The sequence below is a fragment of the Sulfitobacter sp. 1A15299 genome (assembly GCF_043556915.1).
Classification (GTDB): domain Bacteria; phylum Pseudomonadota; class Alphaproteobacteria; order Rhodobacterales; family Rhodobacteraceae; genus Sulfitobacter.
The window spans coordinates 1-57671 of the sequence record NZ_JBIFFJ010000012.1 but is presented as its reverse complement, the minus strand read 5'-3'; the positions used below and the strand labels follow the sequence as shown (position 1 = coordinate 57671).

The 57671-nt window shown below is 63.7% G+C and carries 50 protein-coding genes (1 of these 50 running past the window's edge); 32 read left to right on the top strand and 18 right to left on the bottom strand.

From position 1 onward, the window contains the following. The 6 genes in view from fabI to ACGYK7_RS12725 are tightly spaced (at most 54 nt apart) and all read left to right on the top strand, a layout consistent with a single transcriptional unit that may run on beyond the window. Window positions 1-153, top strand: the 3' portion of a protein-coding gene (gene fabI / locus ACGYK7_RS12750; protein ID WP_067261594.1) for an enoyl-ACP reductase FabI. Its footprint begins 654 nt before the window's first position; 153 of the gene's 807 nt are visible here — the last part of the coding sequence; the start codon falls outside the window, past its left edge; its stop codon occupies window positions 151-153. Between the two features lie 54 nt (window positions 154-207). Next, entirely contained in the window at window positions 208-741 is a 534-nt protein-coding gene (gene gpt / locus ACGYK7_RS12745; RefSeq protein WP_067261592.1) for a xanthine phosphoribosyltransferase, read from the top strand. Between the two features lie 46 nt (window positions 742-787). After that, complete coding sequence (locus tag ACGYK7_RS12740) at window positions 788-1969, top strand: aminotransferase (RefSeq protein WP_394402665.1); 1182 nt, start codon at window positions 788-790, stop codon at window positions 1967-1969. Between the two features lie 30 nt (window positions 1970-1999). Further along, on the top strand, window positions 2000-3844 hold the full coding sequence (locus ACGYK7_RS12735) for a peptidyl-prolyl cis-trans isomerase (RefSeq protein ID WP_394402664.1): 1845 nt from the start codon (window positions 2000-2002) through the stop codon (window positions 3842-3844). 12 nt (window positions 3845-3856) lie between these two features. Then, a complete protein-coding gene (trpE, locus tag ACGYK7_RS12730) occupies window positions 3857-5368 on the top strand; it encodes an anthranilate synthase component I (protein ID WP_394402663.1) in 1512 nt (503 codons plus the stop codon). A 2-nt stretch (window positions 5369-5370) separates the two neighbouring features. Continuing rightward, a complete protein-coding gene (locus ACGYK7_RS12725) occupies window positions 5371-6411 on the top strand; it encodes a succinylglutamate desuccinylase/aspartoacylase family protein (protein WP_394402661.1) in 1041 nt (346 codons plus the stop codon). 24 nt (window positions 6412-6435) lie between these two features. On the opposite strand, the gene ACGYK7_RS12720 is transcribed toward ACGYK7_RS12725, so the two are convergent. Beyond that, window positions 6436-7995 carry a divergent polysaccharide deacetylase family protein gene (locus tag ACGYK7_RS12720; protein WP_394402660.1) on the bottom strand — a complete coding sequence of 520 codons (1560 nt, stop codon included), beginning with the start codon at window positions 7993-7995 and terminating at the stop codon, window positions 6436-6438. A gap of 166 nt (window positions 7996-8161) precedes the next feature. On the opposite strand from ACGYK7_RS12720, the gene ACGYK7_RS12715 reads away from it, so the two are divergent. The 7 genes from ACGYK7_RS12715 to lexA all read left to right on the top strand — a co-directional run bounded on the left by ACGYK7_RS12715 (window position 8162) and on the right by lexA (window position 13642). Further along, the gene (locus ACGYK7_RS12715) at window positions 8162-8743 is read left to right on the top strand and encodes an anthranilate synthase component II (RefSeq protein ID WP_394402659.1); all 582 of its coding nucleotides are present in this window, start codon (window positions 8162-8164) and stop codon (window positions 8741-8743) included. Next, complete coding sequence (gene trpD, locus ACGYK7_RS12710; RefSeq protein WP_394402658.1) at window positions 8740-9756, top strand: anthranilate phosphoribosyltransferase; 1017 nt, start codon at window positions 8740-8742, stop codon at window positions 9754-9756. Before ACGYK7_RS12715 ends, trpD begins: the two co-directional genes overlap by 4 nt. After that, on the top strand, window positions 9753-10412 hold the full coding sequence (locus ACGYK7_RS12705) for a uracil-DNA glycosylase (protein WP_394402656.1): 660 nt from the start codon (window positions 9753-9755) through the stop codon (window positions 10410-10412). The genes trpD and ACGYK7_RS12705 overlap by 4 nt, the downstream gene beginning before the upstream one ends. 7 nt (window positions 10413-10419) lie before the next feature. Continuing rightward, window positions 10420-11232 carry an indole-3-glycerol phosphate synthase TrpC gene (trpC, locus tag ACGYK7_RS12700; RefSeq protein ID WP_394402655.1) on the top strand — a complete coding sequence of 271 codons (813 nt, stop codon included), beginning with the start codon at window positions 10420-10422 and terminating at the stop codon, window positions 11230-11232. After that, a complete protein-coding gene (moaC, locus tag ACGYK7_RS12695) occupies window positions 11232-11705 on the top strand; it encodes a cyclic pyranopterin monophosphate synthase MoaC (RefSeq protein WP_394402654.1) in 474 nt (157 codons plus the stop codon). The genes trpC and moaC overlap by 1 nt, the downstream gene beginning before the upstream one ends. Further along, on the top strand, window positions 11702-12874 hold the full coding sequence (glp, locus tag ACGYK7_RS12690) for a gephyrin-like molybdotransferase Glp (RefSeq protein WP_394402652.1): 1173 nt from the start codon (window positions 11702-11704) through the stop codon (window positions 12872-12874). Before moaC ends, glp begins: the two co-directional genes overlap by 4 nt. 72 nt (window positions 12875-12946) lie before the next feature. Then, window positions 12947-13642, top strand: a complete 696-nt coding sequence (gene lexA, locus ACGYK7_RS12685) for a transcriptional repressor LexA (RefSeq protein WP_394402650.1) — start codon at window positions 12947-12949, stop codon at window positions 13640-13642. On the opposite strand, the gene ACGYK7_RS12680 is transcribed toward lexA, so the two are convergent. Continuing rightward, window positions 13636-15663 carry a ComEC/Rec2 family competence protein gene (locus ACGYK7_RS12680; RefSeq protein WP_394402648.1) on the bottom strand — a complete coding sequence of 676 codons (2028 nt, stop codon included), beginning with the start codon at window positions 15661-15663 and terminating at the stop codon, window positions 13636-13638. The two genes, lexA and ACGYK7_RS12680, sit on opposite strands and share 7 nt — an antisense overlap. Window positions 15664-15778: 115 nt before the next feature. Here ACGYK7_RS12680 and gltX point away from each other — a divergent pair, with 115 nt between their 5' ends. From gltX to ACGYK7_RS12665, 3 genes are all read left to right on the top strand, one after another. After that, on the top strand, window positions 15779-17179 hold the full coding sequence (gene gltX, locus ACGYK7_RS12675) for a glutamate--tRNA ligase (protein ID WP_394402646.1): 1401 nt from the start codon (window positions 15779-15781) through the stop codon (window positions 17177-17179). A 114-nt stretch (window positions 17180-17293) separates the two neighbouring features. After that, window positions 17294-18589 carry a citrate synthase gene (locus tag ACGYK7_RS12670; RefSeq protein ID WP_394402644.1) on the top strand — a complete coding sequence of 432 codons (1296 nt, stop codon included), beginning with the start codon at window positions 17294-17296 and terminating at the stop codon, window positions 18587-18589. Between the two features lie 471 nt (window positions 18590-19060). Further along, window positions 19061-19360 (top strand): hypothetical protein, encoded by a 300-nt coding sequence (locus tag ACGYK7_RS12665; RefSeq protein WP_394402643.1) that lies wholly within the window; start codon window positions 19061-19063, stop codon window positions 19358-19360. Window positions 19361-19363: 3 nt separating this feature from the next. Here ACGYK7_RS12665 and ACGYK7_RS12660 read toward each other — a convergent pair whose 3' ends face one another. From ACGYK7_RS12660 to ACGYK7_RS12615, 10 genes are all read right to left on the bottom strand, one after another. Then, window positions 19364-20137: an enoyl-CoA hydratase-related protein gene (locus tag ACGYK7_RS12660; RefSeq protein WP_394402641.1), complete on the bottom strand. Its 774-nt coding sequence runs from the start codon at window positions 20135-20137 to the stop codon at window positions 19364-19366. A 67-nt stretch (window positions 20138-20204) separates the two neighbouring features. Beyond that, window positions 20205-20657 carry a cytochrome c-type biogenesis protein gene (locus ACGYK7_RS12655; protein WP_394402640.1) on the bottom strand — a complete coding sequence of 151 codons (453 nt, stop codon included), beginning with the start codon at window positions 20655-20657 and terminating at the stop codon, window positions 20205-20207. Next, window positions 20654-22618 carry a heme lyase CcmF/NrfE family subunit gene (locus ACGYK7_RS12650; protein ID WP_394402639.1) on the bottom strand — a complete coding sequence of 655 codons (1965 nt, stop codon included), beginning with the start codon at window positions 22616-22618 and terminating at the stop codon, window positions 20654-20656. Before ACGYK7_RS12650 ends, ACGYK7_RS12655 begins: the two co-directional genes overlap by 4 nt. A 74-nt stretch (window positions 22619-22692) precedes the next feature. After that, entirely contained in the window at window positions 22693-23268 is a 576-nt protein-coding gene (locus ACGYK7_RS12645) for a holin family protein (protein WP_394402637.1), read from the bottom strand. Beyond that, window positions 23259-23870, bottom strand: a complete 612-nt coding sequence (locus tag ACGYK7_RS12640; protein ID WP_394402699.1) for a holin-associated N-acetylmuramidase — start codon at window positions 23868-23870, stop codon at window positions 23259-23261. The genes ACGYK7_RS12645 and ACGYK7_RS12640 overlap by 10 nt, the downstream gene beginning before the upstream one ends. Before the next feature lie 83 nt (window positions 23871-23953). Further along, window positions 23954-24397, bottom strand: coding sequence for a cytochrome c maturation protein CcmE (gene ccmE / locus ACGYK7_RS12635; protein WP_394402635.1), 444 nt, complete (start codon window positions 24395-24397; stop codon window positions 23954-23956). Beyond that, on the bottom strand, window positions 24394-25422 hold the full coding sequence (gene argC, locus ACGYK7_RS12630) for an N-acetyl-gamma-glutamyl-phosphate reductase (RefSeq protein ID WP_394402634.1): 1029 nt from the start codon (window positions 25420-25422) through the stop codon (window positions 24394-24396). The genes ccmE and argC overlap by 4 nt, the downstream gene beginning before the upstream one ends. Window positions 25423-25460: 38 nt before the next feature. Further along, window positions 25461-26270: a glutamate racemase gene (gene murI, locus ACGYK7_RS12625; RefSeq protein ID WP_394402632.1), complete on the bottom strand. Its 810-nt coding sequence runs from the start codon at window positions 26268-26270 to the stop codon at window positions 25461-25463. Between the two features lie 9 nt (window positions 26271-26279). After that, complete coding sequence (locus tag ACGYK7_RS12620; protein WP_394402630.1) at window positions 26280-27152, bottom strand: lysophospholipid acyltransferase family protein; 873 nt, start codon at window positions 27150-27152, stop codon at window positions 26280-26282. A gap of 57 nt (window positions 27153-27209) precedes the next feature. Next, window positions 27210-30626 carry an indolepyruvate ferredoxin oxidoreductase family protein gene (locus ACGYK7_RS12615; RefSeq protein WP_394402628.1) on the bottom strand — a complete coding sequence of 1139 codons (3417 nt, stop codon included), beginning with the start codon at window positions 30624-30626 and terminating at the stop codon, window positions 27210-27212. 169 nt (window positions 30627-30795) lie between these two features. On the opposite strand from ACGYK7_RS12615, the gene ACGYK7_RS12610 reads away from it, so the two are divergent. Continuing rightward, a complete protein-coding gene (locus ACGYK7_RS12610; protein ID WP_209217657.1) occupies window positions 30796-31707 on the top strand; it encodes a LysR family transcriptional regulator in 912 nt (303 codons plus the stop codon). 283 nt (window positions 31708-31990) lie between these two features. After that, on the top strand, window positions 31991-34150 hold the full coding sequence (purL, locus tag ACGYK7_RS12605) for a phosphoribosylformylglycinamidine synthase subunit PurL (RefSeq protein ID WP_394402626.1): 2160 nt from the start codon (window positions 31991-31993) through the stop codon (window positions 34148-34150). A 211-nt stretch (window positions 34151-34361) separates the two neighbouring features. On the opposite strand, the gene ACGYK7_RS12600 is transcribed toward purL, so the two are convergent. Together ACGYK7_RS12600 and ACGYK7_RS12595 are read right to left on the bottom strand one after the other, a co-directional pair. Beyond that, window positions 34362-35621, bottom strand: coding sequence for a VWA domain-containing protein (locus ACGYK7_RS12600; RefSeq protein ID WP_394402624.1), 1260 nt, complete (start codon window positions 35619-35621; stop codon window positions 34362-34364). Between the two features lie 4 nt (window positions 35622-35625). Next, window positions 35626-36534: an AAA family ATPase gene (locus ACGYK7_RS12595; protein ID WP_394402622.1), complete on the bottom strand. Its 909-nt coding sequence runs from the start codon at window positions 36532-36534 to the stop codon at window positions 35626-35628. Window positions 36535-36719: 185 nt separating this feature from the next. On the opposite strand from ACGYK7_RS12595, the gene ACGYK7_RS12590 reads away from it, so the two are divergent. The 8 genes from ACGYK7_RS12590 (at window position 36720) to ACGYK7_RS12555 (ending at window position 45966) form a co-directional block, all read left to right on the top strand. Further along, window positions 36720-37739 (top strand): glycosyltransferase family 2 protein, encoded by a 1020-nt coding sequence (locus tag ACGYK7_RS12590; RefSeq protein ID WP_394402621.1) that lies wholly within the window; start codon window positions 36720-36722, stop codon window positions 37737-37739. Beyond that, complete coding sequence (locus ACGYK7_RS12585) at window positions 37736-38362, top strand: sulfotransferase (RefSeq protein WP_394402619.1); 627 nt, start codon at window positions 37736-37738, stop codon at window positions 38360-38362. The genes ACGYK7_RS12590 and ACGYK7_RS12585 overlap by 4 nt, the downstream gene beginning before the upstream one ends. After that, entirely contained in the window at window positions 38362-40716 is a 2355-nt protein-coding gene (locus tag ACGYK7_RS12580; protein ID WP_394402617.1) for a glycosyltransferase family 2 protein, read from the top strand. Before ACGYK7_RS12585 ends, ACGYK7_RS12580 begins: the two co-directional genes overlap by 1 nt. A gap of 54 nt (window positions 40717-40770) precedes the next feature. Then, on the top strand, window positions 40771-41415 hold the full coding sequence (locus ACGYK7_RS12575) for an FkbM family methyltransferase (protein ID WP_394402615.1): 645 nt from the start codon (window positions 40771-40773) through the stop codon (window positions 41413-41415). Between the two features lie 130 nt (window positions 41416-41545). Continuing rightward, window positions 41546-42505, top strand: a complete 960-nt coding sequence (locus ACGYK7_RS12570) for a phosphoadenosine phosphosulfate reductase (RefSeq protein ID WP_394402613.1) — start codon at window positions 41546-41548, stop codon at window positions 42503-42505. 46 nt (window positions 42506-42551) lie between these two features. Next, the gene (gene pyrC / locus ACGYK7_RS12565) at window positions 42552-43583 is read left to right on the top strand and encodes a dihydroorotase (RefSeq protein ID WP_394402611.1); all 1032 of its coding nucleotides are present in this window, start codon (window positions 42552-42554) and stop codon (window positions 43581-43583) included. Window positions 43584-43638: 55 nt separating this feature from the next. After that, window positions 43639-44316: an orotate phosphoribosyltransferase gene (locus ACGYK7_RS12560; protein ID WP_394402610.1), complete on the top strand. Its 678-nt coding sequence runs from the start codon at window positions 43639-43641 to the stop codon at window positions 44314-44316. 150 nt (window positions 44317-44466) lie between these two features. Then, window positions 44467-45966 carry a replicative DNA helicase gene (locus tag ACGYK7_RS12555; RefSeq protein WP_394402609.1) on the top strand — a complete coding sequence of 500 codons (1500 nt, stop codon included), beginning with the start codon at window positions 44467-44469 and terminating at the stop codon, window positions 45964-45966. Between the two features lie 377 nt (window positions 45967-46343). On the opposite strand, the gene ACGYK7_RS12550 is transcribed toward ACGYK7_RS12555, so the two are convergent. Continuing rightward, window positions 46344-47648: an alpha/beta hydrolase family protein gene (locus ACGYK7_RS12550; RefSeq protein ID WP_394402608.1), complete on the bottom strand. Its 1305-nt coding sequence runs from the start codon at window positions 47646-47648 to the stop codon at window positions 46344-46346. Window positions 47649-47751: 103 nt separating this feature from the next. Further along, entirely contained in the window at window positions 47752-48477 is a 726-nt protein-coding gene (locus ACGYK7_RS12545) for a sterol desaturase family protein (protein ID WP_394402607.1), read from the bottom strand. A gap of 129 nt (window positions 48478-48606) precedes the next feature. Here ACGYK7_RS12545 and alr point away from each other — a divergent pair, with 129 nt between their 5' ends. The 5 genes from alr to purF all read left to right on the top strand — a co-directional run bounded on the left by alr (window position 48607) and on the right by purF (window position 54501). Then, a complete protein-coding gene (gene alr, locus ACGYK7_RS12540; RefSeq protein WP_394402605.1) occupies window positions 48607-49650 on the top strand; it encodes an alanine racemase in 1044 nt (347 codons plus the stop codon). Between the two features lie 279 nt (window positions 49651-49929). Then, on the top strand, window positions 49930-50727 hold the full coding sequence (locus tag ACGYK7_RS12535) for a DNA repair protein (protein ID WP_394402604.1): 798 nt from the start codon (window positions 49930-49932) through the stop codon (window positions 50725-50727). Between the two features lie 104 nt (window positions 50728-50831). After that, window positions 50832-52199, top strand: a complete 1368-nt coding sequence (radA, locus tag ACGYK7_RS12530) for a DNA repair protein RadA (RefSeq protein ID WP_067268243.1) — start codon at window positions 50832-50834, stop codon at window positions 52197-52199. Between the two features lie 29 nt (window positions 52200-52228). Further along, a complete protein-coding gene (locus ACGYK7_RS12525; RefSeq protein ID WP_067629130.1) occupies window positions 52229-52783 on the top strand; it encodes a CvpA family protein in 555 nt (184 codons plus the stop codon). 233 nt (window positions 52784-53016) lie between these two features. After that, the gene (gene purF / locus ACGYK7_RS12520; RefSeq protein ID WP_394402698.1) at window positions 53017-54501 is read left to right on the top strand and encodes an amidophosphoribosyltransferase; all 1485 of its coding nucleotides are present in this window, start codon (window positions 53017-53019) and stop codon (window positions 54499-54501) included. An 84-nt stretch (window positions 54502-54585) separates the two neighbouring features. Here purF and ACGYK7_RS12515 read toward each other — a convergent pair whose 3' ends face one another. Then, window positions 54586-54855: a hypothetical protein gene (locus ACGYK7_RS12515; RefSeq protein ID WP_394402602.1), complete on the bottom strand. Its 270-nt coding sequence runs from the start codon at window positions 54853-54855 to the stop codon at window positions 54586-54588. Window positions 54856-55054: 199 nt separating this feature from the next. Between ACGYK7_RS12515 and infC the strand changes: the two genes are divergently transcribed. Next, the gene (gene infC / locus ACGYK7_RS12510) at window positions 55055-55603 is read left to right on the top strand and encodes a translation initiation factor IF-3 (protein ID WP_209217843.1); all 549 of its coding nucleotides are present in this window, start codon (window positions 55055-55057) and stop codon (window positions 55601-55603) included. Between the two features lie 112 nt (window positions 55604-55715). Here infC and ACGYK7_RS12505 read toward each other — a convergent pair whose 3' ends face one another. Further along, complete coding sequence (locus ACGYK7_RS12505; RefSeq protein ID WP_394402601.1) at window positions 55716-57641, bottom strand: OmpA family protein; 1926 nt, start codon at window positions 57639-57641, stop codon at window positions 55716-55718. Between the last annotated feature and the right edge of the window lie 30 nt (window positions 57642-57671).

Here is a 57671-nt window from a genome sequence, read left to right as displayed (position 1 = left end):
CGCAACGTGACCACCGAGGACGTGGGCAAGGCCGCGCTGTTTTTGCTGTCGGATCTGGGCAGCGGCACCACGGGCGAGAACCTGCATGTGGACGCGGGCTATCACGTCGTCGGCATGAAGGCGGTTGACGCGCCCGACATGTCCAAGGAATAAGCCGCCCAAATGAATTCGCGCGGGTGCCCGCGCCAGCTGCTGCAAAGGACCACCATGACCAAATCCAAGGATGCCTCGCGCCTGCCCCATGAAAAGGGCTTCCACATCTCCTGGGATCAGATCCACCGTGACAGCCGCGCGCTTGCCTGGCGGCTCGATGGTCTGGGCCCCGACGACGGCGCCTGGCGTGCGGTGGTGGCGATCACCCGCGGTGGCATGGCGCCTGCGATGATCGTCGCGCGCGAGCTCGACATCCGCACCGTCGACACGATCTCGGTCATGTCCTACCACTCGGGCGGCGGCGCCGCCGACCAGCGCCGCGAGGCGAAGGTGCTGAAATCCCCCGATGCCGAGATGATGGGCGACGGCACCGGCATCCTGATCGTCGACGACCTCGTCGACAGCGGCAAGACCATCGAACTGGTGCGCGAGCTTTACCCGCAGGCGCATTTCGCCACCGTCTATGCCAAGCCCGAGGGCGAGCCGCAGGTCGATACCTTCATCACCGGCGTGAGCCAGGACACATGGATTTTCTTCCCCTGGGACATGGCCCTGCAATATGTCGAACCTTACCGCGGCAAGGACTGACCGGCCCCGCGCCACCTGCCCTGCCCCTATCTGACCGGATATACCCATGACGCTTCCGCGCACCGCCACCACGTTCTTCCCCCCGGTGATGGAGGCGCGGCGCTGGCTCGACGGCGTCGACTTCGCGCCCGACCGCCCGCTGATCAACGTGAGCCAGGCCGCGCCGGTCGATCCGCCCCCCGAGGGGCTGCGCCGGGCGATGGCCGAGGTCACGCTGAACAATTACGAGGCCCATCTCTATGGGCCGGTGCTGGGCCTGCCGGAGTTGCGCGCCGAACTGGCGCGACAGACGGCCGAGAAATACGCGGGCGTGGTGACCGACGAACAGGTCTGCATCACCTCCGGCTGCAATCAGGCCTTCGCCGCCGCCATCGCCACGCTCTGCGGCGAGGGTGACGAGGTCATCATCCCGACGCCGTGGTACTTCAATCACAAGATGTGGCTCGACATGAGCGGCGTCAAAGCGGTGCCGCTGCCGGTCGAGGCCGATATGTTGCCCGACCCCGAGAAAGCCGCCGCTTCCATCACCCCGCGCACCCGGGCCATCGCGCTGGTCACGCCCAACAACCCCGGTGGGGTGGAATATTCAGCCGCCCTCGTACAGGAATTCTTCGAGCTTGCCCGCCGCCACGGTATCGCGCTGATCCTTGACGAGACCTACCGCGATTTTCACAGCCGCCCCGGCCCGCCACACGCGCTGTTCCGCGATCCCGATTGGCATGACACGCTCATCCACCTCTATTCCTTTTCCAAGGCCTACCGCCTCACCGGCCACCGCGTCGGGGCGCTGATTGCCAGCCGCGCACGGCTCGCCGAGGTCGAGAAGTTCCTCGACACCGTCGCCATCTGCCCCGCGCAGATCGGCCAGCACGGCGCGCTCTGGGGGATGCAGAACCTCAGCGCATGGTTGGCCGAAGAGCGCGAGGAAATCCTGTCGCGCCGCGCCGCCATCGCCGACCTGATGCCCAAGCTCGAACCCCTGGGCTGGGAGCTTCTGGGGTTGGGCGGCTATTTCGCCTATATGCGCCATCCCTTCGAGGTCTCCTCGGCCGATCTGGCGCGCGATCTGGTACGCGATGCGGGTGTGCTTTGCCTGCCCGGCACGATGTTCCAACCTGAGGGCGACGCGCGCGGTGAAAGCCAGCTGCGCATCGCCTTTGCCAACCTCGACGCCGCCGGTCTGAAGGTGCTTTTCGACAGGCTTGCAGCCCTGCCACGCAACGCATAGACAGGTCCGAAATTAACGAGGGACCGTGTCATGGCCAAAAAGGGCTTCAGCTTTTCGAAAACCGCCGTCTGGGCCTTGATGGCCCTTCTCATCCTGGGTCTGGGCGGCTTTGGCGCGATCAATCTCAGCGGCAATCTGCGCAGCATCGGCACGGTGGGCGACAAGTCGATCTCGGTCGATCATTACGCCCGCCAATTGCAGCAGGAGATCCGCGCGATCGAAGCGCAGACGGGTGAGAGCCTGCCCTTTGCCCGCGCCCAAGAGATGGGGCTGGACCGCGCCGTGCTGCAACGGATCGTGCGCAACCGAGCGCTGGATCACGAAGCCGACCAGATGGGCATCTCCATCGGGGACGCCACCCTGCGCGATGAGATCGTGGCGATCTCGGCCTTCCAAGGGATCGACGGTAACTTTGACCGCGAAGGCTATCGCTTTGCCCTCCAGCAAAGCGGGATGAGCGAGGCCGAGTTCGAGCGCTCAATCCGCGAAGAAGCCGCGCGTGGTCTGTTGCAACGCGCCATTCTGGGCGGCGTCTCCATGCCCGACACCTATGCCCGCACTCTGGTCGACTATGTCGCCGAAGAGCGCAGCTTCACTTGGGCCCGGCTGAGCGAGGATGACCTCGACGCGCCCCTGCCCGCCCCCAGCGAAGACGAATTGCGCGCCTATTACGACGCCAACACCGATGATTTCATGTTGCCCGCCAGCAAAAGCATCACCTACGCATGGCTCGCGCCCGAAGACCTGCTGGACGAAGTCGAAGTGCCCGAAGAAGAACTGCGCGCCGAATATGACGCCCGCAGCGACGAATACGACCAGCCCGAGCGGCGTTTGGTCGAACGTCTGGTCTTTGCCGATCAGGAGGCCGCAGACCGCGCCGCCGCAGCGCTTGAGGTCGACGGCACAACTTTCGAAGCGCTGGTTGAAGAGCGCGGCTTGGCCTTGGCGGATGTCGATCTGGGCGATGTTGCGAAATCCGACCTCGATGCCGCAGGCGATGCCGTCTTTGCCGCCGAAAGCGGTGACATCGTAGGTCCGCTGCCCAGCACGCTTGGGCCGGCCCTGTTTCGCGTGAACGCCATCCTCCCCGCGCAGCATGTGCCGTTCGAAGAGGCCCGTGACCTGCTGGAAGAGACCCTCGCCATCTCTCGCGCCACCCGCGCCGTCGAAGCCCGCGCGCAAGAGATTGACGACCAGCTTGCCGGGGGGGCCACGCTCGAAGATTTGGCCGAAGAGACCAAAATGCGCCTCGGCACCATCGACTGGACCCAAGACAGCAGCGAGGGCATCGCCGCCTATGGTGCCTTCCGCGAGGCCGCAGCGGGGCTGAGCGCGAATGACTTCCCGCAGATCGACCAGCTGGAAGACGGCGGCATCTTTGCCATGCGTCTGGATGAAACCAAGGACGCGCGCCCCGAACCTTTCGAAGCGGCGCGCGACGCGGTCGAGGCCGCATGGCGCGACGCCCAGATCGTCGAGGCGCTGACCGAGAAGGCCGAGAGCCTGACCGAGACGCTGGCCGACGAAGGAGGGTTCGAGACCGCCGGTCTCACGCCGCAGCTTGGCGAAGGCATGACCCGCAGCTCCTATGTAGACGGCACGCCGGACGACTTCATGGATCAGGTCTTTGACCTCGCCGAAGGCGGTGTGGCCGTTCTGCCCGCAGGCGATAGCGTCGTGGTTCTGCGCCTTGATGCCGTGACACCGGCGGGCGAAGACGAGCAGACCCAAGCGCTGATGGACCGCCTGTCGCAGCAGTTGGATCAGGCGCTGGCCCAAGGTCTTTTCGATATCTACAGCAATGCCGTCATGCGCGACGCCGATCCCCAGATCGACCAGCGCGCGATCAATGCCGTGCATGTGAACTTTCCCTGATAGGCAAATTTGATGGCCCTGACCCCGGATTTCGATAGTTTCGCCCGCGCCTATGAGGCGGGCGAAAACCAGATCGTCTACACCCGCCTTGCTGCCGATCTCGACACGCCCGTGTCCTTGATGCTGAAACTCACCGGCGCGGCGGAGAATGCCTTTGTGCTTGAATCCGTCACCGGCGGGGATGTGCGCGGGCGGTATTCGATCATCGGCATGAAGCCCGACTTGATCTGGCGCTGCCGGGGCGAGACCTCTGCGCTCAACCGTGCGGCGCGCTATGATGCCGACGCCTTCGAGGATATGCCCGGTGATCCGCTGGACCGTCTGCGCGACGTGATCGCGGAATCGCGGATCACCCTGCCCGACGATCTGCCGCAAGCCGCCGCCGGCCTTTTCGGCTACCTCGGCTATGACATGATCCGGCTGGTCGAACATCTGCCCAATGTGAACCCCGACCCTCTGGGCCTGCCCGACGCCGTGATGGTGCGCCCTTCGGTCGTCGCTGTGCTCGACGGGGTGAAAGGCGAGGTGACCATCGTCTCCCCCGCTTGGGTCTCCGAGGGCCAAACCGCCCGCGCGGCCTATGCCCAAGCCGCCGAGCGGGTGATGGACGCCGTGCGCGATCTGGAACGCGCCATGCCGCAGACCTCCCGCGATTTGGGAGAGGCGGAAGACGCGCCGGAACCGGTCAGCAATTTCACCCGCGAGGGCTATAAATCCGCCGTGGAAAAGGCGCGCGACTATATCAAGGCGGGCGATATCTTTCAGGTGGTGCCAAGCCAGCGGTGGGCCCAAGGGTTCACCCAACCGCCCTTCGCGCTCTACCGCAGCCTGCGGCGCACCAATCCCTCGCCCTTCATGTTCTACTTCAACTTCGGCGGCTTCCATGTGGTGGGCGCCAGCCCCGAGATCCTCGTCCGGGTCTTCGGCAACGAAGTGACCATCCGCCCCATCGCAGGCACCCGCAAGCGCGGCGCCACCCCGGAAGAGGACCGCGCGTTGGAAGCCGATTTGCTCAGCGACCCCAAGGAATTGGCCGAGCACCTGATGCTGCTCGATCTCGGCCGCAACGACGTGGGCCGGGTCGCCAAGATTGGCAGCGTGCGCCCGACGGAGGAGTTCATCGTCGAGCGTTACAGCCACGTCATGCACATCGTCTCCAATGTGGTGGGCGAGTTGAAAGAGGGTAAAGACGCGCTCGATGCCTTCTTTGCCGGGATGCCCGCGGGCACCGTCTCGGGCGCGCCAAAAGTCCGCGCGATGGAAATCATCGACGAGTTGGAGCCCGAGAAACGCGGCGTCTATGGCGGCGGCGTGGGCTATTTCAGCGCGGGCGGCGACATGGACATGTGCATCGCCCTGCGCACCGCCGTGGTGAAGGACGAAACGCTCTACATCCAAGCAGGCGGCGGCGTGGTCTATGACAGCGACCCCGAAGCCGAGTTCATGGAGACGGTTCACAAATCCGGCGCGATCCGCCGCGCGGCTGCGGATGCGTCGCGTTTCGGCGGCAAGGGCAACGGCTGACCATGGCCCCCCGCGCGCCCTTCCAGATCGCGGGCCATTCCGTCGCCCCCGGCAGCAGCCTTGCCGTCGATCTGCCCGTCTCGATCCTGCCGGATCACACGCCGGTGCATCTGTCGCTGGAAATCTTCCACGGCAAACGGCCCGGGCCGACGATGTTCGTCTCGGCGGCGGTCCATGGCGATGAGGTGATTGGCGTTGAGATCACGCGCCGCTTGCTGCGCGCCCCCCACCTCAGCGCCCTGCGCGGGACGCTGATCGTGGTGCCGGTGGTCAATTCCTTCGGTTTCCTCAACCGCTCGCGCTACCTGCCTGACCGGCGCGATCTGAACCGCTGTTTCCCTGGCTCGCCTACCGGCAGCCTCGGCGCGCGGCTCGCGCATATCTTTCTGCAGGAGGTGGTGCTGCGCTGCGACTTCGGCATTGATCTGCATTCGGCGGCGATCCACCGCACCAACCTGCCGCAGGTGCGCGTCTCTCCGGCGGATAAGGTGACCCAGAAAATGGCGCTGGATTTCGGCGCGCCGGTGGTGCTGACCTCCCCGTTGCGCGACGGGTCGCTGCGCGCGGTCGCCGCGAAACAAGGCACGCCGATCCTGCTGTATGAGGCGGGCGAAGGGCTCCGCTTTGACGAGATGGCCGTGCGGGCGGGTCTGGCGGGCATCCTGCGGGTGATGCGCGGCCAAGACATGCTGCCTGCCAAGGGCATCGCCCGCGCCCGCAGCGCGCCCTATATCTGCACCGCTTCCCATTGGCTGCGCGCCCCGGCAGGCGGGCTGTTGCGCACCTTCCGGGCTGAGGGGGAAACCGTCGCCGCAGGCGATCTTCTGGCCATCGTCTCGGACCCTTTCGGCAAGGAGGAGGCCGAGCTTCTGGCCGATGCGCCCGGCATCCTCATCGGGCGGGCGATGCTGCCCATCGTCAACGAAGGCGATGCGATCTTTCATCTTGCCAAACTCAGCCCCCGCGCGGCGGAGGCCACGGTGGACGAACTTGCCAGTCAGTTGGAAGAAGACCCGCTCTTCGACGAAGACGAGATCATCTAGCGCCAAAGCGCGCTTTGCGCGGGGTCACTCCTCGCGCAGCAGCACCGCCGAGATCGGGACCAAAGCCACATCGCTCGCGCGGTCCTGCAAGCCCCAGAGCAACAGGGCGGAGACGGTATCGGGGCGCAGGCGGCCCAGCATGATCACCGCGCCCTCCTGCCCTGCTTTGAAGGCCGCTTGATCCAGAAAACGCCGGATCACCCGCGCCGACTGGTCCTTGCTGTCGAAATCGCGAAACACCGGATCGGCGGGCACACCTGCCTTGCGCGCCAGCTTGGGCATGGTGTTCAGCCCCTTGTCCTGCGTGATCAGCCCGTGGCCGGATTGGGCGAGGATATCGGTCACCTGATCGGCCAGCGCGCGGCTGCCCTGAAAGCCGCTTTCGGTGCCTTCCAACACCCCTACCACCGGGCCGATCTGGTCGAGCGTGGCGGCGAATGTGGTCTCGGCGTCGCGGGGCTGCGCGCCCTGCGGCAGGTCAACCATGGCCAAAACCTCGAACCCGGCCTCGCGGTAGGTTGCCACCCGCGCGGCGGCGTCCGGCAGGGTGCTGTCGACGGCGAAACTCAACGGGTAGGGAAAGCTGCGCAACGCGGCCAACCCGGCGCTGCCTGCGGTGACCGAGGTGCCATCGTCAATCAGCACCACGCTCATCAGCGGCTTGCCCTCGGGCAGGTCAACGGCGCGGCTGTTGACCACCACAGGGCGCGGGTCTTCATTCACGATTTCGTCAGCTTCAGCGGGCTCTGCCGCCACCTCTGCGCCGGGGCGGTTGATCACGACGCCCGTGGCCCGATCGGACAGGCTGGTCGCAGGTGTGCCGATGGCCGGGCGGCTGTCGGTTTCTGTTTCAGCAGGCGCTGGAGTGGTTTCGGCAACTTCCGCCTCTTCCCGCGGCGCGGGGCTCTCCGCTTCCGTGGCCTCCGGTTCAGGGGCCGGGGATGCCAGGTCAGCTTCAGCGGCCTCCGCCTCAGCGCGAGGCAGGTCTTCAAGCGCACCGGCTTCAGCCTCCGGCTCTTCGATCACGACCTCCTCCGCTGGCAGGGTGATCGCCTCCTCCTCGTCGACCTCCGGTGCGGCCATGCCCTCAGGCGCGTCAAAGGCTCCTTCGATATTCGCCACATCCGGCGCGGGCGGCTGCGCGGGTTCGGTGCTGATCGAAAGCTCATCCGCCGCAGGCGGGGCATCCGGCGCTGCGGCCTGCGGATTGGGCAGCACAGGCTCTTCCGCGCCGGGCGACATCGGCGTCTGCCCTTCGGGAGCCGCGGGGGTGCTGAGCCCCTCGGCACCCCCGGTCTCCGGCAGGCTGGCCGAGGTTTGTGTGTCGGGGTCGAGCGCGGCAAGGCTGTCTTGCTGCGGCACATCGGCGCGCGGCGCGGGGGCATTCAACACCGGCGCGCTATCGCGGCTGCGCGCCCGCTCGCCTGCGTCCGTCACATTGATCCGCGCCGGGGCGGGGCCGGATCCGGGCGCATCGCCCACCTGCGGCGGCAGCGGCAAAGGCATCATCAGCGACACCGCACCGGCCACACCGATGCTTGCCACACCGCCCCAAATTAGCCCGCTCAGAACTCCGCGTGCCATCTGCGCTACTCCTGCTGTCTGCGCCATGGCCAGAAAGCCCGGCGTTCCCCTCAATTGGCTTGCCCCAAACTCTTGACGATGGGGTTCAAGCCTGAACATGTATGCGAAAACCTATACCGCGCTCCGGCGCGGTTTCTCCAGTCCTAATACAAAGAAATGCCTGCCTGTGCTGCTGCTCATCGATAACTACGACAGCTTTACCTATAACTTGGTCCACTATCTGGGCAGCCTCGGGGCGGATGTGCAGGTGCACCGCAACGATGCGCTCAGCGTGGGCGAAGCGATGGCGATGAACCCCGCCGGTATCCTGCTGTCTCCCGGCCCTTGTGACCCCGACCAAGCGGGAATTTGCCTAGAGCTGACCCATGCCGCCGCCGCCGCGCGCGTGCCGCTTCTGGGGGTCTGCCTTGGCCATCAGACGCTGGGCCAAGCCTTCGGCGGTAAGGTCGTGCGCGCGGATGATATCGTGCATGGCAAATTGGGGCAGATGCAGCACGACGGGCGCGGGGTTTTCGCGGGGCTGCCCTCGCCCTTCGGGGCCACGCGCTATCACTCGCTGGTGGTCGAACGCGCGAGCCTGCCCGATTGCCTTGAGATCACCGCAGCGCTTGAGGACGGCACGATCATGGGGCTGCAACACCGCGAGTTGCCGCTACACGGCGTGCAATTCCACCCGGAATCGATCCGGTCCGAGCATGGCCACGCCCTGCTGCAAAACTTTTTGAACGAGATGAAGGTCCCGGCATGAGTAGCGCGCTGAAACCCCTGCTCGATGCCGCCGCAAACGGGCCGCTGTCCTCAGATCAGGCCATTGAGGCCTTTGAAATTCTGTTCGAGGGCGAAGCGACCCCCAGCCAGATCGGCGGCTTCCTCATGGCGCTGCGCACGCGCGGCGAAACGGTCACCGAATATGCCGCCGCGGCACAGGTCATGCGCAGCAAATGCAACCCTGTCCATGCGCCCGAAGGCGCGATCGACATCGTCGGCACCGGCGGTGACGGCAAGGGCACGCTGAACATCTCGACCGCCGCCGCCTTCGTGGCTGCAGGCGCGGGCGCTGTCGTGGCGAAACATGGCAACCGCAACCTCAGCTCGAAATCGGGTGCCTCCGACGCGCTGTCGCAATTGGGGATCAACGTCATGGTCGGCCCTGCGGTGGTCGAGCGTGAATTGGCCGAAGCCGGCATCGGTTTCATGATGGCGCCAATGCATCACCCCGCCGTCGCCCATGTCATGCCGACCCGGTCCGAACTTGGCACCCGCACGATCTTTAACATCCTTGGCCCGCTGACCAATCCGGCAGGGGTCAAACGGCAGCTGACCGGCGCCTATACGCGCCAGCTGATCGAACCGATGGCGCTGACGCTGAAACAACTTGGTTCGGAAAAAGCATGGCTCGTGCACGGCTCGGACGGCACGGATGAGTTGACCATCACCGGTGTCAGCTGGGTCGCAGCACTGGAAGACGGTGTTGTCAACCTGCGCGAATTGCACCCCGAGGATGCGGGCCTGCCGGTCCATCCGTTCGAGGCAATCGCAGGGGGCGAGCCTGCCGAAAACACCAAACATTTCAAAGCGCTCCTCGATGGGGTTCCATCGGGGTACCGCGATGCGGTGCTGCTGAACGCGGCCTCCGCCTTGGTGGTGGCCGATGTGGCGCCCGATCTGAAAACCGGTGTCGAGATGGCCCGCGAAAGCATCGACAGCGGCGCGGCCCGTGACCGGATCGAAAAGGTGGCGCGGATTAGCCAGTCGGCATGACGCCACCCAGCCTCACTGCCCTTGGCGCATGGGCCGAGCTGCCCTTTTTCGCCGAGGATTGGCCGCGTATCGCCGAGCAACTTGCTGCGGAAACGAGGCTGATCCTACCGCCCGGCCCGCAGATATTTGCCGCCCTTGAGCATGTGCAACCCTCGGCTGTGGAGGTTGTGATCCTTGGCCAAGACCCCTATCCGACACCCGGCCACGCCCATGGCTATGCCTTCTCGGCCGAGCCGGATGTGCGCCCCACTCCCCGATCTCTTGGCAATATCTTCAAGGAGTTAGACGCCGATCTTGGTGCATCACCTCAAGACCCAGACCTGCGGTTCTGGGCCGATCAAGGGGTTCTGTTGCTCAACAACGTGCTGACCGTTCCGGCGGGTTGTGCGAATGGCCATGCGCGGCTCGGATGGCAAAGATTGACCGCTCAGGTGCTCGCCCGGCTGTCTGATCGCCCCCGCGCCTACCTGCTTTGGGGGGCGCATGCGCAAAAGGCGGCGGCAGAGGTCGATCCGGCGCGCAACCTCAAGATAGAGACGCCGCACCCTTCACCCCTATCTGCAAGGCGCGGCTTCTTCGGCTCACGCCCCTTCAGCCGCGTGAATGACTGGTTGCAGGGCCAAGGCAAGCCCGGCATACATTGGACAAAGCCGTGAGGATGCCATGACCGCCACAATTCTTGAAAAAATCAAAGCCTATAAGCTGGACGAAATTGCCGCTGCCAAGGCCGAAAAAACGCAGGCCGAAGTTGAGGCCGCAGCCCGCGCCGCCCCACCGGTCCGCCCCTTCGCTCAGAGCTTGCACAAGGCCTCCCGCGAAGGCTATGGCCTAATCGCCGAGATCAAAAAGGCAAGCCCTTCCAAGGGTTTGATCCGCGAGGATTTTGAGCCTGCCGCCCTCGCCCGCGCCTATGCCGCAGGTGGCGCGACCTGCCTGTCGGTGCTTACCGACACCCCGAGTTTTCAGGGCGCGAAGGAGTTCTTGGTCGAAGCGCGCGCCGAATGCGATCTTCCGGTACTCCGCAAGGATTTCCTCTACGACCCCTATCAGGTCGCCGAAGCGCGCAGCCTTGGTGCCGACTGCATCCTGATCATCATGGCCTCCGTCTCTGACGCGCAGGCCGCGGAACTTGAACAAGCCGCAGATGAATGGGGCATGGACGCGCTGATCGAGGTTCATGACGCTGAGGAACTGGCCCGGGCCGAAAAGCTCAACAGCCGCATGATCGGCATTAATAACCGCAATCTCAATACTTTCGAGACCTCTCTTGATGTGACACGTCACCTGTCCGAGGCCGTCCCCCACGACCGTATGCTGGTCTGTGAATCCGGCCTCTATACCCCCACGGATCTTGCCGATATGGCGGTCTACGGCGCGCGCTGCTTCCTTATCGGCGAAAGCCTGATGCGGCAGGAAGATGTCGAACAGGCCACCCGCGATCTGCTGGCAAACCCGCTCGTTCCCGGAGGGATGTAATGGCGCTCACCCATTTCGACGCCGAGGGCGACGCCCATATGGTCGATGTTTCGGAGAAAGCCGTGACTTCACGCGTTGCCAAGGCCGAAAGCTACATCAAGATGGCACCGGAAACGCTTGATATCATTACTGAAGGTCGTGCCAAGAAGGGCGACGTCTTGGGGGTCGCGAGGCTCGCCGGGATCATGGCGGCCAAACGCACGGCGGACCTGATCCCGCTTTGCCATCCTTTGCCGATCACCAAGGTTAGCGTCGATCTGACCCCCGATCCCGCCCTGCCCGGCATCCGCATTCTCGCCACCGTCAAAACCACCGGCCAAACCGGGGTTGAGATGGAGGCCCTTACTGCGGCCTCCGTCACCGCCCTTACCGTCTATGACATGGCCAAAGCCGTTGATAAGGCGATGGAGATTGGCGGCACGCGGGTCGTTCTAAAAGATGGCGGTAAATCAGGCCGTTACGAGGCGACATGATCAGCGTCGAAGCGGCTTTGGAAGCCGTCCTGAACCTCGTTGCCCCTCTGGAAACCGAAGAAGTCGGCTTGCGGGCCGCCCATGGCCGTATCTTGTCGCAGCCCGTGCGCGCGCAGCGCAGCCAACCGCCTTTCGCCGCTTCATCAATGGACGGCTATGCGCTGCGCCGTGCCGAGGTTGAACCCGATGCGATGTTCAAAGTCGTCGGTGAAGCGGCGGCGGGTCACGCCTACGCAGGCACGTTGCGGGCGGGACAGGCCGTGCGCATTTTCACCGGCGCGCCGGTGCCCGAAGGGGCTGATTTCGTGGTGATCCAAGAGGATGTGACCCGGCGCGGCGACCTTGTCACTCTCGGCCATCGTATTGACGATAAAGACAATATTCGTCCTGCTGGCGGAGACTTCACCGAAGGCGAAGAACTGAGCGCCCCGCGCATTCTGCGCCCCGCCGATGTCGCCCTGCTCGCCGCGATGAACGTGGCACGGGTGCCCGTCACCCGCAAACCTATCATCGCGATCCTCGCCACGGGGGATGAATTGGTGCAACCGGGTGAAAGCCCCGGCCCCGACCAGATCATCGCCTCCAACAGCTATGGCCTCGCCGCCATGTTCGATGACGCCGGCGCCGAAGTGCGCATGCTGCCCATCGCGCGGGACACGACAGCCTCGCTCAAACAGGCCTTCGCACTAGCCCGGGGTGCGGATTTGATCGTAACCATCGGCGGCGCCTCGGTGGGCGATCATGACCTTATCGCGCCGGTCGCGGCTGAGCTTGGCATGGAGCAGGCTTTTTACAAGGTCGCGATGCGCCCCGGCAAGCCGTTGATGGCAGGCAAGATCGGCAATTCCGCAATGATCGGATTGCCGGGAAACCCCGTTTCTGCAATGGTTTGCGGTGCGATCTTCGTGTTGCCGATGCTCCGGCGGATGCTTGGGCTGACCGAAGTCCATGCTGCCATGCGCGAAGCCCCCCTTGGACGCGAGATTGGCCCGAATGGGCCGCGCGCGCATTATATGCGCGCTCATCTCCGCGATGGCGCGCTCTATCCGGATGACCGGCAGGATTCGTCTCTTCTCTCCGTGCTGGCGCAGGCCGATGCGCTGATGATCCGCCCTCCTGGTGAACCGGCCCGTAAGGGGGGCGATTTGCAAAGGTACATCTTGATTTAGAGCCAACCCACGGTTGACACAAAACAAGAACATCCCTAGAACAAAAGCAATAAAAGCTTCAGGGGCCGCGCGATGCTGACCAAAAAACAACTCGATCTGCTTTCTTTCATCCACCAACGCGTCCAGCGCGACGGCGTGCCGCCCAGCTTTGATGAAATGAAATTGGCACTCGACTTGCGGTCGAAATCCGGGATCCATCGGCTGATCACAGCATTGGAGGAGCGCGGTTTCATCCGGCGTCTTGCCCACCGTGCCCGTGCGATCGAAGTGGTCAAACTGCCCGAGAGCCTCGGCGGTGCGCCCGGTTTCGCCCCCCGCGTGATCGACGGGGACCGGCCCGACGCCCCGCCTCCGCCCTCGGCGCAACCGGTCACCGCGCATCACGCGTTCGATGTGCCGGTCATGGGCCGGATCGCTGCCGGTGTCCCGATCGAGGCGATCTCGCAAGTTTCCCATAGCGTCACGGTGCCCGGCGGGATGATCGCCGGTCAGGGGGAGCATTACGCCCTCGAGGTGCGCGGCGACTCGATGATCGAGGCGGGTATCAACGATGGCGATATCGTGGTGATCCGCGAAACCTCCGTCGCTGACAATGGCGATATCGTGGTGGCCTTGGTCGAGGATCAAGAGGCCACGCTGAAACGTTTCCGCAGACAGGGGTCTTCCGTGGCTCTGGAAGCCGCCAATGTTGCCTATGAAACGCGGGTGCTGCCCTCGGACAAGGTGAAGGTTCAGGGGCGTCTTGTCGGGTTGATCCGCACCTACTGACGCGGCGGGCGGCTGTTCCACAAGCGCGTCCCGGCGCGGTCTTTCGCGGTGGTGACTTGCCAACCGTTGGGCGATTTGTTGAGGGCGATCGCGCCGGTCTCGCGCAAGCGCTTGGAATCGTAGACCTGGCATGCCCAATTTCGGGCGGTCTGAATCTCGGCGGAGGCGATCACGATCTCCTCGGCTTGGCAGCCGCTGAAGGTGGCGACCGCCCGTTTTCCGGATAGATGGATGATACCTGCTCTTTGGTCCGCCCATCTTTGCGCGGCCACGGCCTGATCCGCGCCATCGCCGTCATTCTCCAACCAATTGCGCGCGACGAAACCCGCGGCTTTGTCTTTGCTGAGCGCCCTGCCCGCCGGGGTCATGACACCCACGAGCGTGCCCGTGTCGGCAACAAGCACGTCAGGGCGTGTGGTTCCTTGCCAGAGGGTGAAAGACAGCAAGATTGCGGGCAAGCCAAGCCAGCGCAGATGGCTTTGCCACAGGACGACCCAAAGAAACCCGAGCGACAGGAGCGGCAACACCCAGCCCCCCGGCCCCGGCACGAAGCTGCGCGCGCCGGGGAGATGCGCCACCACATCCGCGACCAATAGGATCCACTTAAGGCCCAGACCCATCATCCAAAGCGGTATCCCTTCACCGCCGAAGGGTGCAAGGATCGCCGCGAGCACGGCGGCGGGAATGACCAAGACCCCCATCAAGGGGACCGAGAGCAGGTTCGCCACCAATCCGTAATGCGCGATCGTGTTGAAATGCGCGGCGGATATGGGCGCGGTGGCAAGCCCCGCAACAGCCGAAGAGATCACCACCGCGGCAACGGGGCGGAGGCGTTTGGGAATGACCTCACCTTCGAAGTCGCGGATCCAGCCAAAAACGGCGACGAGCGCCGTGGTCGCGGCGAATGACATCTGAAACCCCGGTCCCATCAGCGCCTCAGGCCGTAGGGTCAGCACGATGATGCCCGCGATCGCGACGGCACGCAGAGAGATCGCCCGCCGCCCGATCATCAGGGCGCATAGTGCAACGGCGCACATGATATAGGCCCGCTCGGTCGCGACATTTCCGCCCGAGAGCGCGAGGTATCCGGTGGCGGCGATCAGGGCGGCCCCGGCGGCGATGCTTCGGCTGGGCCAACGGGTGGCGGTCACCGGATGTAACGCGAGACACAGGCGCGCCGCGCCGAAGACGACGCCGCTGAGCAACCCCATATGCAGGCCCGAGATTGCCAAAAGATGGGCCAGATTGCTGCTGCGCAGATCCTGCAAGGCGTCTTGCGAAATCGCGCTGCGGTCGCCAGTGGTGATGGCGGCAGCGAAACCTCCGATATCGCCGGGAAGATGGGCGCGCACCCGCGCGGAGGCGGCCATGCGCAGCCGGAACAGGAACAGCGCGATGCCTCCTCCCACAGGCTCCGCCATCCCCAAGAGCGGCACGCGGGTGTAGCCCACCGCGCCCAACTCGGCAAACCACGCATGGCGCTGAAAATCGAAACCGCCCGGCTCGACCGGGCCTGCGGGGGGCGACAGATGCGCCGTGGTCATCACCTGCATGCCGGGGCGCGGGGCAATTGCACCGGGGAGCGTCGAATGGAGTGAGACGCGAACCCGGGGCGGCGTGCGCGTGGGCGGCACCCGGTCCAACCGCACCTGATCGAGCGTCACGCGCGGCGCGTCGGATTGGCTACGGTCAAGCGCGACGACACGCCCCTCGACCGGGCCATAGTAGCGCCAGCCGAGAACCGGGGCCGCGACCGAATGCGCCCGAAACGCCGCCAGCAGCACTCCCAGCAGGACCAAAGCCGCGCCGACTGCAAAGGGGGCCGTCGCCTCGGGCAGCGCCCGCGCGACGACCGCCAGCGCGACCACGAGACATGCCACCGCAGCCAGCATCACCCCCGAAGGCTCCGCCCGCAGCGAAAAATACCAGCCGATCCCCAAGGCGAGGCAGACCGGCACCCAGCAAAACAGATGCCCGCGCTGGCGCAGCATCACGGTGCTAAACTGGTTCCAAAGGCCCATGCTTGCCCCCGCGGATCGCACTGGGTAGACAGGCGTCAAATCCTAGGACCGGGATGGTTACCAATTGGTAAACGCCGCTCCAAACACCATATCTCTGACCGAAAGGCCCGCCGCCATGAACGCCCCTGTTGTGACCCGTTTCGCCCCGTCTCCCACCGGGTTCCTGCATATCGGCGGGGCGCGGACCGCCCTGTTCAACTGGCTCTATGCCCGCGGCCGGGGGGGTAAATTCCTGCTGCGCATCGAAGACACCGACCGCGCCCGTTCCACCCCCGAAGCGACCGCGGCGATTCTGCAGGGCATGTCGTGGCTCGGTCTTGACCACGATGGCGAAATCGTCAGCCAGTTCGAGACTGCATCGCGCCACGCCGAAGTCGCGCAGGAACTGCTGGCCTCAGGAAAAGCCTATAAGTGCTTTGCCAGCCAAGAAGAAATCACCGCCTTCCGGGAGGCCGCCAAGGCCGAAGGGCGCAGCACGCTCTACCGCTCCCCGTGGCGCGACGCCGATCCGGCAAGCCATCCGGACGCGCCTTACGTCATCCGCATCAAGGCCCCGCTGGAAGGCACCACCGTGATCCGCGATCAGGTGCAAGGCGATGTCACCATCCGCAACGACCAGCTCGACGATATGATCCTGCTGCGCTCGGACGGCACGCCGGTCTATATGCTGGCCGTGGTGGTGGACGATCACGATATGGGCGTGACCCATGTGGTGCGCGGCGACGATCACCTCAACAACGCCGCCCGCCAGATGATGATCTATGAGGCGATGGGCTGGGACGTGCCGGTCTGGGCGCATATCCCGCTGATTCACGGCGCGGATGGCAAGAAGCTGTCGAAACGCCACGGCGCCTTGGGCGCACAGGAATATCAGGTGATGGGCTATCCCGCAGCGGGCATGCGCAACTACCTCGCCCGCCTTGGCTGGAGCCATGGGGATGACGAATTCTTCACCGATGCACAGGCGCAGGAATGGTTCGATCTGGACGGCATCCGTAAAAGCCCCGCGCAGTTTGACCTTAAAAAGCTGGAAAACCTCTGCGGTCAGCATATCGCGCAGGCCGATGATGCCGCGCTGCGGCGCGAGATCGAAGCCTATATTGAAGCGGCAGGCGAGCCCGCGCTGACCGAAGGTCAGGCCGAGGGTTTGGAACGGGCCATGTACTGCCTGAAAGATCGCGCGAAGAAATTCCCTGAACTGCTTGAAAAAGCGGCCTTTGTCTTGGCCGAGCGCCCGATCACCCCGGATGAGAAAGCGGCAAAGAATCTCGATTCGGTATCCCGTGGCATATTGTCGGAATTGACGCCGCAATTGCAAAATGCTAGCTGGGACAAAGAAACGCTGGAGGAGGTACTGAACGGCTTTGCTGCCGCGCATGACACCAAATTTGGCAAGCTGGCGGGGCCGCTTCGGGCGGCCTTGGCTGGCAGGGCAGTCACCCCATCGGTTTTTGACATGATGTTGGTGCTGGGGCGCGATGAGACCCTTGCCCGACTGACGGACGCCGCGGCCTAAGTTTTGGTTCACCACTTCTTTGGGCGACAGGTATAACTGAACGGGACAGCCCCATTTGGGGCTAGGCCCAGACGGCGGGGGCATCTCCGCAGCCTACATTCGGGAAGGGATTTCATGACCAATAACAATAAAACCGCAACGCTGACGATCGACGATCGGAGCTTCGATCTGCCGATTCACAGCCCCACCGACGGGCCCGATGTCGTCGATATCCGCAAGCTCTATGCGCAGGCAGGTGTCTTTACCTACGACCCGGGCTTCACCTCGACCGCGGCTTGCGACAGCACGATCACTTTCATCGACGGCGACAAGGGCGTGCTGCTGCACCGCGGCTACCCGATCGAGCAACTGGCCTCGAAGTCGCATTACCTCGAAGTCTGCTACCTGCTGCTTTACGGTGAGCTGCCCTCCCCCAAGGCGCTGGAAGATTTCGAGTGTCTGGTGACCAACCACACCATGCTGCACGAGCAGATGATGAACTTCTTCCGCGGCTTCCGCCGTGATGCGCATCCGATGGCCATCATGGTGGGCGTGGTTGGCGCAATGTCGGCCTTCTATCACGACAGCACCGACATCAACGACGAGCACCAGCGTGAGGTCGCCACGATCCGCCTGATCGCCAAGATGCCGACGATCGCGGCGATGGCCTATAAATACACCATTGGCCAGCCTTTCATCTATCCGCGCAACGACCTTGACTATGCGTCGAACTTCCTGCGCATGTGTTTTGCCGTTCCCGCCGAAGAGCATGAGGTCAACCCGATCCTCAGCCGCGCGATGGACCGGATCTTTACCCTACACGCCGACCACGAGCAGAACGCCTCGACCTCGACCGTGCGTTTGGCATCGTCTTCCGGTGCGAACCCCTTCGCCTGTATCGCCGCTGGCATCGCCTGCCTCTGGGGCCCGGCGCATGGTGGCGCGAACCAAGCCTGCCTTGAGATGCTCAAGGAAATCGGCACGCCCGATCGCATCCCAGAGTTCATCGCCCGCGCCAAGGACAAGAACGACCCCTTCCGTCTCATGGGCTTTGGCCACCGCGTCTACAAGAACCACGACCCCCGCGCGACCGTGATGAAGGAAAGCGCCGACGAGGTTCTCGAACTGCTCGGCGTGGAAAACAACCCGATCCTGCAGGTTGCCAAGGAATTGGAGAAAGCCGCGCTCGAAGATCCGTATTTCGCGGAGAAGAAGCTTTTCCCGAACGTGGATTTCTATTCCGGCATCATCCTCGAAGCGATGGGCTTTCCCACGTCGATGTTCACCCCGATCTTCGCACTGGCGCGAACCGTGGGCTGGATCTCACAATGGAAAGAGCAGATCAGCGATCCGCAGCTCAAAATCGGCCGTCCGCGTCAGCTCTACCTCGGCGAAGACAAGCGCGATTACGTCGATATCGAAAACCGCTGAACCGGCTTTCGGTGACTTTGCAAACGCCCCGGATTTCCGGGGCGTTTCGCGTTTCTCCCGCCGTTCCCGACAATACCTATGATTGAACTCGTTGACCCTAGGGCAACAATGGCGCCGCCGGTGGAGGGACTGAGTCCGCCCGCGCGAATCGCGAAACTTGCTCCCCTGTCTTGCGCTGTGAGCAATGCCCCGGAAATTCCATTAATGTTTCCAAGCGTTTTGCCGGACGCGAAACACCGAGGCGGAAATTACGGCCAAATTACGGCACTGTTTCGGGCTGCGTGACAATCTGCCCGACCCGCTTGACGGGTTTCCCCCCGCGGCGGTAGCTTCTTTTCAAGATGTCCTTTCGGGGTGGGACGGGCATCATTGCGGCACTGCCGAAGGGGTTCGCTCTTTCGCGGTGCGGTTGGCGTCCACCCCATTGCAGACGCCCAGCAGTGCAGTCGGGCCGCGACGAGGGAAAGCAGGATGACCGCAACGAACCGCACCAAAGGGCTTCGCTGGGACTGTGCCACCGGCTTGACGCCCGCAAAGACCGAGAACATCCCCGGCCCGCAGGGCGCGCTTGTCCCCGATACGTTGCATGATTGCGATCAGATCGCCGTGGTCTATGACAAGGGCCAGACCCCGCCGCGCATCACCATCGCGCAGGTCTCGAACTCGGTTCATACGGTTCTGGCGGATGGGGTCGCCGTGGCGGTGGTGGCGCGGGCCAATGGCCCGGCGCCTTCGGCGAGTGACGTGCTGCTGGTCGAGCGGAGCTGCTAGCGCTCAGCGCCCCTGAAACTTGGGGCTGCGTTTTTGGGTAAAGGCGGTCACCCCCTCGGCAAAGTCCTGCGACTTGCCGCAGCGGCCCTGCGCTTCAGCCTCAAGCGAGAGTTGATCTTCCAACCCATTGTCCCAAGAGGCGCGGATCGCCTTTTTCGCCTCGGCATAGGCCGCCGTCGGGCCAGCCGCCAGTTGCGCGGCCTTGGCGCGCCAATGGGCATCGAATTCCGCATCGGGCACCGCCTGCCAGATCATGCCCCAATCATCGGCCTGCCGCGCGGTGATCTTATCGGCAAAGAGGGCCGCCCCCATCGCCTTGGCCATGCCCATCTGCCGCGGCAGCGCATAGGTGCCGCCCGCGTCGGGGATCAGGCCAATGCGGGTGAAGGCCTGCATGAAATAGGCGCTCTCGCTGGCAAAGACGACATCGGCGGCCAGCGCGATATTCGCCCCTGCCCCCGCCGCCGGGCCGTTCACGGCGGCGATGGTCGGCACCGGGCAGTTGATGATGGCGCGCAGCAGCGGCGCGTATTCTTCGCGCAGGGTTTTCTCCAGATCGGCCACGCCGCCCGCCCGGTCGGCCAAGTCTTGGCCCGAGCAAAAGGCACGCCCCGCTCCCGTCAGAACCACGACCCGCGCCGCGCGCCCGCCTTCGGTCACCGCATGGGTCAGCTCCGCCCGCATTTGTGTGGTGAGCGCGTTCATCTTATCGGCGCGGTTCAGCGTGATCAGCGCGACACCGTCGGTCAGCGCATAGGTGATCGTTTCATAGTCCATCTTGCTATCCTCGATTGCTTGGCCGCAGCATATCAAAGCAATGTGCAGCTGCCAGTGCAACGGGGCGTCAGCGGTCGAGAATATCGCGCAGGCGGGCTTCTTCCTCTGCCGAGAGGGGCGCCTCGCTTGGGGTTTTGCTGCGGGCGCGACCACGCAGATAGATCACGCCCAGCCCCCCGGCCAGCAAGAGCATCAACGGCCCCGCCCCCCAAAGCAGCCAATTGGCCCCGGTCGCCTGCGGGTTCAGCAGCACATATTCACCGTATCGGTCGACGATGAAATCCACCGCCTCTGCGTCGCTGTCGCCCGCCACCAGCCGCTCGCGCAGCAAGATGCGCAGATCGCGCGCGAGGCTCGCGTTGCTCTCGTCAATGCTCTCGTTCCGGCAAACAAGGCAGCGCAGACCCTGGCTCAACTCCCGCGCGCGGGCTTCCAACGCGGGATCGTCGAGCATTTCGTCAGGCTGCACTGCCCAGAGGGGGCTGGCGAGCAGCGTAAGGATCAGCAGCAGCCGTTTCATTCCGCAGGCACCCCCGCCGGCTGCTTGCGCGCACCCGCCGCGACCCGGAAGCGCCGGTCGCTGAGGCTCAGCACCCCGCCAAGCGCCATGAGCGCGCAGCCGATCCAAATCCAATTGGTCATCGGCTTGATATAGGTCCGCACGGCCCAACCGCCGCCGTCCTGCGCATCGCCGATCACCACATAGACATCGCGCGCGAGGTTATAGTCGATCGCCGCCTCGGTCGTGGGCATCTGCGCCACGGGGTAGAACCGCTTTTCAGGTCGCAGGGTCGAGATCAGCTTGCCGTCCTGCGCCAACGTAATCTCAGCCATGGTGCTGAGGTAGTTCGGCCCCCGAACCTCGCTTACGTCCCGCAGGGTCAGCGTGTAGCTGCCCACGTCAAAAGGCGCGTCGATCCGGGCCACGCGGATGTCATCCACGGCCCAGGCCATCAGCCCCGCGATCCCGGCCATGGTGACGCCCAGCCCGCCATGCGCGGTGGCCTTGCCCCAATCCGCACGCGGCAGGCGGCGCAGACGGCGCAGCTTGCCCGGACCGCGCCCAAGGCGCTGCATCACATCGACCACCGTGCCCATCACCAGCCACGCCCCGAGGAACAGGCCCACAGGCCCCAGCAGGCCGCGCCCGGTCTGCACGGCAAAGGCCAGCCCCCCAAGCGCCAGCGCCAGCAGGAAGGCATAGCGCAGCGGGTAGAGCGCGCGCATGATCTTGGCGCGTTTCCATGGCATCGCGCTGCCAATCGGCAGGATCAGGCCGAGCGCTACCATGAAAGGGGTAAACGCGGCGTTAAAGAACGGCGGGCCGACGCTGAGTTTCCGGTCGAGGAACATCTCGGCCACCAGCGGCCACATGGTGCCAACGAAAACCACGAAACAAGCCACTGCGAGGAGCAGGTTGTTCACCACAAGGGCGGTCTCGCGGCTCAGCAGGCCAAAGACGCCTTTCGCCTCCAGCGCCGAGGCGCGCAGCGAATAGAGCACCAGCGCCCCGCCGGTAAAGATCCCCAGAATGGCCAGAATAAAGACCCCGCGCTCGGGGTCATTGGCAAAGGCATGGACGGAGGTCAGCAGGCCAGAGCGCACGATAAAAGTGCCGATCAGCGAAAAGCCGAAAGCGAGAATGGCGAGTAGAATGGTCCAGCTTTTGAGGCTCTCGCGCTTCTCGACCACAATGGCGGAATGCAACAGCGCCGCCGCCAAGAGCCAAGGCATGAAGGAGGCGTTCTCCACCGGATCCCAGAACCAGAAACCGCCCCAGCCAAGCTCATAATAGGCCCACCAAGACCCAAGCGCGATGCCGATGGTCAGAAACACCCAAGCCGCCAGCGTCCAGGGCCGCACCCACCGGCCCCAAGCCGCATCCACGCGCCCCTCGATGAGGGCCGCCACGGCGAAGCTGAAAGCCATGCTAAGGCCGACATAGCCGAGATAGAGAAACGGCGGGTGAAAGGCCAAACCGGGGTCTTGCAAGAGCGGGTTCAGGTCTTGGCCGTCGAAGGGCGGCGTGCCCATGCGCAGAAAGGGGTTCGAGGTGAAAAGGATGAACGCCAGAAAGGCCACTCCGATCGCCGCCTGTACCGAGAGCACCCGCGCGCGCAGCCGCGGCGGCAGGTTGCCGCCGAACCACGCGGCCATCGCCCCGAAGAGCGCCACAATCAGCACCCACAGCAGCATCGACCCTTCGTGATTGCCCCATGTACCGCTGATTTTATAAAGCATCGGCTTGGCGGAATGGCTGTTGGCCACCACCAATTGCAGGCTGAAGTCCGAGGTGACAAAGGCCCACATCAGCGCGCCAAAGGACAGGGCGATCAAGATAAATTGCGCCGCCGCCGCCGGTTCGGCCACAGCCATCCAGCCCGCGCGGCCCCGCCAAGCACCCCACATCGGCACCACCATCTGTACAAGCGCCACGCCAAAGGCGAGCACCAGCGCGAAATGTCCAAGCTCTGTAATCATGGGCCGGACTATAGGGGGCCGACGCCCCCTAAGCCATGGCAAATCAAACGTGAAAAACGGTCAATCGGTCGCAGTCAGCCTCGGCTGCGTCGCCAGGCTTCAAGGGCCGCATTCTCCGACGGTGCAACCGCGGCGAGGGCCAGACGGCTGTCGGCACCTGTGTCGGCCACCCGAGGGCTATCGGCGCGCATCTCGCGCAAGGCTTCGATATTTTCGACCACCTGCGGCACCCGCGTGATGGTGCCAACGATGGCACGCTGAAACTCCTGCGATTTCACCTGCTGCCGCGCCCCAAAATAGAAGGAGACGATCACCCCCAACAACCACCAAAGCGGCTCGGGCACCAAGGCGATCCCCTGCATCCGTTCGGCGAACCACAGCGGATTGACCATGGCGGTGACGAACAGGCCGAGCGTGCCGAGCGCCAGCATCGGGCGCGGCAGCCGGTTGACCCCATCCATGAAGCGGTCAAAGCCACCTTGCCGCGCTTGGGCAAACTCGGCCCCATATTGCGCCATGGCTTGGCCCTGCACCACATGGGCGCGCTGCGCCCCGGCCTCGGCATTCTCGCGGAACACTTCGACCGTGTCGCGGATGACGTTCCGCTCACCGCCGAAGATCGTCGTGAAGATACGTTCGATCAGCCCCATTGTGCCACCCTCCGTGCGAAATCGGCGTCGCTCATGTGATACTGCGGTGCGATGAACTCCTCTGCGCGCCGGATCCAGCCGCCCTTGCCCCCCGCCCGGCTGCGGGCGTATTTGCGGCTGGCGGGGCGGCGGTCGGCAAGGCGAAAGTAATAGTTGCGCCGCGCGATGCCGTAGGCGTCGACCAGATGATCGGGGGCGACCTGCCAGGCGGCATGAGCGGCGCGGATTGTCTGTGGGCCGATCGCCCCGTCGGCACTGATGTCCTGCCCCATCTCGCGCAGCAGGTTTTGCAGGATTTTCACCGCATTGCTGCCAGCGTTGACATACATGTCGAAAACGCTCGGCTGCAAAGGCGCGGGCAGTTCGGCGATACGCGGCGCGTTGAAGTAATGCCGGACAAAGATATCGACCGCCTGCGCGCGGCTGAGGCGCCACACATCCGCCACGTTGACCGACCCATCGCCGGTCAGGTCGAGCCCCAAACGGCGCATGGTATGGATCGTCACCCCGTATTTCGTCGCCCCGCCGGGATCATCGGGATCATTCACAAAGCCGCCCTCGCGGGCGACGATGGCGCTGGCGATCTCACGCACGGACTGCATCGCGGCTCTCCTGTTTTGCATGCAAACAGGCTCCGCCGGATTGGTTAACCGATGCTCACGCCCCCGCGCGTTGCGCGCAACGGTCAGCCCTCGGGTTCGCGATAAACGCCCTGCTCTTTCAGCGCGTCCGTCACTTCCTTGGGCATGTAGGTCTCATCATGTTTTGCAAGGATTTCAGTGGCTTTGAACACGCCGCCGACATAGCTGCCGGTGCCGACCATGCCTTGGTTCTCTTCAAAGAGATCGGGCAAGACGCCCGTGAAAACCACCGGAACAGAAGCCCCGCCATCGGTCACGGCAAAGCTGATCTGCTCGCCCTGCCCGCGTTTTAGCGACCCCTCTTCGACCAGCCCGCCGATGCGGAACACCTCTGATGGGCCCGGCGGTTCGGCGATGACTTGGCTCGGAGCGCGGAAATAGTTGATCCCGTCGCGCAGCGCATAGCCGATCAAGGCGGTCGACAGGACCAAGGCCACCGCCGCCACGGCGATGATCTGGATCCGGCGCTGTTTCTTGAGGCTCTTCATGGGAAGAGCGGGGCCATCATCAGCCCGTCGGTTTCTGGCAGACCCAGCATCAGGTTCGCGTTCTGCAAGGCTTGTCCGCTAGAGCCCTTGGTCAGATTATCCAGCGCCGCGACCACCGTTGCCCGCCCAGTTTGACGGTCGGCCACCACGCCGATATGACAGAAGTTCGAGCCACGCACATGCCGCGTGCTGGGCGCTTCGCCAAAGGGCAACACCTCGATAAAGGGTTCATCGGCATAGGCTTTTTGCAACGTCTCATAGATCGACTGCGCATCACCTTTGACATAGCAGGTCGCCAGAATGCCGCGGTTCGCAGGCACCAGATGCGGGGTGAACTGCACCTGCACAGGCCGCCCGGCAAGGGCCGAAAATTCCTGATCGAACTCCCCCAGATGCCGGTGTGTGCTGCCAAGCGCATAGCCGTGATAGCCCTCACTCAACTCCGCATGCAGCAGGTTTTCCTTTAGCGACCGCCCCGCACCGGAAACGGCGCATTTCAGGTCCAAAATGATATCATCCAGATCAATCACCCCCGCCGCGATCAACGGGCGCAGGGCAAACTGCCCCGTGGCCGCATTGCAGCCCGTCCCCGCCACCAGCCGCGCGGCGGCAATCTCTTCGCGGTAGAATTCGGTGAGGCCGTAGACCGCCTCTTTCTGCTGCTCAAGGGCGGCATGTTCATTGCCATACCACTTGGCATAATCCTCAGGATCGCGCAGGCGGAAGTCGGCGGAAAGATCGACGATCTTCAGGTCTTTGGGTAGCGCCGCGATCACCTCTTGGCTGGTCTTATGGGGCAATGCGCAAAAGCACAGGTCGATCTGCGAAAAGTCAATCTCTTCGATCGTGACCAATGTGGGAAGATCGAGGTGACGCAGATGGGGAAAGACCTCGGCCATGGACTGGCCCGCTTTAGAATTTGCGCCCAAAGCCTTGATCTGCATAGAGGAATGGCCAGCGATCAGCCGGATGAGTTCTGCCCCGGTATAGCCGGAGGCGCCAAGAATGGCGATGTTCTGGGTCATGGTCTGTCCCCTTGTTCGGAACGAAATGTAATCGGAGTTCAGGCGGCGGTGAATGTGATCTGTCGTCGCAGGAACTGCGTCGCGCGGTCGCTCACCCGGGCGGGATCACCGGTGGTGAGAAAGGCCGCCTCACCCTTGCCTGTCATATCGGGGTGCCGCTCGAGGTAATCGGCCAAGGACTCCGCCACCAATTCGGCCTGACTGAAGACCCTGACCTGCCCGCCCAAGGCCGCCTGAAAGGCTTCCTGCATCAGCGGATAGTGGGTGCAGCCCAAGATCGCCGCATCGGGGTTGGGCATCTTGCGCTTCAGCGCGTCGACATGACTGCGCACCAGTGCTTCGGCAAGGATCATGTCACCCTCTTCGATGGCATCGACCACCCCGCCGCAGGCCTGCGCCTCGACATCCACACCGATGGCGCGGAAGGACAGTTCACGCTGAAAGGCGCGGCTTGCCACCGTGGCGGGCGTGGCGAAGAGCGCCACATGGTTGACCGCCACCTCGCGCGGCGGGGAATTGTCGCCCCACTGCCGCTCCGTCATCGCCTCAATCAGCGGCACAAAGACGCCCAGCACCCGCTTGTCGCGCGGGATCCACCCCTCTTGCATCCGGCGCAGCGCGGCGGCTGAGGCGGTGTTGCAGGCGAGGATCACCAGATCGCAGCCCGCATCGAAGAGCCGCTGCACGGCGGCGCAGGTCAGCTCATAGATGTCATCCGCGTCGCGCACGCCGTAGGGCGCGTGAGCGCTGTCGGCGAGGTAGACGAAATCCACCTCCGGCAGCCGTTCTTGCACCTTGTTCCAGACGGTCAGCCCGCCCAGCCCCGAATCGAAAATACCAACTGCCATGGTCTGTCGTCACCTGTCGGCTCTATGCCGTTCCTCAAACTCATAGCCGAGACCCAGATACTGGCCCGGCCTTGGTGACAACTCATAGGTGGCTTTGCGCAGGAAATCCATCATCGCTTTTGCGTCCCCCGCCAGAGGGTCGAGCGTGGCGCGCGGGATCGGCGCGCCGATGGCCACGCGCACGGGGCTATCGACACGCGCGCGGAATTCTTTGATCAACAGCCCCATGCGCAGGTTGGCGTGCAGGTGGCTGGCGATCTGGAACAAGCGGCTCGTGTGACCGTCGAAATAGATCGGCACCACCGCGGCGTCAGACTTCGCGATCATCCGCGCGGTGAAGCTGCGCCAGCCGGGGTCCATTGGCTGCGAAAAGGGCCGCGCGGCGGTGCTGACCGTGCCCCCGGGAAAGATGCCAATCGCCCCGCCCTGCGCCAGATAGTTCAACGCGGTCCGGCGGGTGGCGAGGTTCAGCGCCAGTGCCGCGCGGTCTTCGGCAAAGCTGATGGGCAGCAGATGATGCGCCAGATCGGGCGCTTGGCTGAAAACCGCATTGGCCATGATCCGAAAATCGCCGCGCGTCTGGCTCAGGATATGGCCGAGCATCAGCCCGTCCAGAATGCCGTAGGGATGATTGGCGATCAGAATGACCGGCCCCCGCGTCGGGATATCCGCCAAAGTGCCGCGCATCACCTCCAGCGTCAGACCACAGCGCTGCACCATCGCATCGAAAAACCCCAGCCCCGCGGCCAGATCGTCTTCGTAGCCTTCGGCCCGTTTTAGCAAGGAAACGCGGCCCGTAGTGTTTTCCATCAATCGAATGAGCGCCCTTCCGCCCCGGGTTCGGGCGGAATGGGCATAGCTTATGTCACGGGCGTAGGTCACATCTCGGCCTCAGGAACGTCTTGGAGCACACCCTAAGGCAGAGATGTAACAGCGGTATTACTCCGCCGCCTTGGCCGTGGCGGTGCCACCGGCGCGGATCACCGCCAGCAGTTCCTCGCGCCGTTTCGCGGCCCTAGCCTCATTGGCTTGCTTCACCGGCCCGAAGCCGCGGATTTGCAGCGGCAGCTCAGCCAGCGCCACCACCGCGTCGCGGGTCTGATCGGTCAACTTGGGCAGCACCTCGGCCATATCGGCCTCATATTGCTTGATCAGCGCACGCTCCATCTTGCGCTCGGCGGTATAGCCGAAAGGATCGAGCGGCGTGCCGCGCAGCCCTTTGAACTTCGCCATGACCCGCAGCGGCCCTTCGAGCCACTGACCGAACTCACGCTTCTGCGGGCGGCCATTCGGCCCCATCTTCGAGATCAGCGGCGGCGCCATGTGGAAGGTCATGTTGAAGTCGCCCTCGAACTCCGCCCGCGCCTTGTCTCGGCTGGTGATCAGCAGGCGGGCGACCTCGTATTCGTCCTTGTAGCTCAGAAGCTTGTGGTAACCCAAAGCCGTCGCCGCCTTGACGTCGCGGTCCTCGATCCCGTCGAGCATCTTCGTGTAGCGCTTGGCCAGTTTCTTGCCCTGATAGTCGGTCAGGTGGTTCTCGCGGAAGGCGATCTTCTCCCCCAGCGACTTGGGCAGTTCCACGACGTTATCGGGCAGGCTCACCGCTTTCGCATCCTCGGGGTAGAGCACCGCCCAACGGCCGATCTCAAAGGCGCGCTTGTTGCGCTCCACCGCCGCCCCGTTCATCTCGATCGCCTGCATCAGGCTTTCGAGTGTGAGCGGCAGCAGACCGCGCTGCCACGCGGCACCGAAGATCATCATGTTGGAGAAGATCGAATCGCCCAAAGTCGCCTTGGCAAGATCCGAGGCGTCGAACATCGCCACATCATCTTTCAGACGCGCCTCAAGCGCGAGGCTCAGCCGGTCGTAGGGCATCTGGAACTCGGTGTCGCGGGTGAAGTCCCCGGTGATGATCTGGTGCGAGTTCACCACCGCCCCGGTGCGCCCGGCGCGGGTCAGCCCCAGCGTCTTGTGGCCCGCAGAGACCACCAGATCACCGCCGATCAGCGCATGGGCCTCACCGGTGGCGACACGGATCGCGCTGATGTCTTCGGGCCGTTCGGCCAGACGGCAGTGGATATGCACCGCACCCCCCTTCTGGGCGAGGCCCGCCATCTCCATCATGCCCGCGCCCTTGCCGTCGAGCTGTGCGGCCTGCGCCAGCAGCGCGCCAATGGTCACGACCCCGGTGCCGCCGACGCCGGTGATGACGACGTTATGGGTGCCGTCGATCTTGGGCAGTTCGGGCATCGGCAGGTCGGGGATGGTCAGGTCGGTGGTCGGATCTTTCCGGATCTTGGCGCCTTCCAGCGTCACGAAAGAGGGGCAGAACCCGTCGAGGCAGGAGAAGTCCTTGTTGCACTGCGACTGGTCGATGGCGCGCTTGCGGCCCAGTTCGGTCTCGTTCGGGACCACGGCCACGCAGTTCGACTGCACGCCGCAATCGCCGCAGCCCTCGCAGACGTCCTCGTTGATGAAGACACGCTTGTCGGGGTCCGGGAACAGCCCGCGCTTGCGGCGGCGGCGTTTCTCGGCGGCGCAGGTCTGGATGTAGACGATGGCGCTGACGCCCTTGTGCTTGCGGTAGGCCTTTTGCACGTTCGGCATCTCGGCGCGCTCGTGGATCTCGACACCCTTGAAACGGGCAAGGTCCACATCTTCCTTCTGGTCATAGACCACGGCGATGTTCTTCACGCCCATGGCTTTCAGTTCATCGACGATGCGGTAAGCGTCGAGGTCGCCCTCGTTGTGCTGGCCGCCGGTCATGGCGACGGCATCGTTGTAGAGGATCTTATAGGTGATATTGGTGCCCGCCGCGATGGCCGCACGGATCGCCAGCACGCCGGAGTGGTTATAGGTGCCGTCGCCGAGGTTCTGGAAAACGTGCTCGGTGTTCGAGAACGGCGCCTCCCCGATCCAGTTCGCGCCCTCGCCGCCCATATGGGTAAAGCCCGTTGTCTCGCGGTCCATCCACTGCACCATGTAGTGACAGCCGATGCCCGCATAGGCGCGGGAGCCGTCCGGCACTTTGGTTGAGGAGTTATGCGGGCAACCGGCGCAGTAATACGGCAGACGGGCGGCAATATCCTCGGCATTGTCAGAACGGCGCGCCTCGTTCAGCGCCTCCAGCCCGGCGCGGATGCCATCGGTCTCGCGTCCCTCTTCCAGAAGGATGCCGCCGATCTTCTCGGCAATCAGGATCGGGTCGAGCGCGCCGCGCGTCGGGAACAGTTCCTCGCCGTGCTCCATCCCCGCACCGCCCTTGTGCCAGCCATAGACCCGGCGGTGGGTGTCGTTGAACAGCGCTTCCTTGATCTGCACTTCGATCAGCTTGCGCTTTTCCTCGACCACGACCACCAGATCGAGCCCATCGGCCCAGTCGTGGAAGCCCTGCATGTCGAGCGGGAAGGTCTGGCCGATCTTGTAGGTGGTGATGCCGAGCCGCTCGGCCTCGTTCGCGTCGATGTTCAGCAGGCTCATCGCATGCACGAGGTCGAGCCAGTTCTTGCCCGCCGCGGCAAAGCCAATCTTGGCGCCGCGCTTGCCCCAGACACGTTTGTCCATCTTGTTGGCGTGGGAAAACGCCTCAGCCGCGAAGCGCTTGTAGTCGATCATCCGCGCCTCTTGCAGGTGCGGCGTGTCGTTCAGGCGGATGCTAAGGCCGCCGTCGGGCATGTCGAACTCAGGGATCACCAGCTTCATCCGGTTCGGATCGCCGTCAACCACGCTGGTGGCCTCCACGGTGTCCTTCATGGTCTTGAGACCGACCCAGAGGCCCGAGAACCGGCTCAGCGCCCAGCCGTAGATGCCGTAATCTAGGATTTCCTGCACACCGGCGGGGGAGACTACGGGCATGTAGGCATCGACCATGGCCCATTCGGATTGGTGCAGCGCGGTGGAGGATTCGCCGGTGTGGTCATCGCCCATGGCCATCAGCACGCCGCCGTGGGGCGAGGTGCCCGCCATATTGGCGTGGCGCATCACGTCGCCGGTGCGGTCCACGCCCGGCCCCTTGCCGTACCACAGGCCGAAGACGCCGTCGTATTTCCCCTCCCCGCGCAGTTCCGCCTGCTGGCTGCCCCAAAGCATGGTCGCGGCGAGGTCTTCGTTCAGCCCCGGCTCGAAGCGCACGTTGTAGTCGGTCAGGAATTTCTGCGCGCGCTGCATCTGCAGGTCTACGCCGCCCAGCGGGCTGCCCCGGTAGCCGGTCACATAACCCGCGGTATTGAGCCCCGCGGCACGGTCCCGCGCCGATTGCATCATCATCAGGCGCACCAGCGCCTGCGTGCCGTTCAGCAGCACCGGGCTTTTGTCGAGGTCGAAACGGTCGTTCAGTGAAATCTTTTGCGTCGTCATGGCGGGCCCTCCCTAGCACGTCAGTCTTGCATGATTGCCCGGATTATAGGTCACAGTTGCTGACCTGTATAGCAGTTATTCCGCAACGACAGTCTCGCAGGCGACGGTTTGTGCTGTTTTCTCCCGTCTATTAAGGTAGGAGAAAGGCTGGGCAAGGAAAGTACGGGCCATGGATTGGGACAAACTCAGAATTTTTCACGCCGTGGCCGATGCGGGGTCACTGACCCATGCAGGCGACAAGCTGAACCTGTCGCAATCCGCCGTCAGCCGGCAGATTCGCGGGTTGGAAGAGCAGCTAAACACCAACCTCTTTCACCGCCATGCGCGCGGGCTGATCCTGACCGAACAGGGCGAGCTTTTGTTCGACGCGACTTCGGCCATGGCCAAACGCCTTGATGCCGCCGCCGCACGCATCCGCGACAGCGAAGAAGAGGTCTTTGGCGAGCTGCGTGTCACGACGACGACCGGCTTCGGCACCCTCTGGCTCGCCCCACGCCTGCCCAAACTCTACGAGCAATATCCAGACCTCAAAGTCGATCTGATGCTCGAAGAACGCGTGCTCGACCTGCCGATGCGCGAGGCCGACGTGGCGATCCGCATGAAGGAACCAAGCCAGGCCGATCTGGTCCGCAAACGGCTGATGTCCGTGCGCATGGGCCTCTACGCCAGCCCGGAGTATCTGGAAAAACACGGTACGCCTGAGCGTATGGAGGATATGACCGATCATCGGCTGATCTGCCAGAACACCGACAGCGATCAGGTCGGCGCGGGGCTGCAACTTGTCAAAGAGCTGATGATGTACGACCTGCGCTCGCTCTTGACGGTGAACAACTACTTCGGCGTGCTCCAAGGCGTGGTGCACCACCTTGGCCTCGGGGTGCTGCCGAACTACCTCATCCAAGACTTCCCGCATATCGTGCAGGTCATGCCCGATATCGAATCCGCCGAGGTGCCGGTCTACCTCGCCTATCCAGAAGAGTTGCGCCAATCCAAACGCGTCGCCGCCTTCAAGGATTTCGTTCAGGAAGAGATCATCACCTACCGCAAACAATGGCGCGAACGGGTGGAGGGCGAAGGCTGAACCGGAGCCCATGGCCAGCCATGCAATAGGCGCATATCGGCCATGATGACTTGCGATGTTAAATAGCCTTGATTTGGGCAGCCCTGCCTCCTATTTCACCATCATGAAGATTGACAGCCTGAGGGCGCGTCGCTTCATACCTCCCTGTTGGACTTGGCCGAGCTTTTAGCTCGGCCTTTTTTTTGGCCCAACGCCCTCTTTCAGCCCGCAGGCGGCCAAAGCCACTTCCCCCCCGGCATTTCCCCTTGTATGAGGGCGCAAAAGCGCCAGCCGGGGAATTTCCATGCAAGATCCAGCCATCACGCCCGACCTCATCGCCAGCCACGGGTTCACCCCCGAGGAATACGCCGAGGTCGTCAACATCCTCGGGCGCGAGCCGAACTACACCGAGATGGGCATTTTCTCGGCCATGTGGAACGAGCACTGTTCTTATAAATCCTCCAAGAAATGGCTCCGCACCCTGCCCACCGACGGCCCCCAAGTGATCTGTGGCCCGGGTGAGAACGCGGGCGTGGTCGACATCGGCGATGGCCAAGCGCTGGTCTTCAAGATGGAGAGCCACAACCACCCCTCCTACATCGAACCCTACCAAGGTGCGGCCACCGGCGTGGGCGGCATCCTGCGCGATGTCTTCACCATGGGCGCGCGCCCGATCGCGGCGATGAACGCGCTCAGCTTCGGCCGCCCCGACCACCCCAAAACACGCCAGCTGGTGCATGGCGTCGTCGAAGGTATCGGCGGCTATGGCAACTGTTTCGGCGTGCCGACCGTTGGCGGCGAAGTGCGTTTCGACAAAGCCTATGACGGCAACTGCCTTGTCAACGCCTTCGCGGCGGGCCTCGCCGATGCCGACAAGATCTTCTACTCCGCCGCCTCCGGCGTGGGCATGCCCGTGGTCTACCTCGGTGCGAAGACCGGGCGCGACGGTGTCGGCGGTGCGACCATGGCCAGCGCCGAATTCGACGACACCATCGAAGAGAAACGCCCCACCGTTCAAGTCGGCGACCCTTTCACTGAAAAGCGCCTGATGGAAGCCACGCTTGAGCTGATGGCCACCGGCGCCGTGATCTCGATCCAAGACATGGGCGCTGCGGGCCTCACCTGCTCGGCGGTGGAAATGGGCGACAAAGGCGGTCTTGGCGTGCGTCTCGACCTTGAGAAGGTTCCGACGCGCGAGCCGCATATGACCGCCTATGAGATGATGCTGAGCGAAAGCCAAGAGCGTATGCTCATGGTGCTGCGTCCCGAGCTTGAGGCCGAGGCCAAAGCCGTCTTTGACAAATGGGACCTCGATTTCGCCATCGTCGGCGAAACCCTCCCCGAAGACCGCTTCCTCATCTGTCTCGATGGTGAGGTCAAAGCCGACCTGCCGCTGTCGAAACTCGCCTCCACCGCGCCCGAATACGATCGCCCTTGGGTGGAAACGCCCGCCGCCGCCGCGCTGACCGATGCGCCCAGCATCGACCCGATCGAAGGCCTGCGCGCCCTGATCGGCTCCGTGAACCACGCCTCCAAAGACTGGGTTTACGAACAATACGACACGATGGTCATGGGCGACACGGTCCGCCTGCCCGGCCTCGGCGCGGGCATCGTGCGGGTGCATGGCACCGACAAGGCGCTGGCCTTCACCTCCGACGTGACCCCGCGCTATGTGAAAGCCAACCCCACCGAAGGCGGCAAACAGGCCGTGGCTGAAGCCTACCGCAACCTCTGCGCCGTGGGCGCCAAACCGCTGGCGACGACCGACAACCTCAACTTCGGCAACCCCGAAAAGCCCGAGATCATGGGCCAGTTCGTTGGCGCCATCAAAGGCATCGGCGAAGCCGTGGGCGCGCTCGACATGCCCATCGTCTCGGGCAACGTGTCGCTCTATAACGAAACCGACGGCAAGGGCATCCTGCCCACACCCACCATCGGCGCGGTCGGCCTGATCGACAGCCTTGATCAAGTCATCAGCAATCAGCTGCGCGGCGGCCATGTCGCCCTGCTGATCGGCGCGGCGGGCAGCCACCTCGGCCAATCCGCCCTGCTCGCCGAAGCCTTCGACCGGGCCGAGGGCGACGCCCCCCATGTCGACCTCGCCACCGAACGCCGCCACGGCGAATTCATCCGCGCCCAAGCCAGCCTAATCTCCGCCTGTACCGACCTCGGCGACGGCGGCCTCGCCCTCGCGGCCTTCGAGCTGGCCGAGACCGCAGGCATCGGCGTCGAGATCGAAAGCGATGACACCGCGACCCTCTTTGGCGAAGACCAAGCCCGCTACCTCGTGGCCTGCACCGCCGAAGCCGCGGAAACCCTGATCGCGGCGGGCAAGGAATTTGGCGTGCCGGTCACCGCCGTCGGCGCCTTTGGCGGCGACAAGATCAGCTTCGGCAACACCTCCGCCCCCCTGTCGGACCTGCGCGCGATCTACCGCACCACATTCGCCCGGACCTTCGCCTGAACCTCTGGTTTCGGAGCCGCCCTTGCTTGAGACCAAACGGTCGCGCGCAGGGCGGCGGGGCAAGCGAAATCGCCGAGGGGCCCCTTCAGGGGATACGGCTATTTCGCTTGAACCGACGACAGGCGGGTGACAGGCCGGGATCAATCAAGGGTGGGTCCGAAACCCCTCTGGTTTTGGTGAGACCCGCAGCCCTCCGCCCGCCCTTCATCGGCTAAACCTCTGCGTTCAACCCCGCCAGCATCCGCGCCTTTTCGCCCGCATCATCGGGGCGCGAGATCGCCTCGGCCAGCGCTTCCAAAGATGCAATCGAATGCCCCGCGCGAAAACTATCGACATGGGGCAGCATCGCGCGAATCCCCGCCGCCTTGGGCGCGAAACCGTCCCAGCGAAGCAGCGGGTTCAGCCAAATGACCCGCCGCGCGGTCAGGTGTAGCCGCTGCATCTGCCGCGCCAGTTCCGCCGGATCGTCCCGGTCCAGCCCGTCGGTGAATAACAAGACCACCGCGCCCTGCCCCATGACCCGCCGCGACCAGTCGCGATTGAAGGTCGCCAGCGCCGCGCCGATGCGCGTGCCGCCCTCCCAGTCCTGCGCCTGCGCCCCCGCCGCGGCAAGCGCCGCATCCACGTCGCGGGTGGCAAGATGCCGGGTGATATTGGTCAGCCGGGTGCCAAAGGTGAAACCGTGCACCTGCGCCCAACCTTTGCCCCTGCGGTTGGCCACCGCATGCAGAAAATGCAGGATCACCCGGCTGTATTGGCTCATTGAGCCGGAAATATCGCACAGTACGATGAGGTTCGGATAGCGCGCGCGGGGTGTCTTCCGATAAAGCCGGTCCATCTCTCCACCCCGCCGCAGCGCGGTTTTCATCGTGCGGGCCACATCGATCCGCCCCCGCGCCGCCGCCACATCGCGGCGGCTTGGCATCGGCGGCACCGGCAGGTCGAGCTTGGCCAACATCCGTTTCGCCTCAGCCATTTCGGCCAGGCTCATCTGTTCGAAATCCAAACTGCGCAACCGCTCCCGCGCGGACATGGTCAGGCTCGCATCCACCTCGACGAGGGTCTCCTCGGGCTGAGGCGCGTCCTCTCGCTCCGGCGCCTCGGCCCCGTCCAACAGAGCCTCCGCCGCGCGTTTCTCTGCGGGTGTGGCGGGGCGATCCTGTTGCACGCCGCGGATCGCAGGCAACATCGCGGCCATCATATGTTCCAGATAGCGCGGGTCACGCCAATAAAGCCGAAATATCTGCGCAAAGACCCGCGCCTGTTCGGGCCGGCTCACAAAACAGGCGTGCAGCGTCCAATAGAAATCGCGGCGGCTGGTGAAGCCCACGGCGGCGACGGCCTTCACCGCCTCCACCACCCGCCCCGGCCCGATTGACAGCCCCGCCCGGCGCAGGGCGCGGGCGAAATGGGTGATATTCCCCGCAAGTTTGGGGTCGTCGGGCAGGTCCAAGGGCAGGTCTTCGCCCATCGGTTCAGGCAGGCGCCAGCGATGCGCGGGCCTGATCGAGAATGCGCGCCGCCTCGGAGCCTTGCAGCTTGGCAATGTCATCTTGATACTTCAGCACGGCCCCCAGCGTATCGGCGATGACCTCGGGGCTGAGCGTCGTGACATCCAAGGCCAACAGACATTTCGCCCAGTCAATCGTCTCCGCCACGCCCGGTTTCTTGAACAGATCCTCGGTCCGCAATTGCTGGACAAAGGCCACCACCTCACGGCTCAGCGCCTCTGCCGCCTCGGGCGCGCGGGCGGCAAGGATCGCCATCTCGCGCGCCACATCCGGGTAATCGACCCAGTGGTAAAGACAGCGCCGTTTCAGCGCGTCATGCACCTCACGCGTGCGGTTCGAGGTCAGGATCACGATCGGCGGCTCGGGCGCGCGGATCGTGCCAAGCTCGGGGATGGTCACCTGAAAATCGCTCAACGCCTCCAACAAGAACGCCTCGAAAGGCGCATCGGTGCGGTCCAGCTCGTCGATCAGCAGCACCGGGGCGCCCTTCTCATCCGGGCGCAACGCCTGCAAAAGTGGGCGTTCGATCAGGTAGTCGTCACTGAACAACTCCTGCGTCAGCGCGCGCCGGTCTGCACCGCCGCCCGCCTCCGCCGTGCGGATCGCGACCATTTGCGCGGGGAAATTCCATTCGTAAACCGCGCTCGACGCATCGAGCCCCTCATAGCATTGTAACCGGATCAACCGACGCCCCAGACCGGCGGCCAGCGCCTTGGCGATCTCGGTCTTGCCGACGCCCGCCTCGCCCTCCAAAAACAAGGGCCGCCCCAGCGTGAGGCTGAGAAACACCACGACCCCAAGCGCGCGGTCGCAGACATAGCCCTCGGCGCTCAGCATCTCTTGGACCGCGTCGATCGTATCAATGTTTTTCATGGCCCCAGTGGTGCATCCCCGCCCCGCCCCGTCAAGAGGGCAGACCGCGCCGCGGCAGATTGACGGGATTTCCCCACGCTGGCATAGTTCCGCGCAATAAACGACGGCTTCCGGCAACAAGGGGGCCACAGGGGCGGATATGGGACAGAGCATAATCATCGCGATCCGGCGCGGCGGGGTCTGACATGCGCATCACCGCTGTCACCTGCGTCAAGAACGAAGGCCCGTTTTTGCTGGAATGGATTGCCTTCAACCGGGTGATCGGGATCACGGATTTCCTATTCTACTCTAACGATTGCAGCGATGGCACCGATGCGCTGCTCGACGCGCTTGCCCGCCACGGTATCGTCACCCATCTGCCCAACCCGGCCACCAATCGAAACTACCAGATGCAAGCGCTCAAGGATGCGCGGCGTCGCCCAATCGTCACACAGGCCAATTGGGTCTGGATCGCCGATGTGGACGAATTTCTGAACATCCATGTCGGCGACCACCGCCTGCCCGATTTGATCACGGCCTGCGGCAACCCGCAGGCGATCTCGCTGCATTTCCAGTTTTTCGCCAATGGCGGGGTCGAGGAGTTCGCCGACGCCCCCGTCATCGCGCAATTCACCCATAGCCATAATCCCGACATTTGCTGTGCCGATACGGCGATCGAGGTTAAGACTCTGGTGCGCCAAGATTTCCCCTTGGGCTATTACGGCGCGCATCGGCCCTTCCACGATGACACGAGACACCAGCCGCATTGGACCGATGGCGCAGGCCGACAGGTGCCCGCGCCCTTTCGCAGTGCCGCGAGCAAACGCCGCATCCGCGCCTTTCCGGCCCGCGGTGCACGGCGCTTTGCCACGCTGAACCACTACGCGCTGCGCTCGCTCGACAGCTATCTGGTCAAGAACGACCGGGGCGACGTGAACCGCGAACACCGCGCTTTCGATGACAGCTATTGGCGCGACCGGAACGATGCAGCTTGGGAGGATCGCTCGGTTCAGCGCTACCTGCCTGCCTTGCACGCCGAAATCGACCGCCTGAAGGCGCTGCCCGGCGTCGCCGATCTGCATGCCGCCTGCGTGGCCGCTCACCGCGCGCGCCGCGACGCGTTGCTGACCGATCCGGCATACCGCGCGATGCAGGCGCAACTGCGCGCAGCCAGCCCCTTTAGTGCCGCCGAGGCGCGGGTCCGCGACGAGATCGGCCTGACATGACGGGGCCGCGGATCGTCAACCTCGGCCTGCCCAAGACCGGGACAACCACGCTCACGGATGCGCTGCGCCACGCCGGGCTCAGGGTCGCGGATTGGCGCATTCGCAAGGGCCAAAGCAACGCGTCCGAGATCACCGGAGCGCATCTGGGGCGGATCATCTATGCCGACTACTTTGCCAGCGGCGACCCGCTGGCGCGGTTGCATGAATTCGATGCAATTAATGAGATGAGCGCCGTACGCCATGACCGCAGCCTCTGGCCGCAGACCGATTGGGGCGTGATAAGCGCCATTCAGCACCACCATCCCAAGGTCAAGTTTTTGCTCTCGCACCGTGATCCGGCCAAGACGGCCAATAGCATGATGCGTTGGAACAATCTGGGCCGCCGCCGTTTGCCGCAGGCCGATGTGCCGGGGCTGCCCCGCGGTTTCGGCCGCGACGAGGCCGAGCTCGCCCGGTGGATCGAAGGGCATTTCGCCTTTTGCCGCCGTGTCTTTGCCGGCTGTGCCAACTTTTTGGAGTTCGACATCGAAGACCCCGAGGCGCGCGACAAGATCGCGGATTATCTAGAGATCGACTTGCCGTGGTGGGGCCAAAGCAACAGTGGCAAGGCGGAGGCCGGGTGATGCGGCTGACCCTCTTCATCGGCCCGACCGAACGCGCTGCCGCCCGGCTGCGCACTATCTTGCATCAGCAAAAGGACGCGCTGCTCAAGCAGGGGGTTCTGGCCGCCGATTGGAACCACGTCCGCCTCTATGCCGCCTGCGCCGCCCCGGAAGCGGTGGGTCTGCTACGCCACCGCCGCGGCTTGGACAGCCCCCTGATCGGCACCACCCTGCGCGATGAATTTCACGCGCTGATCCCGCATGAGTTGGCCAAGACCCGCGCCGAACATGTGGTGCTGAGCGCGGCGCAATTGGGCAATCTGTTGTCACACCCCGAAGAGCTGCGCGCCCTGCACGATCTGCTGCGCCCCTATTTTGACGACATCCGCGTGGTCGCCCATCTGGATGAACAGGCGCGAACGCTGGTTGCGCATTACGGCTTTGCCGTGGCCGAAAGCCGCCGTCATCCGCTGTCACAGGAATTGGCCTTGGCCGAGCGCGGCAACTGGTGGCAAGGCGCGCTTGCCCAGAGGGAGGTCGCACCGGATTTCGGCCTCTTCCCCGAGGTGCAAGCCCCGCCCTTTTGGCTTGATTATCAAGCGCTACATGCCCATTGGGCCGCCGCCTTCGGCGCAGAGAGCATTACGTTTCGCCCCCTCGACCTGCCACATCTTATGTCCAAGGCCGGGGCCAGCGAGATCACCGAGAGCTTGGGCCTTTCCACGCCCCTCGGCCCCGTCGCTCCGGGCCGCGCCCTCGCAGCCCTGCCCGCGCCTTGGCTGACGCGGATGCGGCAGTTCAACGATGTGCTGATCCGCTATCAACAGGCCCATGACCTCGCCTGCCCGCGCAGCACATGGAGCCAGATGTTGCAGGCGCTGCAAATCGGCGGCCCCGTGATCAAACCCGGGAGCCTCGCCGCAATCTCTAACCGTTTCGCCCGCGACAATGCCGCGCTCATCGCCCGTTTTCCCGCGCTGGATCAGGCGCTTACCCCCGATGCGCCCGAGGCTGCATGGCAGGAAGCGTACCCTCAGTTCGGCTTTCGCGCCACCCAATACCTCACAGCCTTCGCCCACCGCATCCGCAGCACCGCGACCCCGCTCGCGCAAAAGCGCGCGGAGGTTGAGGAGACCCGCCACTCCGCCGCAAAGTTCGAGGCGCTGTTGCACGATCCCGACGCCCCCGAAGAGGCACGCGCCGCGAATGCCCGGCTCCTCACCCGGCTGAAGGTCAACCACGAAACGATCCTGCGCGGCCCTTTCCGCCCCCACAACGGCGCGGCCCCTGCGGGCGAAGACCAGCCCGCGCCCGCCTACACCGCCGTCCCCCCGCGCGCATTGCCACCCGACAACAGCGGCAATGTCATCGTCGCCTGCATGAAAAACGAAGCGCCCTATATCGTCGAATGGGTGGCCTATCACCGCGCTGTGGGCTTCGATAACTTCCTGATCTACACCAATGATTGCAGCGACGGCACCGATGCCGTTTTGGGACGGCTGCAAGATATGGGCATTCTCCAGCACCGCAACAACGACGATTGGAAAGGCAACTCCCCCCAACAACACGCGCTGAACCAAGCGCTGGAGGAACCGCTCGTCCGCCAGGCGGAATGGATCGCGCATATTGACGTGGATGAATTCGTCAACATCCGCACCGGCAACGGCAGGCTCCAAGACTTCTTCGCCGCCGCCCCCGAAGCCACGAATATCGCGATGACGTGGCGCCTTTTCGGCCACAACGGCGTGACTGCCCTGTCGGCAACCCCCGTGATCGGCCAATTCGACCACTGCGCACCGAGCTTTTGCCCCAAACCCCATACCGCATGGGGGTTCAAGACGATGTTCCGCAACCTCGGCGCCTATGGCAAACTCTCCTGCCACCGGCCAAACAAACTGGACGAGGCCGCGGTGGGCCAAGTCAAATGGGTCAACGGCGCGGGCCGCGACATGACGCGCGACGCGTTGCGCAATGGCTGGCGGTCCTCGCGCGGCAACATCGGTTATGACCTGCTTCAGTTGAACCACTATGCCCTCCGCTCGGCCGACTCCTTCCTTATCAAACGCCAACGCGGGCGCGCGCTTCACGTCGACCGCTCCATCGGGATCAACTATTGGATCCGAATGGACTGGAACGACCACCGTGACCTGTCGATCCAGCGCAACCTGCCCCGTCTGCGCACCGAGATGGACGGCCTCCTCGCCGACGCCCAACTTCGCATACACCACCAAGCGGGCCTCGACTGGCACCGCGCCAAGGCCGAAGACCTGCGCCAGACACCGGAATTCCGCGATCTCTACCGCCAAGCGCTTAACATCAAGTTAACCGCGACCGAGCGTGCCGCCTATGCCCTTGCCCTCGATATGGAAAGCTGACCCGTGACCCAGGCAGCGCCCCCGCCAGAATCCAATTCCCTCCACTCCCGCGGCATGAAATTTCCCGACGATCCGGCGATCCTACGCGGGCGGATCCGTAAGCTGCTGCGACAGAACGCCTATGAAGCGAAGGAAAGCGAAGCCGCGCTCCGCGTAATCCGCGAAGGCGACAGGGTGATCGAATTGGGCGGCGGTATCGGCTATATGTCGACGCTGGTGGCCAGTAAACGCAATGTCGCTTCGGTCCACTCCTTTGAGGCGAACCCGGACCTTATCCCCTATATCCGGAGGGTCCACGCGGCCAACGGCCTGTCCAACACCCATGTCGTCAACGCCATCCTCGGCCCCACCCCCGGCAAAGCGGCGTTCTATGTGCGCGACCGCATTTTGTCGTCTTCCCTGACCCGTTTCAAAGACGAAAACCCACCTAAAACCCATCAGATTGACGTGCTCGACGCGGCCCAAGTCTTTGCCGACCTTACCCCGAGCGTCTTGATCTGCGATATCGAAGGTGCCGAAGTCGATCTGATCCCCACCCTGCCCCTCGACAGCCTCCGCGCCGCGATCATCGAATTGCACCCGCAATGGATCGGCCCCGAGGGCGTCAACAAGGTCTTCACCGCCTTCATGCAGGCGGGCTTGGCCTATTATCACCGCGGCTCGCACAACAAAGTCGTGGCTTTCCGCCGCAGCTGGTAGACAGCGCCCCCGGAAAACCGTCACATTCTCTTCATTTTCTCACGGATTTTCCGCATTTTCGCCCTAATATCCGGCTACACCCAGCTGAAACGGCGGTTCTGCCCCGCCCCGACAAGCCCGAGGATGCCCGATGCCGCGCGAGACGCCCACAATCGAAAGCTCACTGGCCGATATGCCCAAACGCGAATGGCTGCGCGCGGTTGAAGCCGTGGCCGAAGAAGACGGCTATTTCCAATCTCTGGGCAAAAGCCACTTCTCCGCCTTCATCGAACGTGAGACGACGCTGCTCGTCACCTTCGAGACCTACCAAGGCATGCATGCCCTCTCCGACAAGGCGCAGCCCTTGGGCTGGGACATGGTGCGCAATCACGACTGGTCGCATCTATGCTTGGCCAGCGACGGCGACACATGGTTCCGCGCCGAAGAGGTCTATGCCTATTTCGACAGGCTGATCGACGACGGCTTCTTCGACGAATTCGATCAAGTGCTCTTCTATGGCGCTGGCCCCTGCGCCTATGCCGCCGCCGCCTATTCCGTCGCCGCCCCCGGCGCGGCTGTGGTGGCGATCCAACCGCAGGCCACGCTGAACCCGCGCATCACCGAATGGGATGACCGTTTCGCCGATATGCGCATCCTCGATTTCACCTCCCGCTATGGCTATGCGCCCGATATGCTCGACGCCGCCGAACGGGTCTTTGTCCTCTACGACCCGCGCGAGAGGCTCGACGCGATGCATGCGGCGCTTTTCACCCGCGCCAATGTCACCAAATTGCGGACGCCCTTCATGGGCGATGCGCTGCAAACCGACCTGCTGGAGATCGACCAGCTCGACCCGCTGCTGCAAGCCGCCGCCGAGGGCACGCTGGACGCGGCCCGCTTCGCCGCCCTCTACCGCGCGCGGCGCGACTATCTGCCCTATCTGCGCAACCTCAGCCAAGCGATCAACACCCAAGGGCGCGAAAGGCTGCTCGAAGCGCTCTGCGCCAATGTTTCGGCCCGGATGAAGGCCCCCCGCTTTGCCCGCCGCCTCGAACGCATCCGTGCCAGACGCAAGGCCCGCGTGTCCGAGGCCGCAACCGCCACCGGATAGGTTTTCAATCTGGCGCGCCGCCCCGCTCTGTGCTAGCCCCGCGCCCATGACACAAAGCCTCACGATCCGCCGTCCCGATGACTGGCACCTGCACCTGCGCGACGGCGACATGCTGCGCGCCGTGGTCCCGCACAGCGCCCGCGACTTCGCCCGCGCCATCATCATGCCCAATCTCGTGCCCCCCGTGGTGACAGGCGCCCAGGCCGCCGCCTACCGCGACCGGATCATGGCCGCGCTGCCCGAAGGCGCCGATTTCACCCCCCTGATGACCCTCTACCTAACCGAGGAGACGGACCCCGACGATGTCGCCCGCGCCCATGCCGAAGGGCTGATCCAGGCCGTCAAACTCTACCCCGCAGGTGCCACGACCAACTCTGCCAGCGGCGTGTCGAACTTCGACAATGTCGCCCCGGTGCTCGACCGCATGGCCGAAATCGGCCTGCCCCTTTGTACCCACGGCGAGGTTACCGACAGCGAGGTCGACATCTTCGACCGCGAAGCCGTCTTCATCGACCGTGTGCTCGACCAAATCCGCCGCGCCCACCCCGCGCTGCGCGTGATTATGGAACATATCACCACCGCCGAGGCCGCCGACTACGTGCGCAGCAACGACAGCGGTCTTGCCGCCACGATCACCACGCACCATCTGGTGATCAACCGCAACCACATCCTCGCCGGTGGCATCCGCCCACATTATTACTGCCTGCCAGTCGCCAAACGCGAGACCCACCGCCGCGCATTGCGCCAAGCGGCCACCTCCGGCGATCCGCGCTTCTTCCTCGGCACCGATAGCGCGCCCCATACCGATGGCGCGAAACTCCAACCCTGCGGCTGCGCCGGCTGCTTCACCGCGCCCAACACACTGTCGATCCTCGCTCAGGTGTTCGAAGAAGACGGCGCGCTCGACAAGCTCGAAGCCTTCACCTCGCTGAACGGCCCAGCCTTCTACGGCCTGCCGCCGAACGAGGCACAGATCACCCTGCGCCGCGAAGCGCCCCAACACCCCAGCAGCATCGACACGCCCGACGGGCCGGTCACGGTCTTCGACCCCGGTTTCGATCTGCACTGGACCACCTGATCTTCATCCTTTCTTAAATACCGCTCCGACCTCTCCCCACCCAAGGACGCCTGCCATGATCCCCACCAGCCACCCAAGCCCCCAAGAAATGGCCCGCCTCACCGCGCGCATGCTGCTGGAGATCGGCGCGGTACATTTCAACGCGGATGAGCCCTTCACGCTGGCCTCGGGGCTGCCATCGCCCACCTATATCGACTGCCGCAAACTGATCTCCCACCCGCGGATCCGCGCGACGCTGATGGATTTCCTCACCGTCACCGTCATGCGTGACGCGGGCTTCGAGGCATTCGACAATATCGCCGGGGGCGAGACGGCAGGCATCCCCTTTGCGGCCATGGTTGCCGAACGGATGGCGCTGCCGATGACCTATGTGCGCAAAAAGCCGAAAGGCTACGGCCGCAACGCGCGGATCGAAGGTGAGATGACGCCCGGCCAACGCGTGTTGCTGGTCGAAGACCTGACCACCGATGGCGGCTCCAAACTCAGCTTCGTCGACGCGATTCGCGAAACCGGGGCGAGTTGCGCCCATACGGCGGTGATCTTTCACTATGGCATCTTCCCCCAGACCGAAAAGACCCTTGGCGACCATGGCGTTACGCTCCATGCGCTCTGCACATGGTGGGACGTGCTGGCCGAGGCCCGCGCTCAAGGGGCCTTTGACGCGGGCACGCTGAGCGAGGTCGAAGCCTTCCTGAACGCCCCGCGCGACTGGCAGGAATCCCGCAAAGGTTAACCGAATTTCCGCAAGATGTTGACCGAAGGCCCCACCACAAGGCAAAATGTGGTGGGGCCTTTTGTCGGTAAAGATATCCACAAAAGATACAATTTGCGCCGGGCGAACCCACTGGCTATGAGGTCCACCTGGGTAGAAATGGGTGAGGTCATGAACGAGATTACATCGCTGAACGCGAACCAATTGGCCGTGCAGGCACCGGAATCGATGCCGCATTCGATCGAAGCCGAACAGCAGCTTTTGGGCGCGATCCTGACCAACAATGACGTCTACGACCGCGTGGCATCCGTCATTGGCCCCAAACATTTTTACGAGCCGGTCCACGCCCGCATCTTCGATATCGCGGCCCAGCGGATCGCCAAGAACAACCTCGCCTCCCCGGTTACGCTCAAAGCCTTTATGGAGGACGACGAGGGGCTGAAGGAGTTGGGCGGCCCGGCCTATCTCGCCCGCCTCGCCGGTGCGGCGATCAGCGCCTTCGCCGTGCGCGACTACGCGCAGATGATCTACGACCTCGCCGTGCGCCGTGATCTCATCCAACTGGGTCGCGACATCTCGGCCAAGGCAGCACAGGTCGATGTCTCTTCCGAGCCACGCGAGCAGATCGTCGAGGCCGAGCAGGAGCTTTACAAGCTGGCCGAACAGGGTCAGGTGGAAAGCGGTTTCCAGTCCTTCCTCAAGGCGGTCACGGATGCGGTCAATGTGGCCAATGCCGCCTACCAGCGGGATGGCGGCCTCTCGGGCGTCTCCACCGGGCTGATCGACATGGACAAGAAACTGGGCGGTCTGCACCGCTCTGACCTTCTGATCCTCGCCGGGCGTCCTTCGATGGGGAAAACATCGCTCGCGACCAACATCGCCTTCAACGTGGCCAAGGCTTACAAGCGCGGGATGAAGCCCGACGGCACCGAAGGGGCCATCGACGGCGGCGTCGTGGGCTTTTACAGCCTCGAGATGAGCGCCGAACAGCTTGCCTCGCGGATCCTGTCGGAAGCCGCCGAGATCCCCAGCCACCAGATCCGCTCGGGCGACATGACCGAGGCCGAGTTCCGCCGTTTTGTTGATGCCGCCAAGGCGCTCGAAGCCTGCCCGCTCTTCATCGACGACACGCCTGCCCTGCCGATCAGCCAACTTGCCGCGCGCGCAAGGCGTCTGAAACGGACCCACGGGCTCGACGTGCTGATCGTCGACTATTTGCAGCTGGTGCGCGGCACCGGCAAATCCGAAAACCGGGTGAACGAGATTTCCGAGATCACCATGGGTCTCAAAGCCATCGCCAAGGAACTCAACATCCCGGTGATCGCCCTGTCCCAGCTCTCGCGTCAGGTGGAAAGCCGGGACGATAAACGCCCGCAGCTTTCGGACCTCCGGGAATCCGGCTCGATCGAACAGGACGCCGATGTGGTGATGTTCGTGTACCGCGAGGAATACTACAAGGAACGCGAAAAGCCCGGCGATCACGAGCTCGACAAGATGGCGGTCTGGCAAGAAGAGATGGAGCGCCTGCACGGCCGCGCCGAAGTGGTGATCGGCAAGCAGCGTCACGGCCCCATCGGCACGGTGGATCTCAGCTTCGAGGGCAAGTTCACCCGCTTCGGGAACCTCGTGCAGCCTTGGCAGCAGGGTGGCGGGGACGATCAGGAGTTTTGAGGGGAGAGCCTGCGGTACTTCCAAATTGAAATTTTCGGAACAAGGGCCATCGCCTGCCCGCGGGTCGGCGATCCCCGGTGGCCTCGTGCCACTTTATGGTTTAGCCGTGATGTGCGTTCGCAGAGTTACGCCCAGCCTCACCAAATCGCCTACCCGTCCGGGCGGGCAGGCGATGGCCCGGCGCCTGCGGCTTGATTCCGGGCCGGGTGGCAACCTCGAGCAGTGCTCTCGCAGCCATGATGTCTCTCACGGAACACCATGCCCAATTCCATCTAGTAGCCCCCCTTTCGCCGGGCAGGCGATAGCCCGGCGCTTGCGACCTGCTCCGGGCCGGGTGGCAAAAGAAAAGGCCCGGCATCACCACCGGGCCACGCCCCTCACTCAGCCGCCGATTTCACCTCATACATCAGCCCCTTCGCCGTCCCTTCCGGGAACCCCTTCCAGTAGCTGTGGTCTTCCTTCTCGGTCCCGTCCTCCTCGACCGACCAGACCCCGTCGTTCGAATTCTCCACCAGATCGAGATACTCCGCCTTCGCCGCCTCACCCTTGAGATGACTGTCCATCCAAGCGGTCACGAAATGCTGCGCGATGTTGTTCATCCGCGCCGTGTCCCAGACCGCGTCGGTGTAATGCTCCGAGATATTGAAGCTCTTGTCTTCGCTGAAGTAATAGGCCTCCTCCGGCGCAGGCATCGGGGCGCCCGCGTTGTGACCTGCGTTCATGTAGGTCAATAGCGCGCGGTCGACGTTCGAGGTGTTCTCCCAGATCGCGCGGATGCCGTTCTCATAAAGCGAGACATCATCCTGCGAGCCCGCGATGAAGAGCATCGGGATCTGCACGCCGGCCAGACCTTCGGCATCCCAGAAGCCACGGTTCATGCCCCAGGGGCCGAAGGCCACGGCGGTCTTGATGCGCGGATCGGGCAGCGCGTCATGGGTCTCGGAGCCCGCCTGATGGATCCCGAGCGTGCCATGCGGCCCGCCCCAGGTGTAGCCAACCGACGCCTCGGTCACCCCGCCCCCGGCGGTGATGATCGCGCCGTAGCCGCCCATGGAATAGCCGATCAGACCGGTGTTCTCGGCGTCGTAAAGCCCCGCGAAATCGCCCCCCTCGGCGGCCTTCTGCGCCATCTGCTCCAGCACGAAAAGCTGGTCGAGCGAGCGGTTCACCAGCGTCGAGCCAAAGGCCGCCTGCGTGCGGTAGGTGCTGTCGGTATGGTCGATTGAGGCCACGACATAGCCCTTGGAGGCGAGGTTCTCGGCCAGATGCGACAGCAGATACCGGTTGCCCGGATAGCCGTGGCTGATCAGCACCAGCGGGAAGGTCTTGCCCGTCGCCGGATCGACATCGCGCATCGCCTGCCCCTCCAACGTCACCTCGGTGGTGCCATCGCGCAGGAAGGCTTTGAAGGCGGTCTCGCCCTCCGCCCCTTCGGCGGCAGGGTAATACATTTCGACCGTCAGCGGCCGGTCATAGCGCGGCATCTCCTTCGGCTTGTCGGCGGCGGGGTCGATGGCGAGGATGTCGATCTGGTCGGGGTTGACCATCTCCAGCGTGCGCACGCCGACGGCGTGATCACCGTAGGCCGCAAGCTCAGGCGCGCCCGGCAATTGTGTGTCGATGCGGTTTTCCGCCTGCGCCGCCCCGGCAGCCAAGCCCGATGCGACGAGCGCTGTGGTCATCAAATGGTGCTTCATCTCTCTCTCCCTTTATATTTGGGAGCAGAGTAAGCGGCGCGCGACACCACGCAACCCCTGGCGCCGTGACGTTACGGAAGTTTCACATCTAGCCCCGTGCGGCCCGCGCCACTTCGGCCGCGCTCAGCCCGTATTTCCCGGCGAACCGCGTGCGCGCGGCCAGCAACCTCGGGTCATCGGGCCGCATCCCCAAGGTGCGGATAAAGGCGATGCGCTGCTGGCGCTTCAGCGCCTCGGTGTCGATATCGGTGCCCAAGGCCCGGTCAATCATCTGCCCGCCCGGGCTCACGTGGAACCACTTGTTGAAATCGCGGAAGTGATGCTGATTGTGCAGCCGCGTGACATGGCGCTCCACCGCCGTCTTCGGCAGCGTTAGATGTGCCGTCATGTGAAACCACTCATAACCCAGAAAGGTCAGCACCCCGCCCAAGGGCACGATCGCCGTGGCGATCCAGACTGCCGCCTCGGCCCCCAAAAGCGCCGCGATGCCCCAGACCAGAAGGAAGTTTCCCACCAGCATCGGCAGCGCGACCCAGATCGGCACGAAGAAGAGCCCGTGATTGGTCGGGAAATCATGGTGCCCGTAATGCGCGCGGTAAAGCAAATCAAAGGCCCATTGCCGTTTGGGCGGGGCGAGGTGAAAGACATGCCGGTGCAGGTTGTACTCATTAAGCATCTGCGCCGCGACCCCCAGCGGCACCAGCGCCCAGCACCACAGCGGCGCGCCCCAGAGCATGGCAGCAAAGGCGACCAAGGCCGCCAGTGCCATGAGCGACACGCCCGCGTGGCCGAACATGATCTTGATCCGTGACATCCGCCTGACCTCCCCATCCTGCGCATCCCGTAGGCAAAACTGTAGCAAATCCCCCGCCTCCCTGTCGCGGATGACGTTAGGTGCCCTTGGCCGCTTGACCTCCCCCCTCATTCCGGCCCACATCCGCGCATGAGCAAAGCGACCCTGACCATCGACCTACAAGCCATCGCCGACAACTGGCGCGCCCTTGACCGTATGACAAAAGCCGAGACCGCCGCCGTGGTCAAAGCCGACAGCTATGGGCTGGGCGCCGCCCGTGTGGCCAAGACTTTGGCCGAGGCCGGTGCGCGGCAGTTCTTCGTGGCCCTGACCGAAGAGGGCGTGGCCCTGCGGCAAGCCTTGGGCGAAGGCCCGGTGATCAATGTCTTTTCCGGTCATATGCCGGGCGATGCCGAGGCGATTTCCGGTGCCGCACTGACGCCGATGATCAATTCAACCGAGCAACTGCTGCGCCAGCTTGAGACTCTGCCGGGCCATGGTTTCGGCATCCAACTCGACAGCGGGATGAACCGTCTGGGGATGGAGCCTGCGGAATGGGCGGCCCTGCGCGACATCGCGCTGAGCCAGAACCCCGGGCTGATCATGTCACATCTGGCCTGCTCGGACGCGCCGGATCACGAGATGAATGACGCGCAATTGCGCAGTTTCCGCGACATGACCCAGGGGGTCGAAGCCCCGCGCTCGCTCTCCGCCACGGGGGGCATTCTGCTGGGGCCGGAGTATCATTTTGACGTCACCCGGCCTGGCATCGGGCTTTACGGCGGGCGCCCTTTCACAGAGGCGCGGCCCGTGGTCACCCTCGACGTGCCGGTGATCCAGACCCGCAGCGTCACCCCCGGTGAAACGGTGGGCTATGGCAACACATGGACGGCGGAGAGCACCGTAAAGCTCGCCACCGTGGCTGCGGGCTACGCCGACGGCCTACAGCGTGCCATGGGCAATGCGACCGGCAACGCCTGTTTCCAGCATGAGGGTGTCCCCCTGCCCATCGTCGGGCGCGTCTCGATGGACCTGATCACGGTGGATGTCTCGGCATTGGACGAGGTGCCCGCGACCCTGCAACTGCTGGGGCAAAGCCAAGGCGTTGACGATTTGGCGGATTGGGCAGGCACGATCGGCTATGAGGTGCTTACCTCATTGGGCGCAAGATACGCGCGAAACTACGCCAATTAGGTCGGCAATTTTCCCCCGCTCGGCATTGCATAGCCAATAGAATCGCAGAGCGACCGATGGTTGTACCTCCCCGACACAGCGTGGCCCCAGCCCGTGACGCGGATCTAAAATCACACGTAGATGCGCAAAAAACTTCCGAAAAACCTGAGGTTGTGCCATAATCTCGGCAACACTATGTTAAATCCTCAGCATAATTCCGCAGGGAATGGGAACAAAGAAGGATAAGGAGGCGTTGGTCGGCAGAAACTTGCTTAGTAGCTCTTCCAGGGGGGAGAAAGTATGTCCCAACTTCGTTCCTTTGCCTACCTCATCCAATTCGCCTTTCAGCGACTTGCTGTCGTGGTCTTTGCCCTCGCAGCGCTTGCGCTGACCGGGGCCAGCATCATGGCGGCCCTCGGCCTGTGGAATTGGATCAGCCTTGATCTTCAATACGGTGGTGAGCCTATCGAAAACGCCGGGATGTACGCCCAACTGGCGCTGACCGTGCTTGCCGTGGGTCTGTGCTTTTTCCTGCCCACCAACCGCCGCGTCATGCAGCTTGAAACCTCGCACCGTCAGTTCAACGTCGGCATGCAGGACGTGGCCCGCGCCTATGCCGCCGTACATGCCGCCGACCGTGCCGAAACCTTTCAGATGAGTTCGGAATTCGATTCGGTGCGCGAACGTCTGGCTTACCTGCGCGATCACCCTGACCTCAGCACGCTTGAGCCTGCGGTGCTGGAAATGGCCGCCCAGATGAGCCACGTGGCCCGCGATCTGGCTGAGGTCTATTCGGATGAGAAACTGGCCCGCGCCCGCAGCTTCCTTAAGCAACGTCAGGAGGAGGTTGAACTTTTCAACAGCCGTCTCGATCAGGCCAAGGCGATCTCGACCGAGATGAAACATTGGCTGCACGAAGTCGAACTGGAAGAAAGCGTCGCCGTGGCACAACTTGAACGTCTGCGTGACGAGATGCGTGAGATCATGCCAGAGCTCGGCCTTGAGCGTGTCGTCCCGACCGAAACGCCCGAGCGCAAACCCGAGACGACATCGCTCGACAATATCGTGATCGACCTGCCGCCCAAAGCCGCCGAGTAAAATCAGCGGCGGCATCCGGCCCACTGGGTTCCCCCCCGGGATCATCACCCAAGGGCCGGATGCTTTTCCTTTGACGCCATCGGGCAGCTACGCGAAAAGGGCCCATGGCCAAATCCTCCTCCAGTTTTTCCTGCGCCGAATGCGGCGCGAAACATTCCAAATGGTCCGGGCGCTGTGACGCCTGCGGCGCGTGGAACTCCATCGTCGAAGACAAAGGCATCTCCGCAGGCCCGCCCAGTAAATCCTTGGGCGCAAGGCGTGGATCGGCCATCGAACTCACCGATCTTGCCACACAGGAAACCCCGCCCCCGCGTGCACAGTCGGGCATTGCGGAATTGGACCGGGTGTTGGGCGGCGGGCTGGTGCCTGCCTCGGCGATCCTTGTGGGCGGCGATCCGGGCATCGGGAAATCGACCCTTCTGCTGCAAGCCGCCGCGCATTTCGCCAACTCAGGGCTCAAGACAATCTATGTCAGCGGCGAGGAAGCCAGCGCGCAGGTCCGCATGCGCGCGCAGCGTCTGGGGCTTTCCGAAGCGCCGGTGAAGCTGGCCGCGGAAACCAATCTGCGCGACATCCTGACCACACTCGAGGCCGAGCGCCCGCAGCTTGCCATCATCGACTCGATCCAGACCATGTGGGCCGACAACGTCGAAAGCGCGCCCGGATCGGTCAGTCAGGTTCGCGCCGCGGCGCATGAGCTGACCAGTTTCGCCAAACGCCGCGGGGTCGCGGTGATCCTTGTGGGCCATGTCACCAAAGAGGGCCAGATCGCTGGCCCCCGCGTGGTGGAGCATATGGTCGACACCGTGCTCTACTTCGAAGGCGAGCGCGGCCATCAGTTCCGCATCCTGCGCGCGGTCAAGAACCGCTTCGGCCCGGCGGATGAGATCGGCGTTTTCGAGATGACGGGCGGCGGCCTGTCGGAGGTGATCAACCCCTCCGCGCTGTTCTTGTCGGAACGCGGACAGCCCTCCCCCGGGTCGGTCGTCTTTGCGGGCATCGAAGGCACCCGGCCCGTTTTGGTCGAGCTTCAGGCGCTCGTGGCCCCCTCGCCCCATTCCCAAGCGCGCCGCACGGTGGTGGGCTGGGATTCGGGCCGTCTGGCGATGATCCTCGCGGTTTTGGAGGCGCGTTGTGGAATTCCCTTCGCGGGCTTGGATGTCTACCTCAATGTGGCGGGGGGCATGAAGATCTCCGAACCTGCCGCCGATCTGGCTGTGGCCGCCGCGATCCTCTCGGCGCGGGAGGACGCGGCCCTGCCCGCAGAAACCGTTGTTTTCGGCGAGATTAGCCTCTCCGGTGCGCTGCGCCCCGCCAGCCAGACGGAAAACAGGTTGAAAGAGGCGCAAAAACTTGGTTTTACGAGCGCTATTGCACCGCGCGGCGGCAAGGCTGTGGGTGTGACCGGAATTGCGCTGAATACGATGAGCGATCTGACCGGATTTGTTGGCGAAATTTTCGGGGCGGGCTGATCCCCCCTTAGACGAGGGCGAGAACGCGCATGGACGGTTTTACCATTATTGACGGGGTGGTCGCGGTTGTCATCGTGCTATCGGCATTGCTGGCCTATGGCCGCGGGCTGGTGCGCGAGTTGATGGCGATTGTCGGCTGGATTGCAGCGGCTGTCCTGGCCTTTCTTTTCGCGCCGCAGGTCGAACCGCTGGTGCGTGAACTGCCCTATGTGGGCGAATTCTTGGCCGATAGCTGCGAATTGTCGGTGATCGGTGCCTTCGCGCTGGTCTTTGCCGCAGCGCTGATCGTAGTCTCGCTCTTCACGCCGCTGTTCTCCTCGCTCGTGCACCGCTCGATGCTGGGCGGCTTGGACCAAGGGCTTGGCTTTATCTTTGGCGTCGTGCGCGGCGTGCTCTTGGTGGCGATTGCCTTCTTCGTCTACGATACCGTCATCACCGGTGAGCGGACCACGATGGTCGAAAACAGCCGTTCCGCCGCCGTATTCTCGCGTTTCACCGGCCAGATCGAAGAGAAAGACCCGCAAGAGGCGCTTGGCTGGATCACCAACCGCTACGAGGCGCTGGTCGGCAAATGTAGCGCCTAAGGCCTTCATATTCTCTTAACACACTCCTTTTAGACAGGCGGCCAGAGCATCATGGCCGCCTGTTTTGCGTTTGCGTCGGGCCAGATGCGGGGGCCGCCTAGAGGGCGACCATTGCAGCGCTTTATCCTGCCTGTTGCGCCCCATCGGCGACATGCGGGGTGACAGCCGCTTGCGAAGCCCCTACATAGGCAACGACCTCACCCGGATTCGGAGTTGCCCCGTTGTCCAAGCACATGCCGCCCGCCCATCCCTTTGACACTTCCTATCTGCGCGACAGCGGAGATGAGGATAAACTAAAGGAGGAATGCGGCGTCTTTGGCGTGGTTGGCGTTGCCGATGCCGCCACTTTTGTGGCCCTTGGCCTGCACGCCCTCCAGCACCGTGGGCAAGAGGCTGGCGGCATCGTCAGCTACGATCCCACCGCCGGTTTCCAATCCGCCCGCCGCTTTGGCTATGTCCGCGACAACTTCACTTCGCAGGATGTCATGCAGACCCTGCCCGGCGAATTGTCGATCGGTCATGTTCGCTATTCGACATCCGGCAACAAAGGCCCCACCGCGATCCGCGACGTGCAGCCCTTCTTTGGTGAGTTCGCCATGGGCGGGGCCGCGATTGCCCATAACGGCAATATCACCAACGCCAACGCCCTGCGCCGTGAGTTGATCGAACGCGGCTCGATCTTCCAATCCTCATCCGACAGTGAGTGTATCATTCATCTGATGGCCCGGTCCTTGCAGCAAAACATCCCCGAACGGATGGAAGATGCGCTGCGCCGGGTCGAGGGGGCTTTCTCCGTCGTGGCGATGACGCGCACCAAGCTGATCGGCGTGCGCGACCCGCTCGGCGTGCGCCCGCTGGTGCTGGGCCGTGTCGGCGATGGCTGGGCGCTAAGTTCGGAGACCTGCGCGCTCGACATCATCGGTGCCGAATTCGTTCGCGAGATCGAACCGGGCGAGATGGTGGTGATCACCGAGAAAGGGGTCGAGAGCCATTTCCCCTTCCGCCGTGTCGCCTCGCGTTTCTGTATCTTCGAGCACGTCTATTTCAGCCGCCCCGACAGCATCCTCGGCGGGCGCTCGGTCTATGAAACGCGTGAGAATATCGGCCGCGAATTGGCCAAGGAAAGCCCCGTGGAGGCCGACCTCGTCTGTCCCGTGCCCGACAGCGGCACCCCGGCGGCGATTGGCTATAGCCTTGAATCCGGTATTCCCTATGCGATGGGCATCATCCGCAACCAATATATGGGCCGCACCTTCATCGAGCCGACCGAGCAGATCCGCAACATGGGGGTCCGTCTTAAGCTCAACGTCAACCGCGCGCTGATCCGGGGCAAACGGGTGATCTTGGTCGACGACTCAGTGGTGCGCGGCACGACCTCGCGCAAAATCAAAGAGATGATCCTCGACGCGGGCGCGAAGGAGGTGCACTTCCGCATCGCCTCCCCGCCCACGGCTTGGCCCTGTTTCTACGGCGTCGACACCCCGCAGCGCGAAAAGCTGCTGGCGGCAACCATGTCCGAAGATGAGATGCGCGATCATTTGCAGGTCGACAGCCTCAAGTTCATCTCGCTCGATGGCCTCTACCGCGCGGTGGGCGAAGCCGAAGGCCGCAAGCCCGAGTGCCCGCAGTATTGTGACGCCTGTTTCTCTGGCGACTACCCGGTGACCCCTGCCGATCAGGTCAAGGAAGGTTTCCAGATGAAGCCCGCCGCCGAGTAACCGGTCAAACGGATCACACTAAAGCAAAGGCCGCGCCCGGTTCCCCGGACGCGGCCTTTGCTTTTCGGCTTTGCGTGTGCCTGCTTAATTCTGCGCCGCAGGCTCCGCCGCGTCATTGGCGCTGTCGGTGGCGTCGTCCACGGCATCGCTGATTGCCTCCCCGGCGGCATCCACGGTGCCCGCGATCGCATCGGCGGCGTCTTCGGCGGCCTTGGTCATATCTTCGGCCACCTCGGGCGCATTGATCGCCTCGGAGGCTTCGATGGCCACTTCCTGCGGCCCCTTGCCGGTGAAAAGCATATAGCCCGCCAGCGCAATCAGCGCCGCGACGACCAACCAGACCAGATTCTTCATTCCATTCCCCTTAATCTACGCCCCGCGAGGTTAAAGATTTCCCCCGGGGCCGCATAGCCGTGAATTGCGTCACAATCGCCCCAGATCAAGGGTAAATCGCCTCAAACCCCACGCATAGCGTGATTTTGCGGCTTGAAGATGGCCCCACGCGGGTTTACCTTGCATTCTCGAATTAGGTAACAATCAAAGGACCATCACCATCGCTCGCAGACCTCATAACGCGCCGCCCCAACGTGACACCGGCCCGCGCGTCAACGACAAGATCCGTGCCCCCGAAATCCGCCTGATCGGTGCCGATGGCGAAAACGTCGGCGTCGTGTCGCCGCAGCGCGCCATGGAAATGGCCGATGACGCCGGCCTCGACCTTGTTGAAATTTCGCCCAATGCCAAGCCGCCCGTGTGCAAGATCATGGATTTCGGCAAGTTCAAATATGAACAGCAAAAGCGCGAGAGCGAAGCCCGCAAGAAACAGAAGATCATCGAGATCAAAGAGGTCAAGTTCCGTCCCAACACGGACAAGAACGACTACGATGTGAAGATGCGCAATGTCTTCAAGTTTCTTGAAGGTGGCGATAAGGTGAAGGTTACCCTCCGGTTCCGTGGCCGCGAGATGGCGCACCAGAACCTCGGTCGCGAGCTTTTGGAGCGGGTCGCTGCCGACACCAAAGAGATTGGCCGGGTGGAGAACTTCCCCAAGATGGAAGGCCGCCAAATGGTCATGGTGATCGGGCCCCTGCCCAACAAGTGATGAGGCGCAATCGGGTCCGCGTGATGGGCGCGACTGACACCTTCACCATCCGATAACGCAAAACGCCCCCGGATCGCTCCGGGGGCGTTTTCTGTTTGGGGTGGCGGTCTGCTTAGCGCAGCAGACCTGTAATGTTGCGTACCACGGCACGACGGTTCGCGGGTTCCGCCGACGTGGTCGGCACGCGCAGCTGGCTCTCACCGTAGCCCTGCGTGATCAGGTTGGCTGGGGGCACATCGAAGTACTCCGTCAGCGCCAGTGCCACGGTTTCCGCACGGCGGTCCGACAGAGCGAGGTTATAGCTCGCATCGCCCACCGCATCCGTGTGGCCCTCAACAAGGATCACGGTGCGCGGATCCTTCTGGATCAAGTCACGCAGCGTGGTGCCGATATTGGCCAATGCGCGGGCCTGCTCCGGCTGGATCGCGGCGGAGCCAGTGGGGAAGCGCACGGCATCCAGTTCCAGCTCGGGCGCGAGGGAGCGCACTTCGCGGATTTCACGCACCTGACGGAGAGAGAATGTCCGCCCCTGATCGTTGCGCATCTCTGCCTGTAACGCTTGGCGCAGTGCTGCTTCGTCCTGATTGCTGGCGCGCTGGACCTGTTGGGTTTGCTGGATCTGCGGCAAGTCATTCACGACGACTTCGCGCTCTTCCACGAGGTCATCAACCAGCACGTATTCGCGGCCTTGCGCGTCAAAATTGGTCCGGCGCAGCACGGTACCATCACGCGAGCGAATGGTCTCAATCCGGCTGCCGTCGCTTTTGGTGACGATGGTCCGGGTGGAGCCGTCATCGAAGGTCTGGGTCCGCACCTCATCCCCGGGGCGACGCAGCAGGGCGTTGTCGTCCTTGAGCACGCGCAACTCACCGGTGTCGTCCTGAACCACCACCCGGTCGCCAGAGCGGCTGACGATTTTTTCGCCGTTATTCAGAACAGAGCCGACCGCCACAGCACCGAGGCCAAGCAGCAGCGCCTTTTCAAAGTCCGACAGCCCGCTGTCGTCATCATTGGCGGCTGCGGCATTAGCTTCGCCAGCGGCAGTCACTTTGGTATCAAAATCTTCGTCCGAACTGCGCACGTCTTCTTCGGTCACTTCCTCGGTCACGACTTCGGCATCCGAATCGTTCTCTGCGGCAGCAGCAGCGGCGGCTGCGGCAGCCTCACGTTCGGCACGACGCTCCGCGCGGCGCTCTTCACGACGTTCGGCACGGCGGGCTTCGCGGCGCTCTTCACGGGCTTGAATTTGCTCTTCGGTCAGACCGGCGTTGTCTTCTTCACCGACCGCTTCGCCGCTGGTTTCCGCTTCCATTTCGGCTGCGGTTTGTTCCGAGGTTTCGGCGGTGGCTGCGTCGGTTTCAGCAGTTTCCGTTTCGGAAGCAGCTTCGGTAGTTTGCTCGGTCTCTACGGTCTCGGTCGCCTCAGCATCAGTTGTTGCGTCCGCTTCTGTCGCTGTTTCGGCTTCCACCTCCGCATCCTGCGCGGTCTCGGCTTCTACCTCGGCGCTCTCGCTAACTTCAGCTTCCGCCTCGGTTTCCGCTTCGGCCTCTACCTGCTCTTCAACTTCGACCTCAGCCTCAGCCTCAGCCGTCATTTCCGCCTCATCAGCCGCCGCGTCCGCTTCGCTCGCGGTTTCTTCTGCCGCCTCGGTTGCAGCTTCAGCCTGCGCATCTGCTGCCTCTTCGGCCTGTTCGGTAGCGTCATCTACCGCAGCCGCAGCAGCGTCGCCGGTGGCTTCGAGTGCACCGGTCGCCTGATCCAGCAGCGCGCCAGCTTCGGCATCGGCATCGGCTTCCGCTTCGGCCTCGACCTCCGCTTCACCTTCAACTTCCGCTTCGGCCTCAGCGCTCAGCCCGGCGATAAGCCGAAGCTCTTCAGCATTCTCTACCGTCTGATCGTCGAAGGCGCAGGGAAACTCTGTCGCTTCGCCCACGGGGCCGCATTCAGCCAGATTTTGCTCCTGCGCAAAGGCGCCATGCGGGAAAGCCAATGCAAGGCTCAGACCCAGCGAAGTCGTAGATCTCAGTAGGTTTTTCATGTTCACGTCCTCATCATTACGGGAACGCCG

Excerpts from the sequence above, each read along its gene's own strand:
- gpt (WP_067261592.1), top strand. The coding sequence starts at position 208 with ATGACCAAATCCAAGGATGCCTCGCGCCTGCCCCATGAAAAGGGCTTC.
- ACGYK7_RS12740 (WP_394402665.1), top strand. The coding sequence starts at position 788 with ATGACGCTTCCGCGCACCGCCACCACGTTCTTCCCCCCGGTGATGGAG.
- ACGYK7_RS12735 (WP_394402664.1), top strand. The coding sequence starts at position 2,000 with ATGGCCAAAAAGGGCTTCAGCTTTTCGAAAACCGCCGTCTGGGCCTTG.
- trpE (WP_394402663.1), top strand. The coding sequence starts at position 3,857 with ATGGCCCTGACCCCGGATTTCGATAGTTTCGCCCGCGCCTATGAGGCG.
- ACGYK7_RS12725 (WP_394402661.1), top strand. The coding sequence starts at position 5,371 with ATGGCCCCCCGCGCGCCCTTCCAGATCGCGGGCCATTCCGTCGCCCCC.
- ACGYK7_RS12720 (WP_394402660.1), bottom strand. The coding sequence starts at position 7,995 with ATGGCACGCGGAGTTCTGAGCGGGCTAATTTGGGGCGGTGTGGCAAGC.
- trpD (WP_394402658.1), top strand. The coding sequence starts at position 8,740 with ATGAGTAGCGCGCTGAAACCCCTGCTCGATGCCGCCGCAAACGGGCCG.
- ACGYK7_RS12705 (WP_394402656.1), top strand. The coding sequence starts at position 9,753 with ATGACGCCACCCAGCCTCACTGCCCTTGGCGCATGGGCCGAGCTGCCC.
- trpC (WP_394402655.1), top strand. The coding sequence starts at position 10,420 with ATGACCGCCACAATTCTTGAAAAAATCAAAGCCTATAAGCTGGACGAA.
- moaC (WP_394402654.1), top strand. The coding sequence starts at position 11,232 with ATGGCGCTCACCCATTTCGACGCCGAGGGCGACGCCCATATGGTCGAT.
- glp (WP_394402652.1), top strand. The coding sequence starts at position 11,702 with ATGATCAGCGTCGAAGCGGCTTTGGAAGCCGTCCTGAACCTCGTTGCC.
- lexA (WP_394402650.1), top strand. The coding sequence starts at position 12,947 with ATGCTGACCAAAAAACAACTCGATCTGCTTTCTTTCATCCACCAACGC.
- ACGYK7_RS12680 (WP_394402648.1), bottom strand. The coding sequence starts at position 15,663 with ATGGGCCTTTGGAACCAGTTTAGCACCGTGATGCTGCGCCAGCGCGGG.
- gltX (WP_394402646.1), top strand. The coding sequence starts at position 15,779 with ATGAACGCCCCTGTTGTGACCCGTTTCGCCCCGTCTCCCACCGGGTTC.
- ACGYK7_RS12670 (WP_394402644.1), top strand. The coding sequence starts at position 17,294 with ATGACCAATAACAATAAAACCGCAACGCTGACGATCGACGATCGGAGC.
- ACGYK7_RS12665 (WP_394402643.1), top strand. The coding sequence starts at position 19,061 with ATGACCGCAACGAACCGCACCAAAGGGCTTCGCTGGGACTGTGCCACC.
- ACGYK7_RS12660 (WP_394402641.1), bottom strand. The coding sequence starts at position 20,137 with ATGGACTATGAAACGATCACCTATGCGCTGACCGACGGTGTCGCGCTG.
- ACGYK7_RS12655 (WP_394402640.1), bottom strand. The coding sequence starts at position 20,657 with ATGAAACGGCTGCTGCTGATCCTTACGCTGCTCGCCAGCCCCCTCTGG.
- ACGYK7_RS12650 (WP_394402639.1), bottom strand. The coding sequence starts at position 22,618 with ATGATTACAGAGCTTGGACATTTCGCGCTGGTGCTCGCCTTTGGCGTG.
- ACGYK7_RS12645 (WP_394402637.1), bottom strand. The coding sequence starts at position 23,268 with ATGGGGCTGATCGAACGTATCTTCACGACGATCTTCGGCGGTGAGCGG.
- ACGYK7_RS12640 (WP_394402699.1), bottom strand. The coding sequence starts at position 23,870 with ATGCAGTCCGTGCGTGAGATCGCCAGCGCCATCGTCGCCCGCGAGGGC.
- ccmE (WP_394402635.1), bottom strand. The coding sequence starts at position 24,397 with ATGAAGAGCCTCAAGAAACAGCGCCGGATCCAGATCATCGCCGTGGCG.
- argC (WP_394402634.1), bottom strand. The coding sequence starts at position 25,422 with ATGACCCAGAACATCGCCATTCTTGGCGCCTCCGGCTATACCGGGGCA.
- murI (WP_394402632.1), bottom strand. The coding sequence starts at position 26,270 with ATGGCAGTTGGTATTTTCGATTCGGGGCTGGGCGGGCTGACCGTCTGG.
- ACGYK7_RS12615 (WP_394402628.1), bottom strand. The coding sequence starts at position 30,626 with ATGACGACGCAAAAGATTTCACTGAACGACCGTTTCGACCTCGACAAA.
- ACGYK7_RS12610 (WP_209217657.1), top strand. The coding sequence starts at position 30,796 with ATGGATTGGGACAAACTCAGAATTTTTCACGCCGTGGCCGATGCGGGG.
- purL (WP_394402626.1), top strand. The coding sequence starts at position 31,991 with ATGCAAGATCCAGCCATCACGCCCGACCTCATCGCCAGCCACGGGTTC.
- ACGYK7_RS12600 (WP_394402624.1), bottom strand. The coding sequence starts at position 35,621 with ATGGGCGAAGACCTGCCCTTGGACCTGCCCGACGACCCCAAACTTGCG.
- ACGYK7_RS12595 (WP_394402622.1), bottom strand. The coding sequence starts at position 36,534 with ATGAAAAACATTGATACGATCGACGCGGTCCAAGAGATGCTGAGCGCC.
- ACGYK7_RS12590 (WP_394402621.1), top strand. The coding sequence starts at position 36,720 with ATGCGCATCACCGCTGTCACCTGCGTCAAGAACGAAGGCCCGTTTTTG.
- ACGYK7_RS12585 (WP_394402619.1), top strand. The coding sequence starts at position 37,736 with ATGACGGGGCCGCGGATCGTCAACCTCGGCCTGCCCAAGACCGGGACA.
- ACGYK7_RS12580 (WP_394402617.1), top strand. The coding sequence starts at position 38,362 with ATGCGGCTGACCCTCTTCATCGGCCCGACCGAACGCGCTGCCGCCCGG.
- ACGYK7_RS12575 (WP_394402615.1), top strand. The coding sequence starts at position 40,771 with ATGAAATTTCCCGACGATCCGGCGATCCTACGCGGGCGGATCCGTAAG.
- ACGYK7_RS12570 (WP_394402613.1), top strand. The coding sequence starts at position 41,546 with ATGCCGCGCGAGACGCCCACAATCGAAAGCTCACTGGCCGATATGCCC.
- pyrC (WP_394402611.1), top strand. The coding sequence starts at position 42,552 with ATGACACAAAGCCTCACGATCCGCCGTCCCGATGACTGGCACCTGCAC.
- ACGYK7_RS12560 (WP_394402610.1), top strand. The coding sequence starts at position 43,639 with ATGATCCCCACCAGCCACCCAAGCCCCCAAGAAATGGCCCGCCTCACC.
- ACGYK7_RS12555 (WP_394402609.1), top strand. The coding sequence starts at position 44,467 with ATGAACGAGATTACATCGCTGAACGCGAACCAATTGGCCGTGCAGGCA.
- ACGYK7_RS12550 (WP_394402608.1), bottom strand. The coding sequence starts at position 47,648 with ATGACCACAGCGCTCGTCGCATCGGGCTTGGCTGCCGGGGCGGCGCAG.
- ACGYK7_RS12545 (WP_394402607.1), bottom strand. The coding sequence starts at position 48,477 with ATGTCACGGATCAAGATCATGTTCGGCCACGCGGGCGTGTCGCTCATG.
- alr (WP_394402605.1), top strand. The coding sequence starts at position 48,607 with ATGAGCAAAGCGACCCTGACCATCGACCTACAAGCCATCGCCGACAAC.
- ACGYK7_RS12535 (WP_394402604.1), top strand. The coding sequence starts at position 49,930 with ATGTCCCAACTTCGTTCCTTTGCCTACCTCATCCAATTCGCCTTTCAG.
- radA (WP_067268243.1), top strand. The coding sequence starts at position 50,832 with ATGGCCAAATCCTCCTCCAGTTTTTCCTGCGCCGAATGCGGCGCGAAA.
- ACGYK7_RS12525 (WP_067629130.1), top strand. The coding sequence starts at position 52,229 with ATGGACGGTTTTACCATTATTGACGGGGTGGTCGCGGTTGTCATCGTG.
- purF (WP_394402698.1), top strand. The coding sequence starts at position 53,017 with ATGCCGCCCGCCCATCCCTTTGACACTTCCTATCTGCGCGACAGCGGA.
- ACGYK7_RS12515 (WP_394402602.1), bottom strand. The coding sequence starts at position 54,855 with ATGAAGAATCTGGTCTGGTTGGTCGTCGCGGCGCTGATTGCGCTGGCG.
- ACGYK7_RS12505 (WP_394402601.1), bottom strand. The coding sequence starts at position 57,641 with ATGAAAAACCTACTGAGATCTACGACTTCGCTGGGTCTGAGCCTTGCA.